At 69.9% G+C, this 53674-nt stretch carries 60 protein-coding genes, 6 pseudogenes and 1 riboswitch (1 of these 67 running past the window's edge); of the genes and pseudogenes, 33 read left to right on the forward strand and 33 right to left on the reverse strand.

Annotated features, from left to right (window positions below; all coding sequences use genetic code 11):
• The 9 genes from L2X99_RS09165 to L2X99_RS09205 all read right to left on the reverse strand — a co-directional run.
• On the reverse strand, positions 1-64 hold the start of the coding sequence (locus tag L2X99_RS09165) for an NAD(P)/FAD-dependent oxidoreductase (RefSeq protein WP_236123888.1). It extends 1574 nt beyond the left edge of the window; 64 of the gene's 1638 nt are visible here — the first part of the coding sequence; it begins with the start codon at positions 62-64; its stop codon lies beyond the left edge, outside the window.
• Positions 61-1404 carry a S8 family peptidase gene (locus tag L2X99_RS09170; RefSeq protein ID WP_236134991.1) on the reverse strand — a complete coding sequence of 448 codons (1344 nt, stop codon included), beginning with the start codon at positions 1402-1404 and terminating at the stop codon, positions 61-63. The genes L2X99_RS09165 and L2X99_RS09170 overlap by 4 nt, the downstream gene beginning before the upstream one ends.
• Positions 1401-1931 (reverse strand): DUF501 domain-containing protein, encoded by a 531-nt coding sequence (locus tag L2X99_RS09175; RefSeq protein ID WP_236134992.1) that lies wholly within the window; start codon positions 1929-1931, stop codon positions 1401-1403. Before L2X99_RS09175 ends, L2X99_RS09170 begins: the two co-directional genes overlap by 4 nt.
• A 46-nt stretch (positions 1932-1977) precedes the next feature.
• The gene (locus tag L2X99_RS09180) at positions 1978-2358 is read right to left on the reverse strand and encodes an FtsB family cell division protein (RefSeq protein ID WP_236123886.1); all 381 of its coding nucleotides are present in this window, start codon (positions 2356-2358) and stop codon (positions 1978-1980) included.
• A gap of 218 nt (positions 2359-2576) precedes the next feature.
• Positions 2577-3857 carry a phosphopyruvate hydratase gene (gene eno / locus L2X99_RS09185; protein ID WP_236134993.1) on the reverse strand — a complete coding sequence of 427 codons (1281 nt, stop codon included), beginning with the start codon at positions 3855-3857 and terminating at the stop codon, positions 2577-2579.
• A 117-nt stretch (positions 3858-3974) separates the two neighbouring features.
• Positions 3975-4634 carry an O-methyltransferase gene (locus L2X99_RS09190; protein ID WP_236123885.1) on the reverse strand — a complete coding sequence of 220 codons (660 nt, stop codon included), beginning with the start codon at positions 4632-4634 and terminating at the stop codon, positions 3975-3977.
• Between the two features lie 119 nt (positions 4635-4753).
• The gene (locus L2X99_RS09195; protein WP_236134994.1) at positions 4754-5767 is read right to left on the reverse strand and encodes a CPBP family intramembrane glutamic endopeptidase; all 1014 of its coding nucleotides are present in this window, start codon (positions 5765-5767) and stop codon (positions 4754-4756) included.
• The gene (locus L2X99_RS09200) at positions 5764-6837 is read right to left on the reverse strand and encodes a DUF1648 domain-containing protein (RefSeq protein WP_236123881.1); all 1074 of its coding nucleotides are present in this window, start codon (positions 6835-6837) and stop codon (positions 5764-5766) included. Before L2X99_RS09200 ends, L2X99_RS09195 begins: the two co-directional genes overlap by 4 nt.
• Positions 6834-7184 (reverse strand): GntR family transcriptional regulator, encoded by a 351-nt coding sequence (locus L2X99_RS09205; protein ID WP_236134995.1) that lies wholly within the window; start codon positions 7182-7184, stop codon positions 6834-6836. The genes L2X99_RS09200 and L2X99_RS09205 overlap by 4 nt, the downstream gene beginning before the upstream one ends.
• Positions 7185-7287: 103 nt before the next feature.
• On the opposite strand from L2X99_RS09205, the gene L2X99_RS09210 reads away from it, so the two are divergent.
• Complete coding sequence (locus tag L2X99_RS09210) at positions 7288-7758, forward strand: DUF4442 domain-containing protein (RefSeq protein ID WP_236123877.1); 471 nt, start codon at positions 7288-7290, stop codon at positions 7756-7758.
• A 6-nt stretch (positions 7759-7764) separates the two neighbouring features.
• Here L2X99_RS09210 and L2X99_RS09215 read toward each other — a convergent pair whose 3' ends face one another.
• From L2X99_RS09215 to L2X99_RS09240, 6 genes are all read right to left on the reverse strand, one after another.
• Entirely contained in the window at positions 7765-8151 is a 387-nt protein-coding gene (locus tag L2X99_RS09215; protein WP_236123876.1) for a DUF5655 domain-containing protein, read from the reverse strand.
• 39 nt (positions 8152-8190) lie between these two features.
• Complete coding sequence (locus tag L2X99_RS09220) at positions 8191-8409, reverse strand: hypothetical protein (protein ID WP_236134996.1); 219 nt, start codon at positions 8407-8409, stop codon at positions 8191-8193.
• A gap of 175 nt (positions 8410-8584) precedes the next feature.
• On the reverse strand, positions 8585-9502 hold the full coding sequence (locus L2X99_RS09225; RefSeq protein ID WP_236123873.1) for an RNA polymerase sigma-70 factor: 918 nt from the start codon (positions 9500-9502) through the stop codon (positions 8585-8587).
• Between the two features lie 9 nt (positions 9503-9511).
• On the reverse strand, positions 9512-10282 hold the full coding sequence (locus L2X99_RS09230) for an SDR family oxidoreductase (protein ID WP_236123872.1): 771 nt from the start codon (positions 10280-10282) through the stop codon (positions 9512-9514).
• A gap of 186 nt (positions 10283-10468) precedes the next feature.
• Positions 10469-10663, reverse strand: a complete 195-nt coding sequence (locus L2X99_RS09235; RefSeq protein ID WP_236123871.1) for a hypothetical protein — start codon at positions 10661-10663, stop codon at positions 10469-10471.
• Entirely contained in the window at positions 10642-11211 is a 570-nt protein-coding gene (locus tag L2X99_RS09240) for an alpha/beta fold hydrolase (protein WP_236123870.1), read from the reverse strand. The genes L2X99_RS09235 and L2X99_RS09240 overlap by 22 nt, the downstream gene beginning before the upstream one ends.
• Positions 11212-11435: 224 nt before the next feature.
• On the opposite strand from L2X99_RS09240, the gene L2X99_RS09245 reads away from it, so the two are divergent.
• Complete coding sequence (locus L2X99_RS09245) at positions 11436-12206, forward strand: SDR family oxidoreductase (protein ID WP_236123869.1); 771 nt, start codon at positions 11436-11438, stop codon at positions 12204-12206.
• Between the two features lie 100 nt (positions 12207-12306).
• Positions 12307-13062, forward strand: a complete 756-nt coding sequence (locus tag L2X99_RS09250) for an SDR family oxidoreductase (RefSeq protein ID WP_236123868.1) — start codon at positions 12307-12309, stop codon at positions 13060-13062.
• Here the strand turns inward: L2X99_RS09250 and L2X99_RS09255 are convergent.
• A complete protein-coding gene (locus L2X99_RS09255) occupies positions 13005-13907 on the reverse strand; it encodes a helix-turn-helix domain-containing protein (RefSeq protein WP_329607973.1) in 903 nt (300 codons plus the stop codon). The genes L2X99_RS09250 and L2X99_RS09255 overlap by 58 nt on opposite strands.
• A gap of 72 nt (positions 13908-13979) precedes the next feature.
• On the opposite strand from L2X99_RS09255, the gene L2X99_RS09260 reads away from it, so the two are divergent.
• Positions 13980-14486: a VOC family protein gene (locus tag L2X99_RS09260; protein WP_236123866.1), complete on the forward strand. Its 507-nt coding sequence runs from the start codon at positions 13980-13982 to the stop codon at positions 14484-14486.
• A gap of 74 nt (positions 14487-14560) precedes the next feature.
• On the opposite strand, the pseudogene L2X99_RS09265 reads toward L2X99_RS09260, so the two are convergent.
• A pseudogene (locus L2X99_RS09265) lies at positions 14561-15836 on the reverse strand (histidine--tRNA ligase).
• A gap of 77 nt (positions 15837-15913) precedes the next feature.
• Here L2X99_RS09265 and L2X99_RS09270 point away from each other — a divergent pair.
• From L2X99_RS09270 to L2X99_RS09295, 6 genes are all read left to right on the forward strand, one after another.
• The gene (locus tag L2X99_RS09270; RefSeq protein ID WP_236123865.1) at positions 15914-16150 is read left to right on the forward strand and encodes a hypothetical protein; all 237 of its coding nucleotides are present in this window, start codon (positions 15914-15916) and stop codon (positions 16148-16150) included.
• A gap of 9 nt (positions 16151-16159) precedes the next feature.
• A complete protein-coding gene (locus L2X99_RS09275; RefSeq protein WP_236123864.1) occupies positions 16160-16489 on the forward strand; it encodes a type II toxin-antitoxin system PemK/MazF family toxin in 330 nt (109 codons plus the stop codon).
• Between the two features lie 59 nt (positions 16490-16548).
• Complete coding sequence (locus L2X99_RS09280) at positions 16549-16701, forward strand: DUF2087 domain-containing protein (RefSeq protein ID WP_236134997.1); 153 nt, start codon at positions 16549-16551, stop codon at positions 16699-16701.
• Between the two features lie 38 nt (positions 16702-16739).
• Positions 16740-16943, forward strand: coding sequence for a hypothetical protein (locus L2X99_RS09285; RefSeq protein WP_236134998.1), 204 nt, complete (start codon positions 16740-16742; stop codon positions 16941-16943).
• Between the two features lie 7 nt (positions 16944-16950).
• The gene (locus L2X99_RS09290) at positions 16951-17448 is read left to right on the forward strand and encodes a DUF2087 domain-containing protein (RefSeq protein WP_236123862.1); all 498 of its coding nucleotides are present in this window, start codon (positions 16951-16953) and stop codon (positions 17446-17448) included.
• Positions 17449-17527: 79 nt separating this feature from the next.
• On the forward strand, positions 17528-18073 hold the full coding sequence (locus L2X99_RS09295) for a GNAT family N-acetyltransferase (protein ID WP_236123861.1): 546 nt from the start codon (positions 17528-17530) through the stop codon (positions 18071-18073).
• A gap of 273 nt (positions 18074-18346) precedes the next feature.
• On the opposite strand, the pseudogene L2X99_RS09300 reads toward L2X99_RS09295, so the two are convergent.
• The 3 genes and pseudogenes from L2X99_RS09300 to L2X99_RS18270 all read right to left on the reverse strand — a co-directional run.
• Positions 18347-19023 (reverse strand): annotated as a pseudogene (locus L2X99_RS09300) (MazG family protein).
• Entirely contained in the window at positions 19020-19886 is an 867-nt protein-coding gene (locus L2X99_RS09305) for a Na+/H+ antiporter NhaA (RefSeq protein WP_268928495.1), read from the reverse strand. Before L2X99_RS09305 ends, L2X99_RS09300 begins: the two are co-directional and overlap by 4 nt.
• 83 nt (positions 19887-19969) lie before the next feature.
• Positions 19970-20344, reverse strand: a pseudogene (locus L2X99_RS18270) (Na+/H+ antiporter NhaA); the annotation flags it as partial.
• On the opposite strand from L2X99_RS18270, the gene L2X99_RS09310 reads away from it, so the two are divergent.
• Both L2X99_RS09310 and gdhA read left to right on the forward strand, forming a co-directional pair.
• Positions 20277-22967 (forward strand): phosphoenolpyruvate carboxylase, encoded by a 2691-nt coding sequence (locus L2X99_RS09310; protein WP_236134999.1) that lies wholly within the window; start codon positions 20277-20279, stop codon positions 22965-22967. The pseudogene L2X99_RS18270 and the gene L2X99_RS09310 overlap by 68 nt on opposite strands.
• Before the next feature lie 142 nt (positions 22968-23109).
• Positions 23110-24480 carry an NADP-specific glutamate dehydrogenase gene (gene gdhA, locus L2X99_RS09315; RefSeq protein ID WP_236135000.1) on the forward strand — a complete coding sequence of 457 codons (1371 nt, stop codon included), beginning with the start codon at positions 23110-23112 and terminating at the stop codon, positions 24478-24480.
• Positions 24481-24587: 107 nt separating this feature from the next.
• On the opposite strand, the gene L2X99_RS09320 is transcribed toward gdhA, so the two are convergent.
• Positions 24588-25184, reverse strand: coding sequence for a gamma carbonic anhydrase family protein (locus L2X99_RS09320; RefSeq protein ID WP_236123860.1), 597 nt, complete (start codon positions 25182-25184; stop codon positions 24588-24590).
• Positions 25185-25262: 78 nt separating this feature from the next.
• Here L2X99_RS09320 and L2X99_RS09325 point away from each other — a divergent pair, with 78 nt between their 5' ends.
• Positions 25263-26087, forward strand: a complete 825-nt coding sequence (locus tag L2X99_RS09325) for an alpha/beta hydrolase (RefSeq protein ID WP_236135001.1) — start codon at positions 25263-25265, stop codon at positions 26085-26087.
• 9 nt (positions 26088-26096) lie between these two features.
• Here the strand turns inward: L2X99_RS09325 and L2X99_RS09330 are convergent, their stop codons facing one another.
• A complete protein-coding gene (locus tag L2X99_RS09330; protein WP_236123858.1) occupies positions 26097-26852 on the reverse strand; it encodes a class I SAM-dependent methyltransferase in 756 nt (251 codons plus the stop codon).
• Positions 26853-26885: 33 nt separating this feature from the next.
• Between L2X99_RS09330 and L2X99_RS09335 the strand changes: the two genes are divergently transcribed.
• On the forward strand, positions 26886-27329 hold the full coding sequence (locus L2X99_RS09335; RefSeq protein ID WP_236135002.1) for an NUDIX domain-containing protein: 444 nt from the start codon (positions 26886-26888) through the stop codon (positions 27327-27329).
• A 4-nt stretch (positions 27330-27333) separates the two neighbouring features.
• Here the strand turns inward: L2X99_RS09335 and L2X99_RS09340 are convergent, their stop codons facing one another.
• Positions 27334-27495, reverse strand: coding sequence for a hypothetical protein (locus L2X99_RS09340; RefSeq protein WP_236123856.1), 162 nt, complete (start codon positions 27493-27495; stop codon positions 27334-27336).
• Between the two features lie 168 nt (positions 27496-27663).
• Between L2X99_RS09340 and L2X99_RS09345 the strand changes: the two genes are divergently transcribed.
• The gene (locus tag L2X99_RS09345; protein ID WP_236123855.1) at positions 27664-28524 is read left to right on the forward strand and encodes an SDR family oxidoreductase; all 861 of its coding nucleotides are present in this window, start codon (positions 27664-27666) and stop codon (positions 28522-28524) included.
• Between the two features lie 107 nt (positions 28525-28631).
• Here L2X99_RS09345 and L2X99_RS09350 read toward each other — a convergent pair whose 3' ends face one another.
• Both L2X99_RS09350 and mfd read right to left on the reverse strand, forming a co-directional pair.
• Positions 28632-29435: an alpha/beta fold hydrolase gene (locus L2X99_RS09350; protein WP_236135003.1), complete on the reverse strand. Its 804-nt coding sequence runs from the start codon at positions 29433-29435 to the stop codon at positions 28632-28634.
• Positions 29436-29463: 28 nt separating this feature from the next.
• Positions 29464-33014: pseudogene (mfd, locus tag L2X99_RS09355) on the reverse strand (transcription-repair coupling factor).
• A gap of 190 nt (positions 33015-33204) precedes the next feature.
• Here mfd and L2X99_RS09360 point away from each other — a divergent pair.
• Both L2X99_RS09360 and L2X99_RS09365 read left to right on the forward strand, forming a co-directional pair.
• Complete coding sequence (locus tag L2X99_RS09360) at positions 33205-33405, forward strand: hypothetical protein (protein WP_236135004.1); 201 nt, start codon at positions 33205-33207, stop codon at positions 33403-33405.
• Between the two features lie 194 nt (positions 33406-33599).
• Positions 33600-33989 carry a hypothetical protein gene (locus L2X99_RS09365; RefSeq protein WP_236135005.1) on the forward strand — a complete coding sequence of 130 codons (390 nt, stop codon included), beginning with the start codon at positions 33600-33602 and terminating at the stop codon, positions 33987-33989.
• Positions 33990-34109: 120 nt separating this feature from the next.
• Here the strand turns inward: L2X99_RS09365 and L2X99_RS09370 are convergent, their stop codons facing one another.
• Entirely contained in the window at positions 34110-34349 is a 240-nt protein-coding gene (locus L2X99_RS09370) for a hypothetical protein (RefSeq protein WP_236123851.1), read from the reverse strand.
• Positions 34350-34436: 87 nt separating this feature from the next.
• On the opposite strand from L2X99_RS09370, the gene L2X99_RS09375 reads away from it, so the two are divergent.
• From L2X99_RS09375 to L2X99_RS09440, 14 genes and pseudogenes are all read left to right on the forward strand, one after another.
• Positions 34437-35006 carry a GNAT family N-acetyltransferase gene (locus tag L2X99_RS09375; RefSeq protein ID WP_236123850.1) on the forward strand — a complete coding sequence of 190 codons (570 nt, stop codon included), beginning with the start codon at positions 34437-34439 and terminating at the stop codon, positions 35004-35006.
• A 48-nt stretch (positions 35007-35054) separates the two neighbouring features.
• Entirely contained in the window at positions 35055-35318 is a 264-nt protein-coding gene (locus L2X99_RS09380; protein ID WP_236123849.1) for a TetR family transcriptional regulator C-terminal domain-containing protein, read from the forward strand.
• A 44-nt stretch (positions 35319-35362) separates the two neighbouring features.
• A complete protein-coding gene (locus L2X99_RS09385; protein WP_236123848.1) occupies positions 35363-36226 on the forward strand; it encodes an Fpg/Nei family DNA glycosylase in 864 nt (287 codons plus the stop codon).
• Positions 36227-36625: 399 nt separating this feature from the next.
• Positions 36626-36766: riboswitch (FMN riboswitch) on the forward strand.
• A 47-nt stretch (positions 36767-36813) separates the two neighbouring features.
• Positions 36814-37841, forward strand: a pseudogene (gene ribD, locus L2X99_RS09390) (bifunctional diaminohydroxyphosphoribosylaminopyrimidine deaminase/5-amino-6-(5-phosphoribosylamino)uracil reductase RibD).
• Positions 37841-38464, forward strand: coding sequence for a riboflavin synthase (locus tag L2X99_RS09395; RefSeq protein ID WP_236123847.1), 624 nt, complete (start codon positions 37841-37843; stop codon positions 38462-38464). Before ribD ends, L2X99_RS09395 begins: the two are co-directional and overlap by 1 nt.
• Positions 38461-39735 (forward strand): GTP cyclohydrolase II, encoded by a 1275-nt coding sequence (gene ribA / locus L2X99_RS09400; RefSeq protein ID WP_236123846.1) that lies wholly within the window; start codon positions 38461-38463, stop codon positions 39733-39735. The genes L2X99_RS09395 and ribA overlap by 4 nt, the downstream gene beginning before the upstream one ends.
• Complete coding sequence (ribH, locus tag L2X99_RS09405; protein ID WP_236123845.1) at positions 39732-40208, forward strand: 6,7-dimethyl-8-ribityllumazine synthase; 477 nt, start codon at positions 39732-39734, stop codon at positions 40206-40208. The genes ribA and ribH overlap by 4 nt, the downstream gene beginning before the upstream one ends.
• A 113-nt stretch (positions 40209-40321) precedes the next feature.
• Positions 40322-40684, forward strand: a complete 363-nt coding sequence (locus L2X99_RS09410) for a Fe-S protein (RefSeq protein WP_236123844.1) — start codon at positions 40322-40324, stop codon at positions 40682-40684.
• Between the two features lie 162 nt (positions 40685-40846).
• Complete coding sequence (locus tag L2X99_RS09415) at positions 40847-42034, forward strand: ABC transporter substrate-binding protein (RefSeq protein WP_236135006.1); 1188 nt, start codon at positions 40847-40849, stop codon at positions 42032-42034.
• A gap of 28 nt (positions 42035-42062) precedes the next feature.
• Positions 42063-42938 carry a branched-chain amino acid ABC transporter permease gene (locus L2X99_RS09420; RefSeq protein WP_236123842.1) on the forward strand — a complete coding sequence of 292 codons (876 nt, stop codon included), beginning with the start codon at positions 42063-42065 and terminating at the stop codon, positions 42936-42938.
• Between the two features lies 1 nt (position 42939).
• Positions 42940-44658: a branched-chain amino acid ABC transporter ATP-binding protein/permease gene (locus L2X99_RS09425; protein WP_236135007.1), complete on the forward strand. Its 1719-nt coding sequence runs from the start codon at positions 42940-42942 to the stop codon at positions 44656-44658.
• Positions 44658-45437 carry an ABC transporter ATP-binding protein gene (locus L2X99_RS09430; protein ID WP_236123840.1) on the forward strand — a complete coding sequence of 260 codons (780 nt, stop codon included), beginning with the start codon at positions 44658-44660 and terminating at the stop codon, positions 45435-45437. The genes L2X99_RS09425 and L2X99_RS09430 overlap by 1 nt, the downstream gene beginning before the upstream one ends.
• On the forward strand, positions 45434-46651 hold the full coding sequence (locus L2X99_RS09435; protein WP_236123839.1) for an alpha-hydroxy acid oxidase: 1218 nt from the start codon (positions 45434-45436) through the stop codon (positions 46649-46651). Before L2X99_RS09430 ends, L2X99_RS09435 begins: the two co-directional genes overlap by 4 nt.
• A gap of 156 nt (positions 46652-46807) precedes the next feature.
• The gene (locus tag L2X99_RS09440; protein WP_236123838.1) at positions 46808-47218 is read left to right on the forward strand and encodes an MmcQ/YjbR family DNA-binding protein; all 411 of its coding nucleotides are present in this window, start codon (positions 46808-46810) and stop codon (positions 47216-47218) included.
• A gap of 3 nt (positions 47219-47221) precedes the next feature.
• Here L2X99_RS09440 and L2X99_RS17870 read toward each other — a convergent pair whose 3' ends face one another.
• Together L2X99_RS17870 and L2X99_RS18550 are read right to left on the reverse strand one after the other, a co-directional pair.
• Positions 47222-47356 (reverse strand): hypothetical protein, encoded by a 135-nt coding sequence (locus L2X99_RS17870; RefSeq protein WP_268928496.1) that lies wholly within the window; start codon positions 47354-47356, stop codon positions 47222-47224.
• Positions 47357-47414: 58 nt separating this feature from the next.
• Positions 47415-47846: pseudogene (locus tag L2X99_RS18550) on the reverse strand (HAD-IA family hydrolase); the annotation flags it as partial.
• 162 nt (positions 47847-48008) lie between these two features.
• Between L2X99_RS18550 and L2X99_RS09445 the strand changes: the two are divergent.
• Positions 48009-48215 (forward strand): AsnC family protein, encoded by a 207-nt coding sequence (locus L2X99_RS09445; protein WP_236123836.1) that lies wholly within the window; start codon positions 48009-48011, stop codon positions 48213-48215.
• A gap of 28 nt (positions 48216-48243) precedes the next feature.
• Here L2X99_RS09445 and L2X99_RS09450 read toward each other — a convergent pair whose 3' ends face one another.
• The 5 genes from L2X99_RS09450 to L2X99_RS09470 are packed head-to-tail and all read right to left on the reverse strand — an operon-like array spanning position 48244 to position 51617.
• Positions 48244-48618, reverse strand: a complete 375-nt coding sequence (locus tag L2X99_RS09450; RefSeq protein ID WP_236123835.1) for a type II toxin-antitoxin system VapC family toxin — start codon at positions 48616-48618, stop codon at positions 48244-48246.
• On the reverse strand, positions 48599-48907 hold the full coding sequence (locus L2X99_RS09455; RefSeq protein WP_236135008.1) for a FitA-like ribbon-helix-helix domain-containing protein: 309 nt from the start codon (positions 48905-48907) through the stop codon (positions 48599-48601). The genes L2X99_RS09450 and L2X99_RS09455 overlap by 20 nt, the downstream gene beginning before the upstream one ends.
• A gap of 57 nt (positions 48908-48964) precedes the next feature.
• Complete coding sequence (locus L2X99_RS09460; RefSeq protein ID WP_236123833.1) at positions 48965-49792, reverse strand: ABC transporter permease; 828 nt, start codon at positions 49790-49792, stop codon at positions 48965-48967.
• A complete protein-coding gene (locus L2X99_RS09465) occupies positions 49789-50679 on the reverse strand; it encodes an ABC transporter permease (protein ID WP_236123832.1) in 891 nt (296 codons plus the stop codon). The genes L2X99_RS09460 and L2X99_RS09465 overlap by 4 nt, the downstream gene beginning before the upstream one ends.
• Complete coding sequence (locus tag L2X99_RS09470; protein WP_236123831.1) at positions 50676-51617, reverse strand: ABC transporter ATP-binding protein; 942 nt, start codon at positions 51615-51617, stop codon at positions 50676-50678. The genes L2X99_RS09465 and L2X99_RS09470 overlap by 4 nt, the downstream gene beginning before the upstream one ends.
• A 107-nt stretch (positions 51618-51724) precedes the next feature.
• Between L2X99_RS09470 and L2X99_RS09475 the strand changes: the two genes are divergently transcribed.
• Positions 51725-53614 carry an ABC transporter ATP-binding protein gene (locus tag L2X99_RS09475; protein WP_236123830.1) on the forward strand — a complete coding sequence of 630 codons (1890 nt, stop codon included), beginning with the start codon at positions 51725-51727 and terminating at the stop codon, positions 53612-53614.
• Positions 53615-53674: the final 60 nt, after the last annotated feature.

Genomic DNA, 53674 nt, shown 5'->3' on the forward strand with positions numbered 1-53674 from the left:
CGACGATCAGAATCTTGGGGACAGTGCGATTCTCAGGCACAGAGGGACAACTCCTCGTCGTCATGGGGAAGGCGTGCGTCGATCGCGCGCCGAACGGATGCGCCGGGCAGCTGCGGTGACGCCAAGCCCGATCAGAATACCAGGTACCGTGAGCGCAAGAAGCGGCAGGGTACCGTACCGCAGTGATTCGGCACTCGGCAGCAGCGGCGAACCGGGCTTCGTCGGGGCGTCCGCCGCGGGCAGCGGCGGCACCGCGATCGGCGTCACCGTCGGCTCGGGCTCGGGGTCGCTCTTGGCCCGGCGGTACAGCCGGATCCACTCCTCGAGGTCGCCCATCGGGTTCTTCGACACCTTGGCCACGTCGGCGGTCACCGCGGCCTCGGCGTCCAGAAGCCCGTACCCGTAGAGCGGATCGGGCAGCTTCTTCACCCCCGGCACCGGGATCGCGGTCCGGATGATCCGGTTGATGACGTTGTTCGCGTCCAGCCCGGGGTGCGCGGAGCGCACCAGTGCCGCCACGCCGGCCACGATGGGTGCCGCTCCGCTGGTGCCGTCCCAGGTGACGACGGTGCCGTCGGCGGAGACTCCGCGCAGTCCCTCGCTCGGCGCCGAGATGCCGATCGTGATGCCCTGCGTCGAGGCCTCGACGCTCGCGTTGCCGTGCTGGTCGACGCCGCCGACGGTGAGAACCCCGGGGATCGTCGCCGGGGCGCCGACGATCGACGTGCCGCTGCCGCGGTTGCCCGCCGCGACGACCACGACGACGTCGTGGTCGTAGGCGTACAGGAACGCCTCGTCCCAGCTCTCGTCCCAGTCCAGGGTGTTCGTCGTCAAGGACAGGTTGATGACGTCGGCGCCGTGGTCGACGGCCCAGCGCATCGCCTTCGCGATCTGCTCAGTGAACGGCACGACGGCGGCGGCCTCGAAGCCGATCGAGATCGAGAGCAGCTTCGCCTCGGGGGCGATGCCGATCATGCCCGTGCCATCCTCCTGACCTCGCGCGCCCGCCAGAGAGGCGACCCAGGTGCCATGGTTCTTGTCCTTGGTGCCCAGCGGGGTGCGGCCGTCCGGCGTGCCGCTGCCGGACACATCGGTGCCGTCCGCGACGGCGCCGTCGAAGACGCCGGGCGGGCGCCCGATGCCCGTGTCGATGATCGCGATCGTCGCGCCCTTGCCTCGTGTGGTGTGCCAGGCCTCGCGGACGCGGGCGCCGTCGAGCCAGTACTCGGACGCCCGGACGGGATCGGCCGGATCGTCGGCGACCGGCGGCGGCGTGGGATCGGTCGTGGCGACGGGCGCCGGCGTCGGCGTCGCGGCCGAGGCCGGTGCGACCCCTGTCAGGGCGAGGGATGCCGCCACCGTCGCGATCGCGACGATGCCGCGCAGCGTCCTGATCGGGCTCATCCGGCGGAGTCTCCGCGCGCGGCGCCGGGCTCGGTGCAGGCGCAGCGTCCGGGCGACCAGCTCGACCGCGCCAGTGCGGCGTCGCCGATCGGGTTCACGCCGGGACCCGCCGCGAGGGCGTGACCGGCCAGCGCGTGCAGGCACTTCACGCGCGTCGGCATGCCTCCGGAGGAGACGCCCGCGATCTCGGGCACGTCGCCGAACTGCGCGCGATCGGCGAGGAACGCCTCATGCGCACGCCGGTACTGAGCGGCGACGTCTTCGTCCTCGAGCATCGCGGCGAGCTCCGGCATGACGTGCTCCGCCTCGAGCGTGGACATCGCCGCCGTCGCGGCAGGATGCGTGAGGTAGTAGAACGTGGGGAACGGCGACCCGTCATCCAGCCGGGGGGACGTGGCGACGACCGTCGGGTTGCCGCACACGCAGCGCGCGGCGATGCCCACGACCCCGCGAGCGGTGCGGCCCAGCTGTGCGGAGACGACCGCGATCTCGGCGGGAGTGGGGGCGTCGAAGGGCGGAGTCGTCACCCGACCAGCCTACGGGAGCGCGGCTGGGCGAAGGCTCAGGGCCGCGTCAGCGCAGCGGTGTCTCGACGGCGTTCTTCGCGAGACCGGCGCCGGCGATGCTGCGCAGCAGCTGCGGCATCCAATCGGCCCTTCGCTCGACGAGCTCGTCGCTCACCGGGACCTGCTCCTTGGGCAGTGCGGCGGGGTCGAGGTCGTTGTCGACGAGGTAGGGCACCTCGCCGGGCTTGACGTAGTACAGCCGCTCGCGCGCCTGCGTGCTGATGTACGCCGGATCGTTCCATCGCTCGCGCTCCTGCTCGAGCGCTGCGATCTGCTCCTCGGTGACCTGCACCGACGCCTCGACGGCGGCGATCTTCTGCCGCTGGTCGAGGTAGGTGCCGAGACTCGGCACCAGCACCCAGGCGCCCAGCACCACCAGCGACAGCATGATCGCCGAGAAGGCCGACAGCCGGATGCCGCTGGTCCACTCCCCACGTCGACGCGACGCGTGCGCGGCTCGCGCGCGGCGCGCGAGGATGCCGACGGCCGCGCGGCATCCGCTCGGGAGGGCGCCTTCGGTGATGCTTCGCCCGGGGACGGCAAAAGGGGAGCCGGTCGTCTGGCCATGGCTCCCCTTTCGTCGTTCAGCAGAATGGAATCAGCTGATCAGCCCTTGAAACGCGGGAAGGCGGACCGGCCGGCGAAGACCGCGGCGTCGCCCAGCTCCTCCTCGATGCGCAGAAGCTGATTGTACTTCGCGACCCGCTCACTGCGAGCGGGCGCGCCGCTCTTGATCTGGCCCGAGTTCACGGCGACGACGAGGTCGGCGATCGTGGTGTCCTCGGTCTCGCCCGAGCGGTGCGAGAGCATCGTGGTGTAGCCCGAGCGGTGTGCGAGGTTGATCGCGTCCAGCGTCTCGGACAGCGTGCCGATCTGGTTCACCTTGACCAGCAGCGAGTTCGCGACACCGAGGTCGATGCCCTTCTGCAGGCGCTCCGGGTTGGTGACGAACAGATCGTCGCCGACGAGCTGGATCTGCGATCCGAGCTTCTCGGTCAGGGCCTTCCAGCCGTCCCAGTCGTCCTCGGCGAGGGCGTCCTCGATCGTGACGATCGGGAAGTCCGACACCAGGCCGACGTAGTAGTCGGTGAGCGCGGCGGCGTCCCAGTCCTTGCCATCGAGGCGGTACACGCCCTCGTTGAAGAACTCGGTGGCGGCGGCGTCCAGGCCCAGCGCGATGTCGGCGCCGGGCGTGAAGCCGGCCTTCTCGATCGCCTTGACCAGGAATTCCAGGCCCTCGCGGTTGCTGGGCAGGTCGGGGGCGAAGCCGCCCTCGTCACCCAGTCCGGTCGCGAAGCCGGCGGCCTTCAGCTCGCCCTTGAGCACGTGGTAGACCTCGGTGCCCCAGCGCAGCGCCTCGGAGAACGTGTCGGCACCGATCGGGGCGAGGAAGAACTCCTGCATGTCGATGCCGTTGTCGGCGTGCGAGCCGCCGTTGATGACGTTGAACAGCGGGACCGGCAGCAGGTGCGCGTTCGGGCCGCCCAGGTAGCGGAACAGGGGCAGATCGGCCGAGTCGGCCGCGGCCTTGGCTGTGGCGAGGCTGACGCCGAGGATGGCGTTCGCGCCGACGCGGCCCTTGTTGTCGGTGCCGTCGACCTCGATGAGGATCTCGTCGATGACGCGCTGCTCGCTCGCCTCCACGCCCTCGATGGCGGGGCCGAGCTCGTCGATGACGGCCTCGACGGCCTTCAGCACGCCCTTGCCGCCGTACCGGCTCTTGTCGCCGTCGCGCAGCTCGTACGCCTCGAAGGCTCCGGTGGACGCACCGGAGGGGACGGCGGCGCGCTGCACGATGCCGTCGTCGAGGAGCACCTCCACCTCGACGGTCGGGTTTCCGCGCGAGTCCAGGATCTCGCGAGCGCCTACAGCCTCGATCAATGCCACGGGTGTGCTCCTTGCTAGAGGAATGGGGGATGTGGAGCGGCGTCGGTCCGCGGCCCAGTCTCAGTCGGGCCCTTCGACAAGCTCAGGGCCCAATGCGTTGCTGAGCCCGCCGAAGCATCAGACCACGAGGGCGATCGCGACGCCGTCCCAGCCCTTGAGCCCCACGGTCTGCAGCGCGGTGGCGTCGAAGCGCGGGTCCGCGCCCAGCATCCGCAGTGCGTCCTGGGTGCCGACCACCATCGAGTCGGTGCTGCCCGCATTCGCGATCTCACCGTCGCGGCCGATGTTGTCGACGACGACCACGGTGCCCGGGTGCCCCAGCTTCGCCGCCCAGTCCAGGTAGATCGTGTTGGACTCCTTGTCCGCGTCGATGAAGACCAGGTCGAACCCGCCGACGAGGGTCGGCAGCACGTCGGCGGCCCGTCCGATGCGGATGTCGACCCGCTCGCCGACTCCCGCGGCGTCGATGCTCGCCCTGGCGACCGCGGCGTTCTCGGCCTCGGCCTCGATCGTCACGACCCTTCCTTCGTCGCCGACGCCCCTGGCCATCCAGATCGTGGAGTACCCGCCGAGCGTGCCGATCTCGAGCACGCGGCGCGCACCGCTGATCCGCACCAGCAGGTTCAGCAGCTTGCCGGAGACCGGGGCGACCTCGATCGCCGGCATCCCGGCATCCTGCTGCGCGACGAGCGCGGCCTCGAGCGCGGGATCGTGCCCGACGAGCGTCTCGGACAGGTAGTCGTCGGCCGAGCGCCAGTTCTCGCGTGTGGGATCCATGCCCCCAGCCAACCCCGCGCGCCGGGGCAGGTCAACAGGTCGACGCCCCCTCCGGCCGTCGAGCCCCCTCGGGCTGACGTGAATGCGAGGGGCGTCGATGAGCAGGAGAGGCGACGACCTCACGTTGCCGGCGGCAGCCGAGGCGGCGGCGCGGAAGCCGGGGCGCGCGGCGCCCGGGGCCCGGCGAGTGCCGGCTGCTTCCGGAACTGACCGGTCAGCAGCAGAACGACGATGACGATCGCGCAGGCGATCCAGCCGGAGACGCCGAGCGCGATCGCGAACCCGGGATCGAACGGTGCTCCCGCCGCGCGGAACAGCATCGGCAGTCCCGCCGCGGCGTTCAGCGCTCCGTGCGCGAACACGGCCGGCCACATCGATCCGGTGCGCAGACGCGTCCAGCCGAAGAGGACGCCCCAGGCCATGCACCCGCCCGTCATCAGCAGCACGCCGGTGATGTCGGTGCGGCCGAAGTTGTACCCGAGCAGGATGACGGGCGCGTGCCACAGCCCCCAGATCGCGCCGCTGACCAGCAGCGCGGTCCAGGTGCCGTATCGGCGCAGCGCCGGAACGAGGAATCCGCGCCACCCGAGCTCCTCGCCGAACGCGGCGAGGGCGTTGATCGTCGCGGCCGCGAACGGGATCGCCACCAGCTGGGCGGCGACGAGGATCCAGGCGGGCGGCAGCGCGGTGCCGGGAGGCACAGCCGCCTGCAGCGTCTCCGTGTAGCCGGACAGCCCTGCGAAGTCGGCCCGCAGCCAGCCGAACGCCAGCGCGATCAGCATCGCGAGCACGACGACCGCCACCGTGCCGAACAGGGCGATCACGCTCAACCACACCACCCGCTTCGCGGGCCGCAGCGGCCACATACCGAGGAAGCGCAGGCGCTGGCCGCGCGGCACCGGGCGCATCGCCAGCATGACGATCAGCACAGCGGCGGCCGGCGCGTACATCATCACCGGCAGCAGCGCTCCCGCGAAAGGCGTAGCCAGGCCGTCGCCCAGCCAGAGCGGCAGCGCGACCAGCCAGGCCAGAGCGCAGGCAAGCACCACGTAGGCGACGATCGCACCGAGGCCGATGCGCACCGGGACGCTGTCCGACTCGGTCCGCTCGACGGCGGGATTCTGATCGGTCATGCTCCTTCTCCTTCACGGTCGGTCAGGCTCTGCGATGCCGCACCCTCGGCGCGGGCGAGGTAGGCCTGGAGCACGGCGGCGCCCACCTCGGCGCCGTCGACGGTCACCACCAGCGGGCGTTTGTCGCGCCGTTCCACCTCGATGGCGGGTCCGGTGCGGAGCACGATGCCGGTGCGTCCGTCCAGCCCGAGGCGCCAGCCGAAACTGCCGAACTCCCCGAAGGGATGGCACTCGACGGCACGCGCAGCGACGATCTCGTCGAGAGGCACCTGCGTGCGCGGCCAGCCGATCTGGGAGCGGACGGACAGCCCGTCGGGGCCCGCCTTCACCCGGAACGATGCCGATGACGCGAACGCGAAGCCGATGATGAGCAGCGTCAGCAGCGGAATCCAGGCAGCCTCGGCGGCCTGGACGACCAGCACTGCCGTGACGCCGACGACGAGGAGCACGACCACCCCGATGACGGTCATCGCGACCCGCGACATCGTCGCCGTCGCCATCCAGACCACTCGCTCGCCGGCCGAGATCGACGCCATGTGAACCGGCTGCAGCGGCGCTGCCGGGATGGGATGCACGTGCGGCTGCACGAACCAGCCGACTGCGCCCAGCCCGAGCAGCACCACGAATCCGAGGATCACGATGCCGCCGATGCCGCCCACCTCCGACGCGTCCTTCAGGCCGCGCTGGATCGCCACCGACCCGCCGTTGATGACGGCGCTGAAACCGGAGAGACCCAGGGCCATCGCCCCGAGCAGACGCGCGGCGCCGCCCCACTGGTGCCGGGCCGCACCGAGCGTGCTCAGCACCATCAGCAGCGGCAGCCCCAGCCCGAGGCCGACGGCCAGCCAGACGTAGGTGGCCGGTGCTCCGAACCCGTCGACGCCGTTCACCCCCCAGTGCGTGGCGGCGGGGTCGGGCAGTTCAGGCAGCCAGGCGAGGATCAGGCCGGTCGCGATCGCCGTGATCACCACGGGCGCGACGAGGCCCACCAGCACGAGGGCCCGGCGCGCGCGACAGAGGTCGGCCGCGGGCACCGCGGTCACCTGGCGGTCAGCAGGATGTTCGGTCATGGCGTCGTCTCCTTGATGAGTGCGGCGATGGTCGCGGGGGTGAGGCCGAGGAGCGCGCCCCGGCGCACGAGGTCGGTGATGTCGTCGGCGAGCTCGGCGAGGGGTTCCGCGGTCGCGGCGACCACTGCCCCGCGCCCGCGGCGCAGGTCGACGAGCCCTTCGGCGCGCAGCTCCTGATAGGCGCGCAGCACGGTGTGCACGTTCACGTCGATCGCGTCGGCGACCTCGCGCGCGGCGGGGAGCCGGTCGCCGGGACGCAGCCGCCCGGCGAGCACCTCGCCGCGCACGGATGCCGCGATCTGCTCGAACAGCGGCCGGGAGCTCTCGGGATCGATCCGGATCAGCATGCCCACCTCCTCTGCGCACTTATTCTATTATAACTAGAACAATCTTTGTGCGGAGAGTCCAACCGATCCCGTTCCGCACGAGACAGACCGGCAGACTGACGCCATGCGCATCACTCCCCGTCGCCTCGCCGTGGGCATGTCCCTGTGGATCCCGAACCTGTTCAGCGGCATCCGCGTGCGCCGCTTCGCCGACGACTGGACGCACGCCACCGTCGAGCTGCACGTGAACCTGTTCACCCGCAACTATGTGAAGACCGCCTTCGGCGGCTCGATGTCGGCGATGACCGATCCGTACTTCTTCATGCTCGTGATGCACCAGCTCGGCCGCGACCACGTCGTCTGGGACACCCGCGGCGAGATCGAGTTCCTCAAGCCGGGGCGCGGCGTGCTCACCGCGGAGTTCTCGGTGACGCGCGAGAAGGCCGAGGAGCTGCGCGAGCGCGCCCGCGGCGGCGCCAAGGTGCTGGAGTGGTTCGAGACCGCCATCACCGACAGCGACGGCGATGTCGTCGCCCGGGTGCGGCGCGAGGTCTACGTGCGGGAGAAGAAGCGGGTCACCGCAGCGCGCGGCTGAGTTCGCTCACCGGAGCGGCGGCCCGGCGAGATGCATCCCCCGACCCACCTCGTATGCCTCGGCCAGCCACTGGGCGAACGTGTCGTCCATCTCGTCGAGCGACGTGACACGGAAGTAGTGCACGAACAGGCGGCTGACGTAGGGAGCCGACCGCCGGATGCGCGGGTCGGACTCGATCGTGCGCGGCAGGTCGAGGTAGCCGCGCAGGTGTCCGTCGCCCGGGATCACGCCGGCGAAGCCCCGCCGTTCACCCTTGATCGTGATCGCGGACTTGTTGACCGCGTAGACGAACGGCCCGCACTCTTCAGCCATCTCGATGAAGCGGTCGTAGAGAGCCACGACCTCCGCCGACTTCCCGGTCAGATACTGCTCGACAGTCCATTCCTGGTCCATCCGGCGATGCTAGCCGAGACCCCGGACATCGGGACGGGGTCACCGATTCCACTGACGAAGCTTGTCCGGGTTGCATACCATCCAGATCCTCGAGATCAGGGCGGACCGGCCCTCGGCGGTCAGCACGGCGACGACCGTCTGTTCCCGAGCCAGGACCAGCCCCGGAACTCCGTTGACCGAGGCGATGGTGAACGTGGTTTCCGGAGCGGCGAAGGCGAGCAGCTCGGACGCGGTGTCGAACCGTCCCTCCAGGGGCATGGCCGGGGCGGGGTGCGGCCGCCGCCGTCGACGATCATGACGACATCGGGGTGAAGAAGGTCTCGAGCCGCGCCCTCGTCGTGAGAGAGCAGAGCGCCGGCAAGTCGTTCCAGCGCCTCGCGGTCAGCAGCATCGTGGCGTCGCCGGCGCAGCCACGCGGGGTGATGGCCTCGGCTCATGCGCCGACCGCGTTGAGCCGGCTGAGCTTCTCGGGACTCATGACCCAGAGCAGCTGGAGAATCCCTTCGCTCGACGTCGTCGCCGTCACCAGCGTCGTGATCCGCCCCTCCTCCTCGAGCGTCGCCGCCGACTGCCCGTTCACGTGCACCCACTCGATCTTCTTGCCCGTCCAGAAGTGACTCGCGAACGCGGCGACGAACTTCGCCACCCGGCTGCGCCCGATCACCGGAATACGCGCCGCGAGTCTCGCACCGTTCCCGTCGCTGTAGCTCACGACGTCGGCGGCGAACAGCGCTTCGAGTTCTTGGGCGTCGCCCTTCTGCGCCGCCGTCAGGAAGGCCTCCAGCAGATGACGCTGCGCAGCGGTGTCCACCGGGGTGTTCCGGGGCGAGGACAGGTGCGCTCGTGCGCGGCTGACCAGTTGTCTGGCGTTCACGACGCTGCTGGAGATCACCTCGGCGATCCGTGGATAGGGGTAGTCGAAGGCCTCCCTCAGGATGTACGCGGCGCGCTCTGTCGGCGTGAGCCTCTCCAAGGTCAGAAGGATCGCGAACTGCAGCGCCTCGGCGCGCTCTGCTCCGAGGGCGGGATCGTCCTCGGTGTTGACCGGCTCCGGAAGCCACGGTCCGATGTAGGTCTCCCTGCGTGCGTGGGAGGATCGCAGCACGTTGATCGCCAGGCGCGTCGTGATGGTCGTGAGGAAGGCCACGGGCTCCTGGATGCTCGTCCGATCGGTGTTCTGCCACCGGATCCATGTCTCCTGCAGGATGTCCTCCGCATCGGCGACAGTGCTCAGCATCCGATACGCGATACCGAAGAGATGCCGGCGGTGCGCGTCGAAGACCGCGAGCGCGTCGTCGAGATCGGCGCCGTCGTCGGTCGCAGAGGTGCGAGCGCGCTTCCCGTCGTCCATTCCCATGACCTATCGCGCTCCGACGAGGGCGCGGCGGCCCTGGTCGTGCACCCAGGACTCGAGTGTCGTGGCCGCGACTCGCATCGGCTCCCTCGGCAGCAGGAGGTCACCGGAGATGTTGAACCCGACGGGCGCCGTCGCGTCGTCGTCGACGACGTAGCGCGGGTCGTGATCGCGCCGCAGAACGCGACGCACGAATTCGGGAAGCGCCATCCTCTCCGGACCGGCGAAGTCGAAGGCGTCGTTGAGAGGATGCCCCAGCGCGAGTTCCGCGAGAGCGCCGGCGACGTCGGATGCCGCGATGGGCTGCACGTGTTTCGACGGGAGGTGCACCGTGTCCTCCTTCGTGTTCCATTCGGCGATCCTGCGTGCGAAGTCGTAGAACTGGGTTGCTCGCACGATGGAGAATCCGGTCGACCCTGCCTTCACCAGGTCTTCCTGTGCGCCCTTCGCGGCGAAGTATCCGTCATCGGTCACGCGATCCGCCCCGACGATCGACAGCACGATGTGATGCCTCACGCCCGCCCGCGCTTCGGCATCCAGGAGGTGGCTGGTCGAGTCCTCGAAGAAGCGACGCGCCGCGGCGCCCGAGAGGTCAGGAGTGTTGGTCGCGTCCACCACGGCATCGGCGTACTCGAGCGCGGCGTCGAGCCCCTTCCCCGTCGTCGCGTCGACTCCCGTACTCGGCGATGCCACGACCACCGCCTGAGCTCGTCGCTGCAACTCCTCGACGACCATTCGCCCCACCTGGCCGGTTCCACCCGCCACAACGATCCGCATCTCGCCCGCTCCGTCTCTGGACCTGCGCCCGTTGCGCGGTCCGTCCTCTGCAACGACTGACCGCGCAGCCCGTCGAACTGTGACAACACGTCAAGATCCCTGCACCGACAGACCCATCATCCGCCCATTCCTGCGAGCGTGGTGTCCCGCACCGCAGCATCACGCGGGACACCACGCACGGGTCGGTCATGCCACGGTCGGCTGCGGATTCGCGACGTACGCCCTGCCCGCCGAGGCGATGACCTCGGCGACGATGTCGGGATGGGACACGGGCGTCGCGTGGGATGCGCCGGCGATCTCCCGCGTGCCCCGCGATGCGGCGCGCTCGGCACCGGCACGCAGCACCGCGACCGGGATGTTCAGGTCCTGATCGCCGAACACGTGCCATGACGGGATGCTCTTCCATGCGGGGTTCGGTGCGGACACACTGTCCGAGAGCGCAGCCTCGGTGACCGGCCGCTGAGTGGCGGCCATGAGCGCTGCGACCTCTGCCGGGACGTCGGCGGCGAACTGGTGGTGGAACACCTCCTGCCGGATTGCGAACTCGTTGCCCCCGTTGCCACGGGGTATGCGGCGAGCGCCTCGCCGAGAGTGCTGCCGGGCTCGCTGGTGGACAGTTCGAAGGCGCTCTGGCCCGTCTCCGGGACGAAGGCGGATACGTAGACCAGTCCGATGACGGCGGTGCTGTCCGCCGCGGCCTCGGTGATGACGAGACCGCCGTAGGAGTGACCGACGAGGACGACGGGGCCGTCGATCGAGGCGATCACGTCGCGGACGTATGCGGCGTCTCCGGCGAGACTGCGCAGCGGATTCGCGACGGCGACTGCGGTGACTCCGTGGCTCTGCAGCCGTTCGATGACGCCGTTCCAGGAAGCGGACTCCGCGAACGCGCCGTGGACGAGGACGATGGTCGGTCTCTGATCGGTCATGATCTTCTCTCTTGTCGGGTGTGACTCGGATCGGGCCCCGACCGCACGCGGTCGCGTGCGGTCATGCAGAGGCCCTTGCAGACAAGACCGGGCAGCCCGGGCGACTGTGACGATGCGCTGCCACCGGGACTCTCGGAGCCGGCCTGTCACAGATGAAGCGAGTCGCGTGTCACCCAGGTGCGCGAGGAATTCCCCGCGCATCCATCTGGCGATGAAGGAGCGACATGAGAATCACGGTCATCGGAGGAACGGGACTGATCGGCACGAAGCTCGTCAGAGCGCTGCGAGAGGCGGGGCACGACGTCCTCGCCGCCGCGCGGGCGACCGGCGTCAACTCCTACACGGGCGAGGGACTGAGCGATGCGCTGGAAGGCGCAGAGGTCCTGATCGACGTCTCCAATTCGTCGTACACCGACGAGGCTGCAGCGCAGGAGTTCTTCTACGTCTCCACCATCAACCTGCTCAGTTACGGCGAGGCGGCGGGCGTGAAGCACCACGTCGCGCTCTCGGTGGTCGGCACCGACCGCCTGGCTCGCGCGGAGGGCGGATACTTCGTCGCCAAGCAGGAGCAGGAGCGGCTCATCATGGCGTCGGGACGGCCGTACTCCCTCGTCCACGCCACCCAGTTCTTCGAGTTCATCCGCAACATCACCGACCATGCCGTCCGCACCGGCGCGGTGCGCGTCGCCGACGTCCTCGTGCAGCCCATGGCCGCCGACGATGTGGCCGACGCCGTCGCTCGGGTCTCCCTCGGTCAGGCGCGCTACGCCACCGTCGAGTACGGCGGGCCGGAGATCTTCAGCCTCACCGAGCTGGCGAAGATCGATCTCCGATCGCGCAAGGACGACCGTGAGGTCGCCCCCGACCCTCTGGGCACGTATTTCGGCGCGCGCCTGGCGAGCCGCGACCTGCTTCCGGAGGCGACCGCGACGATCGCTCCGACCAGATATCACGACTGGCGCCTCCGGAGGCCTCTGGTCGACGCCGTCGAGTGAACCCCTCTTCCTGCCGCCCTGTCACACCTGTCGGCCTCGCCCGGTCATGACTGGTGTACGCCGCCTCGGCGTCACGGAACGAAGAACGAAAGGGCATGTCATGGCAAAGATCGTCGTCATCGGAGGCACCGGCCTCATCGGGTCCAAGGTCGTCGCGAAGCTGACCGAACACGGCCACGAGGCCGTCGCGGCCTCACCGAACACCGGCGTCAACGCCGTCACGGGTGAGGGTCTCACGGAGGTGGTCGAAGGCGCCTCGACGGTCGTCGACGTCTCCAACTCCCCTTCTTTCGCACCGGATGACGTGCTCGAGTTCTTCACGACCTCGACCCGGAATCTGATCGATGCCGAGCGCATCGCCGGAGTCACCCACCACGTCGCCCTCACGATCGTCGGCACCGATCGTCCGCAGAGCATCCCCTATTTCGCGGCGAAGGTCGCTCAGGAAGAGCTCATCCGCGAGTCCGGCATCCCCTACTCGCTGGTCCACGCGACGCAGTTCTTCGAGTTCGTCGGCAGCATCGCCGACATCTCGACGAAGGACGACAGGGTCTTGCTTCCTGGAGCGCTCATCCAGCCGATCGCGGCCGAAGACGTCGCAACCGCCGTTGCGCGTGCGGCTGCCGGCGCTCCTACCGGCGACGTCGAGATCGCCGGTCCCGAGGCCTTCGGAATGGACGAGTTCGCACGTCGCGCACTGTCCTTCCGCGGCGATTCGAGGACCGTTGTGCGCGACGACAGCGCGGCGTACTACGGCGCGCAGATCGAGGAGCGCACGCTCATCCCTCTCGACGGTGCTCAGATCTTCGGAACAACTCTGGCGGAGTGGCTTCCGCTGAACCCGCCACGCCGGTGAAAGGTGGCCTCGGCCCGGCCGGCGACTCCGGTTCCGGTGCCCGTCCCGCGCGACGTCAGACGCCGTCCGCGGGCCGGGACGCCGTCCGGTAGGAGGACGGCGAGAACCCGAGCACGGTGCGGAAGTCGGTGCTGAGGTGCGCGTGATCGGCGTAGCCGAACTCCGCCGGCGACTGCGGCCAGATCCGCGGAGGGATCGGTGCGCATCCGTTCGGCGGCCTCCTGCAGGCGCCGGCGGCGGATCATCGCCGCCGGCGGCAGACCCACGTGACGGTGCACGACTCGCTGCAGGGTGCGCACCGAGACGGACAGGCGCGCGGCCGCCTCCTCCGGCGAGCGCACGTCGGTCGCCATGAGCAGATCCGCCGCGGCGTTCGCCAGCCGTGCGGCATCCGTCGGCTTCCCGGCCCTTGCGAGCATCCACTGCGAGAAGACGGCGACCGCGCGCTCCCGGCGCCCGTCGCCGCCCGCCATGGCTGCGACGACGCCGTCGAGGAGCGCGGTATCGCTCAGTGCGATCTCCTGATCGAGGAGGGATGCCGGGTCTCCGGTCAGCGCGACGACCGCGGCCGGCCGCAGCAGGGCGCCGACCGCCCAGCCCCGGCCGGCGAGGTCGCGATGGGTCGCTCGCGTCGTCGCGCCGACCAGCGAGACACCACTCGGCTCGACGACCAGGTTCAGAGCCGGGTACGCGACGACCTCCTGGCGAGACGAACGACCGGGCTGGATGTCCCACTCCGGGATCCAGAACCACACGACGAGGTCCGCGACCTCCGCGGGCGCGGGAAGACGGTGGAACTCGGGGAGCCGGGCCGGATAGAGCACGCCGCGGGTGGGATCGACCATCCGCTCAGCCTAGGGCGAGGATGTCGCGGATCTTCAAGCGCGCCGGGCCCGAGCATCCGTAGCGTGATCCGCATGAATACCGACATCAGAACCGGTGCGACCGGAGAGCACACCACCAACGGCCGCCCGAACACGGCGACGTCCCTCACCCCGTTCCTCGCGATCCCGGACGCGCGAGCCGCGATGGAGTTCTACCGCGACGTGTTCGGCGCCCGCATCACCGACGTGACCGAGTTCGACGGTGTCGTCGCGCACGCCGGGCTCGACTTCGGAACCGGACTGCTGCAGCTCGGCGAGCCCAGCCCGGACTACAACCTGGTCGCCCCGCCCGGCGGTGAGGACGACTGCTACTCGATGGGCCTGTACGTGCCCGATGTCGACGCGGTGGTCGAGCGGGCCGTCGCCGCCGGTTCGACGGTGCGCGAACCGGCATCCGACTTCGTGTCGGGCGACCGCTTCGCCAGCATCCGCGACCCGTTCGGGGTGCGCTGGTCGATCATGACCCGCGTCGAGGACATCAGCGAGGAGGAGAGCGCACGCCGCGTCGCCGAGTGGGCCGCGTCGTACAGCGCCGGGTGATCGCAAGACTGCACGCCCGCGCCGAAACGTGGCGGTCAGACCCCGGTCTCGGCGCGGGCGTGCCGTTTCGGGACTCAGGCGAGGGGCTTGACCTCGAGAGCGCCGGGCTCGTCGCCGGCGCGCACCGTCGCGAACCCGGTGTAGCCGTCGGCGGATGCCCGCTCCAGCAGCGCCTTGAGGTTCTTCGTGCGGCGCTCCAGACGCACGCGCCCGCCGCCCTTCGACAGGCTCAGGGACCCAAGCAGAGACGCCTTGTGTGCGAGCAGTTCAGGCAGCGGAACGTCGGCGTCGTGCACGAGGACGACCGACTCCGTGGCATCCGCTTCGAGTGAGGCGACGAGATCGACGATGCGCTCGAAGCCGATCGAGAAGCCGACCGCGGGAACCTGCTGACCGAGGAACCGGCCGATCATGCCGTCGTAGCGGCCGCCGCCGCCGAGCGAGTAGTCCACCGACGGGTGGGCGAGCTCGAAGATGGTGCCGGTGTAGTAGCCCATGCCCCGCACGAGGAACGGGTCGAACACCAGCGGGATCTCCCCGCCTCCGGGCGGGATGCCGCGACCGCGTCCCCGAGCGAGACGAGGTCGCCGACGAGCTCGTCGGGCGCCCCCTCGGGCAGCGCCTTGCGGATCTGCCGTTCCCCGTAGGGGTTGTACTCGAGGGTCTGCGGCCGCATCAGGAAGGCGCGGAACGCCTCGACCGCCGCGGCTGAGGCGCCGCGCTCGGAGAGCTCCTTGACGACCCCGTCCGGCCCGATCTTGTCGAGCTTGTCGATCGTGATCAGCACCCCGGGGCGCTCGTCGGCCGCGAAGCCGAACGAGTCGAGCATCCAGTCCAGGGCCCGGCGGTCGTTCACGCGCACCGTGCCCCCTCGAGGCCGAGGGCGTCGATCGTGTCGAGAGAGGCGACGATCAGCTCGGCCTCTGCGCGCGCGGAGTCGTCGCCCATGATGTCGATGTCGCACTGCACGAACTGGCGGTAGCGGCCCTTCTGCGGGCGTTCGGCGCGCCACACCGGGCCGATCTGGATCGAGCGGAACACAGTCGGCAGCTGCCCGCGGTTGGTCGCGTAGAAGCGGGCCAGCGGCACGGTGAGGTCGTAGCGCAGGCCCAGGTCGCTGAGTGCGGCCGGATCGTCGGCGCCCTGGCGGATCGCGTCGGCGTCGAGGCCCCGTCGCAGGATGTTGTACGAGAGCTTCTCGTTGTCGCCACCGATGCCGGCATGCAGCCGGTCGTACTCCTCGACCACCGGCGTCTCGATCTCGTCGAAGCCGTGTGCACGGTAACGCTCGCGGATGACGGCGAGCACGCGCTCGCGACGGGCCTTGTCAGCGGGGAGGAAGTCGCGCATTCCGCGCGGCGGGTTCACGGTTGCCACGGGTCCATCCTTCCAGGTCTCGCGAGTATGACAATCGGTATACTCAGGGTATGACCATGACGACGATCAAGGTCTCGTCCGAACTGCGGGACCGGCTGAAGGAACAGGCACGGGCAGAGAACCGTACGATGGGCGAGCAGCTGGCGTTCCTCGTCGACGCACATCGCCGAGAGCGCGACTTCGAGGCCATGCGAGAAGCCATGTCCCGGATGACGCCGGAGGACTGGGCCGATTACCACGAGGAGACCGCGTGGTGGGACGCCGCGCAGGGCCCCATTCAGGACTGACCGCCGAGGATGACGAACCTGACACCCGGTGACATCGTGTGGATGTCTCCCGACGGCGCGGTCGGTCGCGAGCAGCGCGGCCGACGCCCCGCCGTCGTCGTCGTCGCCAGCGAGTTCCTGACACTCGTCGACTCCCTGGCCCTTGTCGTCCCGGTCACGTCACGCGACCGCGGCTGGCCGAATCACATCCCGTTGCGCGGCCTGCCCGGACCTTCCTGGGCGATGACGGAACAGCTCCGCGTCATCTCCCGCGAACGCCTTCACGACATAGTCGGAGTAGCCGGCGACGACGAGATGCAGCGCATCCGGTACTGGCTCAAGCGCTTTCTCGACCTGTGAGTCCCCGCTGACGTAGTGGGTTCATGGCGGCGACGAGTTCCTGAGGTTCCTCGCGCCGCGTGCTCGAGGTCGGTGAAGCGCTGTCGGAGCCCGAGCTGAACGCCCGCCTCGGCGCGCGCACTGACGACGTGCCGCTGCTGCGAAGGCCGCTCGTCGATCACGGCATCCTCGATCGCGGTGCCGCGGGAACGAGCTATCGGCTCTCGGCGTAGACCCGTTCCCTCGTAACGAACAGGTCATCGGACCCGCGGTGCGTGAACGTCTGCTGCGCGTCGACGGCGCGCGGATGGACTACTTGCGCGAGCAGTTCGGCACCTGCATCGAAGAGCCCGACGAGGTCGAGGCGCGCAGCATCCTCGCATTCATCTTCGCGATCGGTCGGCATTTCCTGGCCGTGCGGCCGAAGGACTCCCCCGCCGCGTTCGCCCGGGCCGGGGAGCGCATCCTGAGATAGTGGACGGATGCCCGCACTCGAAATCGCCGTCCGTCCGATCCTCGCGGCTCTCGCCAATACCGAGACGCGGGCGGCCTTCGCCCGCGTCGTGCTCGGTCAGTTGCCCGCCGAGCCGGCGCCCCGTGAGAAGCGCGCACTCTCACAGTTGGAGTCGGCCGGCCTGATCGCCGCAGGCGGTGACGGGTGGACAGCAGACGAGGAACACTTGCGCGCGCTGCTGCTGCAGGGCGCGGTGCCACAGCCGAAGGCCGGACCGGAGAGATTCCTCGACCAGGATGGCCGCATCGAGCGGATGCCCCCGCACGGGGAGGGCGAGGAGTTCCTGCGCCTTCTCGCCCCTCGCGTCGTCGACGACGCGGAGGCACTCTCCGAACCCGACCTGAATGCTCGCCTGGCCGCGCTCACCGACGACGTCCCACTGCTGCGCCGAATGCTCGTGGACTGCGGCATCCTCGTCCGCGATCCCGCCGGGACGGCGTACCGCCGGGCGGTGGGCGCCTCGTGAGGGATGGGTTTCGCGGGTCCGGCGCCTTCCGAACCGCGAAAAGCATCTTTGAGCCCGCGAGAATGACGAGAATCGACGGATGCCGCTGATCCTGCCGTCCCGCGACCGCTTCGCCGACTGGGTGGACCTCATCGAGGAGTACGGTGGCCCGGCCTCGACCGAACTCGCCGGCTCCGGCTTCCACGGCAACCGCGAGCCGCGCACGCCGGTGCTCACCGAGACGGGCTACGCCGAATGGCTGACCATGCTCGAGGAGGAGGCCGACGAGACTGTGCCGCTCCTGACCGGGCGGGTGCACAGCTCGTGGTTCTGGATCGTCGACGACGCCGGCGCCTGGGTCGGGTTCCTCTCCCTGCGGCGCAGCCTGAACGACTTCCTGCGCGAGTACGGCGGGCACATCGGGTACTCGATCCGCCCGTCCCGCCGCCGCGAGGGGCATGCCGCCCGCGCGCTGCACCATGCGCTCGACGAGGCGGCCGCGCTCGGACTCGACCGCGTGCTGATCACCTGCGACGAGGACAACGTCGGCTCCGCCCGCACGATCGAGCGCAACGGCGGCGCGTACGAGGACACCCGCGGTGGCAAGCGCCGGTACTGGGCTCTCACGCCCCCTGCATCCGACTGACCCTTCAGGTCCGCGTCCTCACGCATTGATGCTCCCAACGCATCAATGCGTGAGCATGCTGTGCCTGCTGCTCCGGGATGCAAGGAGGAAAACGCAACCGTGTGCGCCGCAGTAACTGCACTTTCATCCTTGCGACAGCGCGCTTCGCCGGCCGCGTGAGCGACGCACTCACGCTTTGACCGTGGAAGGAGGAGAACGTCGCTCCACGGCCGACGGCACCGGCGTTTCTCTCCTGCACCGGGCGAGACGGCAAGGAGGCTCCGTGAGAACGGGTCAGGTGCCGGACTCCGCGGCGCGCACCTCGTCCTCGAGCAGGCGCAGGCGCTCGCGAAGCGCGCGCTCGGCATCCCAGCCGTTCGCGCGGGCGTGCGCGACGAGGGCGAGCAGAGCGTCGCCGAGTTCGGCTTCGGATGCCGGGAGATCGGACTGCTCGGCCAGCTGAATGCGTTTCGTCTCTGCGTTTCGACTCGCAGGCTCGCTCAACGACCACGACGCGGCGACGGCGCCCGCCCGGCCGAGCAGCTTCTGCGCGAGCGCCAGCGCGGGCATGCCCCGCGGCACGCCGTCGAGCACACTCCGCCGCTCGCGCTTCTCCGCGGCCTTCGCCGCGTGCCAGTGCACGAGCACCTCTTCGGTGTCGTCGCGACGGCATCGCCGAACACGTGCGGATGCCGGCGCACCATCTTCTCGGTGAGGCCGCGCGCGACATCGTCGATGTCGAACTCCGAGACCTCCGCCGCGATCGCAGCATGGAACAGCACCTGCCAGAGCAGATCCCCGAGCTCTTCGCGCAGCTCCTCCGCGGTTCCGCCCTCGACCGCGTCGATGACCTCGTGCGCCTCCTCGATCAGATACGGCACGAGGTCCCGGTGCGTGATGCGCTGAGACCACGGGCACTCGGCCCGCACCCGCCGCATGACCTCGGCGGCATCCCGCAGCGGATCGGTCATGACGCCACCCTCCGGTAGTGCCGCGCGCGCAGCGAGACGACGACACCCGACAGGGCGAGCGCGATGAGCGATCCGCCCAGGACGCCCAGGATCGCCTGATCGCGGATGCCGGGATCCCCGGCGAACGCGAGGTTCGCCAGCAGCAGCGACACCGTGAACCCGATGCCTCCGAGCACGCCGGCGGCGACGAGGTCGGGCAGCACCAACGCGGGGGCCTGTCCGCGTGGCCGGAAGCGCATCGCGATCCAGCCGAACAGCGTGATGCCGATGATCTTGCCGACGGGCAGCGCGATGAGGATGGCCCAGAACGCGGGCGAGAGGCCGCTGCCGCCGACCTGAGGAATGACCACGAACGCGGCGGCGAAGGCGAACACCGGCAGGATGATGCCGTTCACCCAGGGCTCGAGAGCGTGCCGGGTGCGCTCGGCAGGGCTCGGCGACATCACCAGTCCCAGCATCACGCCGGCGATCGTGGCGTGCACGCCCGACTCCGACACGAGCACCCAGGTGGCCACGCCGACGACGACCATGAGCACGGCGATGAACCAGTGGCCGCTGCGCCCCAGCATCCGGCTCAGGATCGCGAACACCCCCACCGCGACGACCGCCAGCAGGAAGAGTCCCCAGTGCACGTCGTGCGCGAAGAGCACGGCGATGAAGATGATGCCGATGATGTCGTCCAGGATCGCGAGTGCGAGCAGGAAGACCCGGACGGCCGACGGCAGCCCCCTGCCGAACATGGCGAGCACGCCGAGCGCGAAGGCGATGTCGGTGGCGGTGGGGATCGGCCAGCCGGCTGCAGTGGCCCCTGAGCCCGTCGAAGGGCCGGCGATGAGCAGGTAGATCGCGATCGGCACCAGCACGCCGCCGGCCGTCGGCGACCGCCGGGCTGGGCCGCCTTGTGCAGACTGTCCAGCTCGCCGTGCGTGAGCTCATGACGAAGCTCGATCGCGACCATGAGGAAGAAGATCGCGAGCAGGCCGTCGGCGATCCAGTCCGAGATCGAATGATCGATGTCGGTGCCGGGGACGGCGATGTGGAAGCCGAGCACCTCCGCGATCGCGTCGTGGGCGGGCAGATTGGCGAGCAGGAGTCCGAGTGCCGCCGCGAGCAGCAGGAGCACGGCAGGGAACTGCTGTCCGCGAAGGGCTTTCACCGAGATACGCATCCCCACCATGCTCTCATCACCACCCTCGTCGGCAGCGGATGTCACGCGGTCCGAGGCGCCGTTCGCGTCGGGATACGCTCGAAGGATGACCCCCGAGCCCACACCCACCGAGGCCATCCGCGTCATCACCCGATTCGAGGCGTCCAGCGGCATACCCGACGAGATGCGGGCCGATGTGCGGATGCTGGGCGGACTGCTCGGCCAGGTCCTGCGCGAATCGGGATCGCCCGGTCTGTTCGAGGACGTCGAGCGGCTGCGACTGGCGACGATCCAGGCGTATGACGAGGAGTCGGATGCGGCGTTCCGACGCGCCGCCGAGATCGCGGACGGCTTCACGATCGAGCGCGCCGACGAGGTGGCCCGCGCGTTCACCTGCTACTTCCACCTGGTGAACCTCGCCGAGGAGCACCAGCGCGTGCGCATCCTGCGCGAACGCGCAGGCAAGCCCGGCCCTTCGACGGGCTCAGGGAGCCAGGAGAAGCTGCCCGACACCGTCGCGACCGCGTTTGCGCGGCTGCGCTCCGAGGTCGGCGAGGACGAGGCCCGGCGCCGGCTCGAGGGCCTGCGATTCCACCCCGTCTTCACCGCGCACCCCACCGAGGCGCGACGTCGGGCCGTCTCCGGCAGCATCCGCCGGATCGCCGAGCTGCTCACCCAGCACGACGCGGCCAGCGACGGCGGGGCCGAGCAGCGCCGCGCGCTGCGCCGGATGCTGGAAGAGGTCGACACCCTGTGGCGCACCGCACCGCTGCGCGCGCAGAAGCCGACGCCCACCGACGAGGTGCGCACGGTGATGAGCGTGTTCGACGAGACGCTGTTCACGACGGTGCCGCACATCTACCGCCGCATCGACGACGACCTGCGCGGTGACGAGTCCGGCGACTCCGCCCCGGTCGTGCCGGCGTTCGTGCGCATCGGCTCCTGGGTCGGCGGCGACCGTGACGGTAACCCGTTCGTCACCTCCTCGGTGACTCGCGAGGCATCCGCGATCGCCTCCGAGCACGTGCTGCGCGGTCTGGAGCGCGCGATCGAGCGCATCGGCCGCACGCTCACGCTGGACGCCGAGGACACTCCGCCCAGCACCGAGGTGCAGGAGATCTGGGACGGGTTCGCGCGATCCGACGCCGCCCTGGCCGAGGAGGTCGCCACCCGCTCCCCGGCGGAGCCGCACCGCCGCGTGCTGCTCGTGCTCGCGCACCGTGTGCGGGCCACCCGGCACGAGGCCCGTGACGCCTACGGCGCCCCCGAGGAGCTGCTCGCCGACCTGCGCGCCGTGCAGCGGTCGCTCGCGGAGGCCGGGGCCCGTCGGCACGCCTTCGGCGGCGTGCAGCACCTGATCTGGCAGGTCGAGACGTACGGCTTCCACCTCACCGAGCTCGAGGTGCGGCAGCACTCCAAGGTGCACCGCCAGGCGCTCGCCGAGCTGGAGGCCGGTGGTCCGATCGGAGCGCAGACCGAGGAAGTGCTCGAGGTGTTCCGCGCGGTCGCCGACATCCAGAAGCGCTACGGTCTGCGCGCCGCGGGCCGCTATGTGGTGTCGTTCACCCAGTCGGCCGAGGACCTCGCGAACGTGCACCTGCTCGCGCGCCATGCGCTCGGCGAGGACGCCCCCGTGCTCGACGTCGTGCCGCTGTTCGAGACGTTCGCCGACCTGAAGGCCGCGCCGGGCATCATGAGCGAGGCCGTCACGACGCCGGAGTTCCGGGCACGGCTCGCCGAGACCGGCAACCGTCTCGAGGTGATGCTCGGCTACTCCGACTCGTCCAAGGACGTCGGCCCGGTGGCCGCGAATCTCGCCCTGTACGAGGCGCAGCGTGAGATCGCCCTGTGGGCGAAGGACGCCGGCTTCGAACTGACCCTGTTCCACGGTCGCGGCGGAGCGCTCGGCCGCGGCGGCGGCCCCGCGAACTCGGCGATCCTCGCTCAGCCGCCGCACTCGGTGGACGGCCGGTTCAAGCTCACCGAGCAGGGTGAGGTGATCTTCGCGCGGTACGGCGAGCCGGCGATCGCCATGCGGCACATCGACCAGGTCGCCGCGGCGACGCTGCTGGCCTCCTCGCCCACCGTCGAGGAGCGCACCAGCGGAGCGGCATCCCGCTTCGCGCGCATCGCCGACGTGATGGATGCCGCCTCTCGCGAGCGGTTCTTCTCGCTGGTCGCGGCCGACGGCTTCGCGCCCTGGTTCGCGACCGTCACCCCCATGGAGGAGATCGGACTGCTCGCGCTGGGCTCCCGCCCCGCGCGACGCGGGCTGTCGGTCGAGTCCCTCGAAGACCTGCGGGCCATCCCGTGGGTGTTCGCCTGGACGCAGGCGCGCATCAACCTCGCCGGCTGGTTCGGCCTGGGCTCAGCGCTCGAGGCGGTCGGCGACGAGCAGGCACTGGTCGAGGCGTACCGCGAGTGGCCGCTGCTGCGCACCATGGTCGACAACGTGGCGATGAGCCTGGCGAAGACCGACGAGCGCATCGCCCGCGAGTACCTGGCGCTCGGCGACCGGGACGATCTCGCGAAGCTGGTGCTCGACGAGCTCGAGCTCACGCGGGACTGGGTGATCCGTCTCACGGGCGGCGACCGCCTGCTCGCGAACAAGCCCGTGCTGCAGCGCGCCGTGCAGCTGCGCAGCCCGTATGTGGACGCCCTGTCCCTGCTGCAGCTGCGGGCGCTTCGCGCCCTGCGCACGAACGCCACCACCGAACCCGCGGCCTCGCCCGACCTGCAGCGCCTCCTGCTGCTGTCGGTCAGCGGTGTGGCCGCAGGGCTGCAGAACACGGGGTGATCGATCGGGCGTCCTCGTGCTGCTGACGCGCGGACGAGGGCACCCTGGTGGTCGTTGTACAGTGAAACTCCGCCCGATCCGGCGGATCCTCACGCGACACGATCGCTCCGCATGACTTCATCCCCCTTCAGAAAGCACCCGCGTGACCATCGAGACCACAGCCGACTTCCACCCGCTCTCCACCGCCGCACAGCCCGTGTTCGACGCCGTGCGCACGCTCAACCCGAATGAGCCGGAGTTCCACCAGGCTGTGCACGAGGTCCTGCACTCGATCGGGCCGGTGCTGGAGCGCCGCTCGGAGTACCTCGACAAGGGCGTGCTCGAGCGCCTCGTCGAGCCGGAGCGTCAGATCATCTTCCGGGTGCCGTGGATCGACGATTCCGGCAAGCTGCAGGTGAACCGCGGCTACCGGGTGCAGTACAACTCGGCTCTCGGCCCGTACAAGGGCGGTCTGCGCTTCCACCCGTCGGTGAACATCTCGATCATCAAGTTCCTCGGCTTCGAGCAGATCTTCAAGAACGCGCTCACCGGTCAGGGCATCGGAGGCGGCAAGGGCGGGTCGAACTTCGACCCGCACGGCAAGAGCGAGGCCGAGGTGATGCGCTTCTGCCAGTCGTTCATGAACGAGCTGTTCCGCCACATCGGTGAGCACACCGACGTCCCCGCCGGTGACATCGGCGTCGGCGGCCGCGAGATCGGATACATGTTCGGCATGTACCGCAAGATCACGAACCGCTTCGAGTCGGGCATCCTCACCGGCAAGGGCATCGGCTGGGGCGGTGCACAGGTCCGCACCGAGGCGACCGGCTACGGCGCGGTGTTCTTCGTGCAGGAGATGCTCGCGGTGCACGGCGAGAACCTCGAGGGCAAGCGCGTCGCCGTCTCGGGCTCGGGCAACGTCGCGATCTACGCGATCGAGAAGGCTCAGCAGCTCGGTGCACGCGCCATCACCGCGTCGGACTCGACCGGCTACGTGCTCGACGAGGCCGGGATCGACCTGGCCCTGCTGCGCCAGATCAAGGAGGTCGAGCGCGGCCGCATCGTCGATTATGCGAACCGCCGTCCCGGTGCGGTGTTCGTCGAGGGCGGCAACGTCTGGGAGGTCCCGGTCGAGATCGCCGTCCCGTCCGCGACGCAGAACGAGCTCGACGAGGACTCCGCGCGGATGCTGGTCGCGAACGGCGTCCGCGCCGTGGCGGAGGGCGCCAACATGCCGTCGACCCCGGAGGCGGTCGGCGTCTTCCAGCAGGAGGGCGTGCTGTTCGCCCCCGGCAAGGCCGCCAACGCCGGCGGCGTCGCGACCTCCGCCCTGGAGATGAGCCAGAACGCCGCCCGTCAGCGCTGGAGCTTCGCCGACAGCGAGCAGCGCCTGCGCGACATCATGGCCGACATCCACGACGCGTCGTTCCAGGCCGCGGAGCGCTACGGCGTGCCGGGCGACTACGTGGCCGGAGCCAACATCGCCGGCTTCGAGCGCGTCGCCGATGCGATGCTCGAGCAGGGCGTCATCTGACGCATCCGTCTTCCTCTTCGCCGAGACCCCGCCTGAATGACGTCATTCAGGCGGGGTCTCGGCGATTCAGGCGGGGTCTCGCCGCGCGCGGCGGCGGATGCGGCGAATCAGACCTCGCGGTCGCCACCGTGCCGGGCGAGCGACCGGGCGTAGCGCTCGGTGAGCTGCACCATCAGATCGGGCGTGGAACGATCCACTCCGAAGACGTATCCGGGGAAGTCGAGCTCGTGCTGCGCCTCCCAGATCTCCTCGTGCCGATCGGGCGAGAGGATGCGGAGCGGGTCGCCGACCGCGACCCAGCCGATCGGCACCACCGTCTCCGGCGGCAGCGTGGTGCGCAGATGCACCACGCCGTTGATCCGCACCTCGCTGCGCTCCCGGATCACGGCGCCGTTGAAGATGCGCACGCCGGTGGCGAGGAACACCTCCTCGGCGATCGTCGCACCGGAGATGCTCGCCATCGGGCCCACGAGCACGTGGTCTGCGATGTGCACGGGGTTCGCCGCCGTGGCGCGGATCAGTGCGTTCTCCATCACGATCACGTGCTCGCCGAGGGTGATCGGGCCGCCCTCGGCGGTGATCACGGCGCCGTGCAGCACCTGACAGTTCTCGCCGATCGTGACGTCGCCCGAGATCACGGCGGAGCGTGCGACGACGGCTGTCTCATGGATGCGGGGTCGAGCCCCGAGGTGCTCATAGATCATGCCGCCAGACTAACCGGGCGCTGCCGGAACCTGCGCGACGCCGTCGCACCGGACCGCGCCGATGCGGGAGGATGAGCTATGCCCGTCGTCCCGTTCGTGCCGCTCGTCCTCGATCCGGACGGCGTCACGTACGCGCACGGCCCCGACTCGGAACCGCGGCTGGATGTGCGCCCCGGCACCGTCCGGGAGTTCGTGATCGATGACAGTCGCGCCTACCCCGGAACCGTCCGGCGCATCTGGGTGCACACCGCTGCCACACACGACCCGTCGTCGCCGGCGGCAGTGATGCTGTTCAACGACGGGTGGTGGTACCTGGATCCGGGCGGTGACGTGCGCACCGGCATCGTGCTGGACAACCTCGCCGCGCAGCACGCGATCCCTCCGATGATCGGCGTGTTCGTCGATCCCGGCGTGGTCCCGGATTCGGCGACGCCGAAGAACCGCAACGACGAGTACGACCCGGGTGACGCCCGCTACGCCGACTTCCTGCTCCACGAGGTGCTCCCGAGCGTTGCGCAGGATCTGGCGCTCGGCGGCGGCATCGGGATCTGCGGCGGCAGCTCGGGCGGAAACGCAGCCTTCACCGCCGCCTGGCACCGGCCCGACGCGATCGCGCGGGTGATCGCGTTCAATCCGAGCTTCGCGCAGATCCCCGGCGGCAACCCCTACCCCGCTCTGCTCGCCGACGGCGAGACGCGGCGGATCCGCACGTTCCTGCACGCCGCGCACCACGACATCGGATGGAACGAGCGCGAAGCGAACTGGTTCGCCGAGTCGCTCGAGACCGCGGCCGCGATGGCCCGCTCGGGGCATGACGTCCGCCTGGTCGTCGGCGACGGCGGGCACAGCCCGAACCACGGCGGCGTGCTGCTGCCCGACGCGCTGCGCTGGCTCTGGCGCTGACCGGGCCGGTCAGGATCGTCGGGCCTCGATCAGGTGCCGCGAGGAGTGGGCGACGAACGGACCTTCTCGCCGGATCTGCTCGTGAAGGTCGCGCAAGCGGTCACGGTATCGCTCGACGGTGAAACCCGGGACCCACCAGATCAGCTTGCGCAGGAGATAGACGACCGCGCCGACGTCATGGATCTCGATCCTCAGTCGCGCTGCGCGCAGATCCACGATCTCCAGGCCGGCGGCGCGGGCCGCATCCGTCTCCGCCCGCGGGTCACGACCGCGCCGCTGCTCGGGCAGCGGCCCGAGGAAGAACTCGATCAGCTCGAAGCCGCTGGCGGGGCCGACGTGCTGTGCGAAGTAGGTGCCGCCGCGCGCGAGCACGCGCGCGATCTCCGGCCAGTCCGGCGCGACCGGATGCCGGCTGGTGATGAGGTCGAACCCGCCGTCCGCGAACGGCAGCGGCTCCCCGGCTGTGGTCCGCACGACCGCGACGCCGCGTGGATGCAGCCGGGCAGTGGCCTCCGCGGCGTTCGGTGGCCAGGCCTCCGTGGCGACGGCGACCGGCGGGAAGGCGGTGGCCTCGGCGAGCACCTCTCCTCCGCCGGTGTCGAGGTCGAGTGCGGCATGCGCCGCAGCCCAGCGTTCCGCGAGGAGGCGGGCATACCCCCACGGCGGGCGCTCCTCTGACGCACGGCCGTCGAGCCAGTCGAAGCCCCAGCCGGTGACGTCGGCGGTCTCCGCGTCTGCGATGAGTTCTTCGAAGGTGCCAGCCACCTCTCGATCCTCGCATGCGGTTATCGTGGCGGGATGCCGGTCTCGCCCTACATCGCCTCGCTCCGCGCCCATGTCGGGCACGCCCTGCTGCTGATCCCGGCGGTCACCGCGGTGATCCGTGACGGGGAGCGGTTCCTGCTCGCCCGGCACGCGGATTCCGGGCAGTGGGGGCTCGTCGGCGGCAGCATCGAACCCGGCGAGCACCCTGCCGACGCTCTGGTCCGCGAGGTGCACGAAGAGATCGGCACCGGCATCCGCGTCCTCGGGATCGTCGGCGTCTACGGCGGCGAGGAGTTGACCGTCGAGTATCCGAACGGCGACCGCGTCGCCTACGTGACCACGGCTTATTCCTGCACCCTGACCGGCGCACCGCGACCGGATCTCGACGAGATCCTCGAGGTCGCCTGGTTCTCGAGGGACGAGGCCGTCGCTCTCGACCTGCAGCCCTATGTCGAACGGGTGCTCGCCGACGCCTGACGTCTCAGGTGCGGTTCTTGCGCGCGCCTCTGATGATTCCGTAGACGAGGGTCACCAGGAACAGGATGATCCCGAGCACCGCCAGCCAGAGAAGGCCCTTCACCACGAACCCGAGCACTGAGAAGCCCAGCCAGATGAGCAGGAGCACGATCAGAAGAATCCACATGGCCCGAGTCTCGGCGTCCGTCGAGGCCCGCGACACCCCGTTGACGAGCACAGGCGGATCCGTTAGCGCCGTAGACTCGATGCCATGCAATGCCGGTGAGTCGCCTCCGTCCCCGCCTTCGGGCGCCGTTCGTCGCGTCCGGGCATCCTTCGACAGGAAAGACTCACCATGCAGCATCCTCTTGCGGGCCGTACGGCCCTCGTCACCGGCGTCTCCCGCCGGGCCGGAATCGGCTACGCGACCGCCACGACTCTCGCCGCGCTCGGCGCGAATGTGTTCATCCACCACTTCCGTGCACACGACCTCGATCAGCCCTGGGGCGGCGACGACCTCGACGAGGTGCGCGCCGGAGTGTCCGACGCGCTGATCCCCGGTGCCGTCTCCGGCGACCAGCACGCCGACCTTCGCGATCCCGCGTCGATCGAGCCGCTGCTGGATGCGGCGTCCGAGCTGACCGGATCGCTCGACATCCTGATCTGCAATCAGGCCATGAGCGGCAGCGACGGCGGCATCCTCGACATGACCGCTGACCGGCTCGACGCGCACTGGCAGGCCAACGCCCGGGCGACGCTGCTGCTGACCGCCGGCTTCGCCCGGCGGAAGACGGCGACGGATGCCGCCGAGCAGCGCCCCGGCGACCGCGTGGGCTCCGGCCCGTTCGAGAGGCCCACCGGGCACGTCATCTGGATGACCTCGGGCCAGGCCGACGGCCCGATGCGCGGCGAGGTCGCCTACGCCACGAGCAAGGCCGCACTGGCCGGCGTCACGAAGACCGTCGCCGCCGAGCTGCTCGACCTCGGCATCGTGCTGAACACGGTGAACCCCGGCCCTGTCGACACGGGTTATCTCGATCCCGCGACGACGGACCGCGACCTGAGCTGGTTGCCGGAGTTCCTGGCGAAGACCCCGTTCGGGCGATTCGGACGGCCCGACGATCCGGCCCGGCTGATCGGCTGGCTGTGCACGGATGCCGGGTCGTGGGTGGTCGGGCAGGTGCTCACCACCGACGGCGGCTTCGCGCTGCGCTGAACCGGCGGCCGGGCGTGCCCGACTTCGGATCCGGCGGGCGACACGCCGGACGATGACCGGATGCCACGGCGCGTCGCGACCCAGCATTCGAAGTCGGGTCCGCCGGCTCAGCGGCCGGACGCGTCCCACCCCCGGATGATGTCGAGGAGCGCCTCGGACGCCGCAGCGGGGGCATCCAGCATCACGACGTGACCGGCGCCGGGAATCGTGTGCAGCGGCGCGCCCTCGACGTCGGCCCACGCCTGCATCGCCGTGCGGATGTTGCCGGTGCGGTCCTCCGCGCCGACGACCAGCGCGAGCGGAACCGGCGTTCGGTACGCGGGATCGGGCGCGACGAACGAGGCGGTCGCGCGCCACACGTCGAGGAACATCGGCTTCGGCATCCTGGCGAAGGTCGCGCTGATGGACTCGACGGCCTGCGGTGTCACCGCCGAGGCATCCGCCATCAGCCTCGGCAGCTTCGACGCCGGAATGAGCCGGAGCATCGGCGCGGCCAGGCGCAGCCCGAACCGCTCGCCGCGGGTGAGCGGTCCGCTGTTCCAGGTCGTGCCGACGGCGATCAGCCCGCCGACCCGATCGGGGTGGGCGCGCACGTACGCCTGGGAGAGGTTGCCGCCCAGCGAGTGCCCCACCAGGATCGGATGCTCCAGCTGCAGCTCCTCGAGAAGCGCGCCAAGATCGGCGAGGGCGTCCTCCGCCGTGAAGCGGGTGCCGGCGGCGAGCACAGAGGCGCCGTGCCCGCGCAGATCCCAGCGGATGCCACGGTATCCGACATCCTGCACGGCCTGCGCCTGCGTGGCGAAGGACGCGCTGTCCATCCCCGCGCCGTGCGTGAACACGACCGGCCGGCCGGGGCCTCCGCCGTCGACGTAGTGGATGGTCGCTGTGCCGCGCCGGAGGATGCCCGTCATGACTCGAGCCTAGGAGACCCTCCGAGGCTCAGGACGCCTCGGCCTTGACCGGCTCCGGGAACAGCGCCGTGAACAGGTTGCCGACCCACTCCACCAGGTCGATGTCCTCGGGCATCGGCACCAGCAGCGCCTCTCCCCGGCGACGAACTTCGCCTTAGGGTACAGCCGCTGCAGCCGCACCTGCATCGAATCGGGGAGGTTCGCCGGCGCGATGCGCAGGTTCGACCCCATCGCGACGACGTCCGAGAGCCCGGCGCGAGCGGCGCGGCGGCGCAGCCGCGCCACCGCGACGAGCCCGTCCACCTCGTCGGGCAGCGCGCCGTACCGATCGGTGAGCTCCTCGACCACGAGGTCGATCGCGTCGTCGGCGGCCGTCGTCCCTGCCGCGGCGGAGAGCTTCTGGTACGCCTCGAGACGCAGGCGCTCGCTGTCGATGTAGTGCTCCGGGATGCGGGCGTCCACCGGCAGCTCGAGCCGCAGCTCGACATCCGACGAGGTGTCCTCGCCGCGGAAGGTGGCCACGGCCTCGCCCACCATCCTCAGGTACAGGTCGAAGCCCACCCCGGCGATGTGCCCGGCCTGTTCGGCGCCGAGCATGTTGCCTGCGCCGCGCAGCTCGAGGTCCTTCAGCGCCACCTGCATGCCAGAGCCGAGGTCGTTGTTCACGGCGATGGTCTGCAGGCGGTCGGCAGCGGTCTCGCTGAGCGGCTTCAGCTCGTCGTAGAGGAAGTACGCGTACGCCCGCTCGCGGCCTCGGCCGACGCGCCCGCGCAGCTGGTGCAGCTGCGACAGGCCGTACTTGTCGGCACGGTCGATGATGATCGTGTTCGCGTTGGAGATGTCGAGGCCGGTCTCGATGATGGTCGTCGAGACGAGCACGTCGTACTTGCGCTCCCAGAAGTCGTCGACGACCTGCTCGAGCTGATGCTCAGCCATCCTGCCGTGCGCGACGGCGATGCGCGCCTCGGGCACGAGCTCGGCGAGCTCGGATGCCACGCGCTGGATCGACTGCACCCGGTTGTGCACGAAGAACACCTGCCCCTCGCGCAGGATCTCGCGGCGGATCGCCGCGGCGATCTGCTTGTCGCTGCGCGCGCCCACGAACGAGAGGATCGGATGCCGGTCCTCGGGCGGCGTCTGCAGCGTGGACATCTCACGGATGCCGGTGACGGCCATCTCGAGCGTTCGAGGGATGGGCGTCGCGCTCATCGCGAGGATGTCGACGTTGGTCTTCATCTTCTTCAGGGCGTCCTTGTGCTCGACGCCGAACCGCTGCTCCTCGTCGATGATCATCAGGCCGAGGTCCTTGAAGATCACCTGGTCGGTGAGCACACGGTGCGTGCCGATGACCATGTCGACCGTGCCGTCGGCCAGCCCTGCCAGGGTGAGGCGCGCCTCCTTGTCGGTCTGGAACCGCGACAGCGGCCGCACCTTCACGGGGAACCCGGCGAACCGCTCGGTGAACGTCTCGAGGTGCTGCTTCACCAGCAGCGTGGTCGGCACCAGCATCGCGACCTGCTTGCCGTCCTGGATCGCCTTGAACGCAGCGCGCACGGCGACCTCGGTCTTGCCGAAGCCGACGTCGCCGGAGAGCAGCCGGTCCATCGGGATCGGCCGTTCCATGTCGGCTTTGATCTCGTCGATGGTCTGCAGCTGATCGTGCGTCTCGGCGAAGGGGAACGCCTCCTCCAGCTCGCGCTGCCAGGGGGTGTCCGGACCGAAGGCGTGCCCCTTCGCGCTCATCCGGGCGGAGTACAGCTTGACCAGTTCGACGGCGATGTCGCGCACCGCTCTGCGGGCCTTGCCCTTCGCCGCGGCCCAGTCGCTGCCGCCCATCTTCGAGAGCACCGGGGCCTCGCCGCCGACGTACTTCGAGAGCAGATCGAGCTGGTCGGTGGGCACGAACAGCTTGTCGCCCGGGTAGCCGCGCTTGGACGGCGCGTACTCCAGCACGAGGTACTCGCGGGTGGTCACTGCGCGCCGCCCTGAGCTTGTCGAAGGGTTGCGGCCGCCCGACGAGACCTCGCGCTTGGTCATCTCGACGAACTTTCCGATGCCGTGCGTGTTGTGCACCACGTAGTCGCCCTGCTTGAGCTGCAGCGGGTCGACGACGTTCTTCCTGCGCGAGGCGAGCTTGCGCACCACGCGCTGATCGCCGCCGATGGTGCGACCGTAGAACTCGTTGTCGGTGAGCACGGCGAGGCGGGCCTCCGGGACCTGGAATCCGGATTCGACCGATCCTGTCACCAGAGTCGCGACGCCGGCATCCGGCTCCGCGTCGAGGTCCTCGAGGATGCGGGCGGCGATGCCGCGGTCGCCGAGCACATCGAGGGCGCGTTCGGTGAGGCCCTGCCCTGAGGCGATCACGACCACGCGCCAGCCGTCCTGCAGCCGTGCGTCGACGAACGAGATCGCACCGTCGACGTTGCCGTGGAACGACGGGATGATCGACGCATCGATGTTCGCGGCGTCCTGATCGTCGGTGGCGAACGCGCTCAGCCGCCACCACACGCCGTCGCGGTCGCGCACGACGTCGCGCAGCTGCGCGATGGTGCGGAAGTCGCCGGCCCCGAGATCGATCGGGGCGGATGCCCCGGAGGTCGCGGCGCTCCAGGCCGCTTCGAGGAACTCGCGGTTGGTCTCGCCGAGGTTCTGTGCACGGGCGGTCGCGCGTTCGGGATCGACGATCGCGGCAGCGGAGCCCTTCGGCAGGTACTCGGCGAGGGTGACGAGCGGACCGGCGACCGCCGGCAGCAGCGATTCCATGCCCTCGACGGGGATGCCCTCGCTCATCTTCTCGAGCATCCCGGCGATCGCCGGGTACCGGCCGACGAGCTCGCCGGCGCGCTCGCGCACCTCGGCGGTGAGCAGCAGTTCGCGGCTGGCGGGCATGTCGATGACCGTGATCTCACCGGGCAGAGAGCGCTGGTCGGCGACGGAGAAGGCACGGATCTGGTCGACCTCGTCGCCGAAGAACTCCACCCTGGACGGATGCTCGGCCGTCGGCGGGAACACGTCGAGGATGCCGCCGCGCACCGCGAACTCGCCGCGGCGCGAGACCATGTCCACACGGGAGTACGCCCGCTCCACCAACTGCTCGACGGCCTCTTCGAGCTCGAGGCCGCGGCGGCCGACGCGCAGCTCGAGCGGGGCGGCGTCACCGAGGTTGGCGGCGAGCGGCTGCAGCGCGGCGCGCACCGAGGCGACGACCACCAGCGGCTTCGCACCGTCCCAGGTGGTGATGCTGCGCAGCGTCTCGAGCCGGCGGCCGACGGTGTCGGGGCTCGGACTCAGACGCTCGTGCGGCAGGGTCTCCCAGGCCGGGAAGGTGAGGATCTCGGCATCCGCGAGGTACGTGCCCAGCGCCGCCGCGACCGACTCGGCGCGCCGGCCGGTGGGCGTGACGACGAGCACGGCGGCGGGATGCCCGGCATCCGCACGTCTGCGGAGCAGACCGGCGATCACGGGAGCGTCGAGCCCGTCGACCAGCGAGATGTCGGCGTCGGTGGATGCCCAGCTGAGAGCATCGCGGTACAGGTTCGCCTCTTCCAAGGCGCGCAGAATCCCCGGAACAGTCACCGGACAAGTGTATTGCGGGTCGCCGACATGCGGGACCTGGCGATTACACTGACCGGCATGACGCTCCCTCCGCCGAACCAGTCCCCGCACGCGCACCCGGCGGCCGTCGTCTCCGAGCCCGGCTCGCCCGTGCTGGGGCGCTGGGCGATGGGCTCTGGGTCTGGGGATCACCGCGCTCGTGTGCGGAGCGGTGAGCGCGATCGGCGCTGTGCTCAGCCTGTTCAGGATCCTTCCCTTCGATTTCAGCCCGGCGACCTCACTAGGCACTCTCGTCGGGCTCACCGCCATCGGCTTGGGCATCGCGGCGGCGGTGTCGCGCCGCGGGCGCAGGGCCGGGATCTTCGGCATCGTGACGGCGCTCGCGGGGGCTCTGGTGTGGGGACTCGTCTGAGGTGGACTGATGCGGTACACGCTGATCGGCTTCGGGGCGGTCATCGTCGACCAGAGCTCCTGATCATCGGTCAGACGTCCTGACGGAGGCGTGCGGCATGGCCTGACAGGTGAGCGCGACCGCAACGACGGTTGGACGGGAGTTATCCACAGGGCGTGAACGGCGCGCCGCTCCGGGCGAATACGGTGGCGGTCATGTCGCAGCGTGCAGAAGATGGAGCCGTCACAGAGCGCGGATCGTCGAGGCTCGCCTGGGCCTCCGTCGGCCTCGCCGCCGTTTCGATGACCGTCGCATTCTTGGATGCCTGGGACGTCATCGAGCTCTATCTCTGGGGCGATTCCCTCGCCCTGCTTGACGTTCGTCCAGCCGGACGAATGGGTGTCGTTGTCGTCGTTCTCAGCCTCATCGCATCGATCACGGCCATCTACACACGGAGGACACTCCAAGGAGGACGACCCGCGATCTGGGCGATCATCCTCTCCGCGGCCGCGTTCTCATTGGAGCTGTTGGTCCCCCTGATCATGCAGCTGCTGCTCATTCTGTTCCCGATCGGTTACGCCCTCTATCGGCTGTGGACCGCGTGACTCGATCGGCCAGCGTCCCAGGCACGGGCACGGTCAGGGATGCCTCCGCGCGCAAGGGTGCCCGACGGACGATGAAGACCCCGGGTGCTCCGCGACCGCACCCCTGACGCGCCGCTCCGGTCAGCGCGTGCGGCGGGCGACGCGGAAACCGTCGACGGCGAGCACGGTCAGTGCGACGGCGAGGATGCCGTACACGAAGACGTCCGCGCCCTGCATGCGCTCGCCGAGCAGCACCCGCCAGGCGAAGACCACCTCCGCGGAGACCGAGACCAGCCCCGCGAGCAGGAACATGCCGCCGAACAGCACGGAGGCGGCGATCGACGCGAGCACACCGCCCGCGGAGGAATGCTGCACCGCCACGCCCGTCTCCGTCCCTCGCGACGTCGTGCCGCCCTCTCAGGATATCCGCGCCCGACGCGACGGCCGGCTGCTCAGTACGCTGGCCCGATGGAACCCGTCACCCTGCGCACCGATCGCCTCGTCCTCAGCATCCCGACGGAGGCCGACGTCGACGAGATCACCTCGGCCTGCCAGGACCCAGAGGTGCCGCGCTGGACGCCGATCCCGAGTCCCTACTCGCGCGCCGACGCCGAGGCCTTCGTGGAGAAGGTCGCACGCTGGTGGGACGATGGTTCGGAGGCGGTGTGGGCCGTGCGGATCGACGGCGCGCTCGCGGGCATGGTCGGCCTGCATCAGATCGCCGGCCACCACACCGGCGGCAACGCCGAGCTCGGCTACTGGAGCGTCGTACGCTTCCGCGGGCAGGGCGTGATGACCGAGGCGGCACGCGCGGTCGTGGACTGGGGCTTCGCGGAGCTCGGCCTGGCCCGCATCGGCTGGCGCGCGACCGTGGGCAACATCCCGTCCGCCCGCACCGCGCGTACGCTCGGCTTCCGCTACGAGGGGATGCTGAGGCAGGGGCTCACCGGTCCGCGCGGCCGCGACGACGGCTGGATGGCCGCGCTGCTGGCATCCGACGACCGGACTCCGGTGGAGTGGCCGGTGCTCGCCGGCTGACACGCGGGGAATCGGCCCGTCCGCCCGCGCGCCGCTACGGTGTTGCGGATGGAAGCCGTCACCATGCGCACCGCCCGTCTCGTCCAGCGCCGCTACGCGCGCGTCTCCGCCGAACTCGCGGCCGACTTCTCTGCGCTGCGCGACGAAGGGATGCTGCGCGCCGGCGTCTCACCGGAGAGCGCGGCGCGCATCACGATGGCGGCGCTCGACGGCCTGCAGCTGCAGTGGCTGCTGGCGCTCTCTGACGAAGGGGCGGAGCCCGTCGACATGGTCGCCGAGGCGCGGCAGTTCCTCTCACTGCTGGTGCGGTAGACGCCCCCTGGCCGGATGTCGCAGACCGGTGGCAGGATGAACCCATGCCCGAGATGCCGGAGGTGCAGGGGCTCGTCGACTACCTCGGCGACCGCGCGGTCGGCCACGCGATCACCCGCACGAGCGTGGGCGAGATCGCCGCGCTGAAGACCTACGACCCGCCGAACACGGCCCTGCACGGCGCGACGATCACCGCGACCGCGCGGTACGGAAAGTTCGTCGATCTCGCCTGCGGCGACGAGTTGCACCTGGTCTTCCATCTCGCCAAGGCCGGCTGGCTGCGCTGGTACGACGATCTGCCGTCCACGCTCATCAAGCCCGGCAGGAGCCCGATCGCGCTGCGCGTCGCGATCGACGACGGGAGCGGCTTCGACCTCACCGAGGCGGGCACCAAGAAGTCACTGGCGGTGTACGTGACGCGCGATCCGCAGGACGTGCCCGGCATCGCCCGGCTCGGTCCCGACCCCTTCGATCCGGCGTTCACGCGCGACGCGTTCGCCGCTGTGCTGGCCGGACGCCGCACGCAGATCAAGGGACTGCTGCGCGATCAGGGGCTGATCGCCGGCATCGGCAACGCCTACTCGGATGAGATCCTGCACGCCGCGAAGATGTCGCCGTACGCCCCGGCGGCGAACCTCGACGACGCCGAGATCGATCGGCTCTACGACGCGATGCAGACGACGCTGCGGGAGGCGACGGCCGAGGCGTCCGGCAGACCGCCCGCCAGTCTCAAGGACGCCAAGCGGTCGGGCTTCCGCGTCCACGCGCGTCGCGGAGAGGCCTGCCCCGTGTGCGGCGACACCATCCGCAGCGTCTTCTTCGCCGATCGCAGCCTGGAGTACTGTCCCACCTGCCAGACCGGCGGCAAGCTCCTCGCCGACCGCCGGCTGTCCCGCCTGCTGAAGTAGCGCATCGGCGGGTGCACGGCCGGACGGCTTCGCGCGCAGACAATGCGCCAGGAGGAAAACGCCGCTCCCCCGGCATCCGCACCTGCGATTTCCTCCTTGCACCGCGACACGTCCGCCCACGGACTCCGCCGCAGTCGTCCACGAACTCCAGCAAGGAGAAAAACGCCGCGTCGCCCACATCCGCAGCGGCGTTTCCCTCCTTGCATGTGGGGCCCGCCGTACCCTCCCACGATCCGCTCGGCCTCTGCGAAACCGCGGCAAGGAGGAAAACGCACCCCGCGGTGCCGGCGGCAGGGGCACTTTCCTCCTTGTGCGAACCGGGGCAGCGAGGCCTGCAGAAAACGAGCGCATGCGCGGGAATGAATCGACGGATGCCGCGTTGACTAGACTCAGAGCATCAACGTGCTCCGGGGTCGGTGAGAATCCGAACCGGCGGTGACAGTCCGCGAACGCCCGCCAGGGCGCCGATCCGGTGGAACTCCGGAACCGACGGTGATGCGGGAGGCGACTCCTGCTAGTCCGGAAGAGAGGAAGCACGGCGTGCACACGCGCGCCTCGGCACCCCCGGAGTCCGGAAAGGACCGCGGATGACAGCGACCGAGGCGGAGCGCGACGCGATGTCGCGCGCGCTCGCACTGGCCGCGAACGGCCCCCGCGGACTGAACCCGCAGGTGGGCGCCGTCATCCTCTCCCCGCGGGCGAGATCATCGCCGAGGGCTGGCATCACGGCGCCGGCACCCCGCATGCCGAGGTGGACGCGCTCTCGAGGCTCGCACCCGGCGCCGCGCAGGACGCCACGGCGATCGTCACGCTCGAGCCCTGCAATCACACCGGCCGCACAGGTCCCTGCTCCCAGGCACTCATCGACGCCGGCGTCGCCCGCGTCGTGTACGCCCTCGACGATCCGAGCGAGAGGGCCGGCGGCGGCGCCGAACGGATGCGCGCGGCCGGTGTGGACGTGCAGTCCGGCGAGCAGGCGGATGCCGCGCGCGACCTGATCGGCGACTGGCTCGCCGTGCAGCGCCTCGGCCGCCCGCACGTCACCGTGAAATGGGCGCAGAGCCTCGACGGTCGCGCCGCGGCATCCGACGGCACCAGCCAGTGGATCACCGGACCGGCAGCGCGCGCCGACGTGCACGCGCGGCGCGCGGCATCCGACGCGATCGTCGTCGGCACCGGGACGGTGCTCGCCGACGACCCCTCCCTCACCGCCCGCGACGGCGAGGCCCTGTACCCGCGGCAGCCGGTTCCCGTCGTGATCGGATCCCGCGAGACACCGGCGGATGCCGCGGTGCGGCGCCATCCGCATCCACCGCTGTTCTACGGCACGCGTGACCTGACCGCCGTGCTCGACGACCTGCGCGAGCGCGGTGTGCAGCGCGTGTTCGTGGAGGGCGGCCCGACTCTCGCGAGCGCGTTCCTGGCTCAGGGGTTCGCCGACGAGATCCTCGCGTACCTCGCCCCCGTGCTGCTCGGCGGCGACCGGCTCGCACTCACAGACATCGGCGTCGACACGATCTCCGGCGCCCGCAGACTCACGATCGACGAATGGCTGCCGCTCGGCGACGACCTGCTCGCGATCGCGCATCCGTCCACTGCTGCAGAAGGAGCATGATGTTCACCGGAATCATCGAGGAGATCGGCGAGATCACCGCCATCACGCCCTCGGGCGACGGCTGGCGCCTCACCGTGCGCGCGCCGAAGGCCGCCTCCGACGCCGTGCACGGCGAGTCGATCGCCGTCAGCGGCGTCTGCCTGACCGTGGTCGGCTCCACCGCCGACACCTTCGACACCGACGTGATGAAGCAGACGCTCGACGTCTCGGCCCTGGCATCCGTCGAGGTCGGCACCCGCGTCAACATCGAGAAGGCGATGCCCGTGGGCGCGCGTCTCGGCGGCCACATCGTGCAGGGGCACGTCGACGGCACGGGAGAGGTGCTCGAGGTGCGCCCCGGCGACCAGTGGCGAGTGCTGCGCATCTCGCTGCCCGCCGACCTCGCCCCGCTCGTGGTCGACAAGGGCTCGATCACCGTCGCCGGCACGTCGCTCACGGTAAGCGCCGTGAGCGACCCCGGTGCGCCCGACGCCTGGTTCGAGGTCTCTCTCATCCCCGAGACCCTGATCGCCACCATCCTGGGCGCGCTCGCCGTCGGCGACCGCGTCAACCTCGAGACCGACATCCTGGCCCGTCATGTCGAGCGCCTGCTCGCGTTCCGATCCGAAGGAGGCTCGCGATGAGCCTGTCCACCATCACCGAAGCCGTCGACGCGCTGCGCGCCGGCAGGCCGATCATCGTCGCCGACGACGAGAACCGCGAGAACGAGGGCGACATCATCATCTCGGCCGAGCTCGCGACGCCTGAGACGATGGCCTGGATGGTGCGCTGGACCTCGGGTCTGATCTGCGCGCCGATGCCTGCCGATCTCGCCGACCGGCTGAACCTGCCGCCGATGGTCGAGGCGAACGAGGACGCCCGCTCGACGGCCTACACGGTCAGCGTGGATGCCGCGGAGGGCGTGACCACGGGCATCAGCGCGCACGACCGTTCGCACACGCTGAACGTGCTGGCAGATCCGGAATCGACCGCGAAGAGCGTCATCCGGCCCGGTCACATCCTGCCGCTGCGCGCCGTCGACGGCGGCGTGCGCCAGCGCGGCGGGCACACCGAGGCCGGCGTCGAGCTGATGCGCCTCGCGGGCCTGCAGCCGGTCGCCGCGATCGCCGAGGTCGTGGCCGAGGACGGCAGCATGATGCGGCTTCCCGCCCTGCTCGAGCTGGGAGAGCGCGACCGGGTGCCGGTGATCACGATCGAGCAGCTGATCGGATACCTGAACGAGACCGATCCTCGCGACGAGGCCGACTGCGTCGCGACCAGCAGCCGGCGCCGGGTGAGCCTGCGCGCCGACGCCACCGTGCCCACGGAGCACGGGACCTTCCGCTTCCTCGCGTACAAGGACCGCATCACCGGCACCGACCACATCGCGGTCGTCTCCGGCGAGCCCGCTGAGACGGCGCTCGTGCGGGTGCACTCCGAATGCCTGACCGGTGAGGCGTTCGGCTCGCTGAAGTGCGAGTGCGGGCCGCAGCTGCAGGCCGCGCTCGACGCGATCGAGCAGGACGGCGGCGTGGTCATCTACATGCGCGGCCACGAGGGCCGCGGCATCGGCCTGATCAACAAGCTGCGCGCGTACAGCCTGCAGGAGGAGGGACTCGACACGGTCGACGCCAACCTCGCCCTCGGGCTGCCCGCCGACGCCCGTGAGTACGCTGCGGCCGCCGGCATCCTCGCCGACCTCGGCGTGTCCAAGGTGCGGCTGCTGACGAACAACACCGACAAGGTGAAGCAGCTGCGCGAGCTGGGCCTCGACGTCGTCGAGCAGGTTCCGCTGATCGTCGGCGTCGGACCGAACAACCACCAGTACCTCGAGACCAAGCGCGACCGCATGGGCCACATCATCGGCGAGTCCGAACTCGCCGAGGCTCTCGCGCAGGGAAAGGACCACGCATGAGCGGCGCAGGAGCCCCCACCCCGCAGAGCCCGATCGCCGGAACCGGCCTGCGCGTCGTGGTCGTCGCCGGAACCTGGCACGACGTCATCACGGACGGGCTCATCGCTGGCGCCCAGCGCACGCTCGACGCCGCCGGCGCCGCACACTCGCTGGTGCGCGTGCCCGGTTCGTTCGAGCTGGCCGTCGCCGCGCAGGCGGCGTTCGCCGGCGGCGCCGATGCGGTCGTCGCGTTGGGCGTGATCATCCGCGGCGGCACCCCGCACTTCGAATACGTCTCCGCCGCCACCACTGACGGGCTCACCCGGGTGGCACTGGATGCCGGCAAGCCGGTCGGCTTCGGCGTGCTCACCCTCGACGACGAGCAGCAGGGCATCGACCGCGCGGGCCTTCCCGGCTCGAAGGAGGACAAGGGCGCCGAGGCGGCGGATGCCGCGCTGCGGACCGCACGTGTGATCGCGGAGCTGCGCGGCTGACGCCCTCTCGAAACTGCAAGCCCGCGCCGAGACGGGGCGGCAACGCCGCAGTCTCGGCGCGGGCTTGCAGTCTGGGGGCTTCGAAGCGTCGTCCGCTCGGCTAGCCTGAAGCCATGGAAACCCTCCGCGATGTCGTCGTGTTCGTCCACCTTCTCGGGTTCGCCGTGCTCTTCGGAGCCTGGGCGGCTCAGGCGTTCGGCGGCAAGCGGCAGTTCACGCAGCCGATGAACGTCGGCCTGGCGATCGCCGGAGTCGCCGGCCTCGCACTGGCGGCGCCGTGGGGCATCGACTGGACGCCGGGCATGAGCTTCTACATCAAGATCACGGTGAAGCTCGTGGTCCTGATCATCATCGGCGGCCTGATCGGCATGGGCATGGCGAAGCAGAAGCGCGGCGAGGCGGTGCCCGCCGGCGTGTTCTGGACAGTCGGCGTGCTCGCCCTGCTGAACGCGGCGCTCGGCTTCTTCTGGCACTGAAATCCGCGGCCGCGCGACCGTGTCCGCGCGGATCAGTATGATCGACTCACCTGCGCACTGCGCCGTTCATCATCGAGGCTGATACCGACGCGGACGCGGGCATCCGGAACTCCCCCGGATCCGTCCCGCACCACGACGGTCCCCATTCCGAGCCTCGATGTCATGGAGGTTCTCATGCGCAAGACGTTCCGCACCGCTGCTCTGCTCTCAGCATCCGTTCTCCTGCTCGCCGGTTGCAGCCAGACCGGCGGAGGCTCAGAAGGCAGTGCGGATGGCGGGCTGAAGGGCAGCGGCTCCGGCGACACCTGCACCATCGACGGCACCGTGCCCGTCGCGGCGGCGCTCAGCCTGACCGGCGCGGCGGCGAGCTACGGCGAGTCCCAGCAGAAGGGGCTCGAGCTGGCGGCCGAAGAGCTGAACGCGCAGGACGGCGTGAAGTACAAGCTCACCGTCGAGGACGACGGCACCGACCCGCGGCAGGCGATCGGCCTGTTCGAGCAGTTCGTCGGCGACGGCACCAGCCTGGTGATCGGCCCCACCCTGTCGAACACCGCGTTCCAGGCGCAGCCGGTCGCGCAGGACGGCGGTCTGCCGGTGCTCGCGATCTCGAACACCGCTGCGGGCATCACCGAGCAGGGCGACTTCATCTTCCGCGACTCGCTCACCGAGGGACAGGTGATCCCGCAGACGATCGCGGCGGCCACCGAGAAGCAGGACCTGAAGAAGGTCGTGGTGATGTACTCGAACGACGACGCCTTCACCAAGTCGGGCTACGACGTGATGGCGCAGTCGCTCGAGGACAACGGCGTGGAGGTCGCCGACACGCTCACCTTCTCGGTGAAGGACACCGACTTCCGCAGCCTGCTCACCGCGGCGAAGCAGAAGAACCCCGACGCGCTCGTCGTCTCAGCGCTGATCGAGGCGGCGATCCCGCTGGTCACCCAGGCCCGTGAGCTCGGCATCGACGTGTCGATCATCGGCGGCAACGGCTTCAACAACCCGCAGCTGATGGCGGATGCCGGCGACGCGGCCGAGGGCGTCATCGTCGGCGCAGCCTGGAACTCGGCGTCCGACAGCCCGGAGAACACCGCGTTCATGGAGGCGTTCCAGAAGAAGTTCGACTCCGCGCCCGACCAGTTCGCCGCCCAGGCCTACACCGGCCTGAAGGTCGTCGACCACGCCGTGCGCACCAACTGCTCCGGCGAGCGCGACGACATCCGTGACGGGCTGACCAAGGTCAAGGACCTGCCCACCCCGCTCGGGTCGCTCAGCATCAACGAGAACCGCGACGCCGAGCACGCCGCCGTGGTGCAGATCGTGCAGGACGGGAAGTTCGCGGTCCTGAACTGACGCCGTCCGCTCCACAGAGGGAACCACCATGCAGCAGCTGCTGAACGGCCTGTTCCTCGGCTCGATCTACGCCCTTTTCGCCATCGGATTCACGTTGGTGTTCGGCATCCTGGATCGGCTGAACCTGGCCCATCCCGCGGTCTTCACCGCCTCGGCGTTCGTGGGCATCTGGGTCAGCGATGCCTTCGACCTGCCGATCGCCCTCGTGCTCGTCATCGTGTTCGCCTTCGGGGCGGTGATGGGTCTGCTCATCGAGCGCATCGCGTTCCGCCCGCTCAAGGACCGGCCGGATGCGCACTTCGCGGGGCTGATCTCGTCAATCGCGATGGCGGGCATGATCGTGGCGCTGCTGCAGGCCGCCTTCGGCCCGAACACGCGGCGGTTCCCTCCCGGCACCGTCTCGGAGAGCACCGTCGAGTTCGCCGGTCTCACCGCCAGCGTGCTGCAGATCGGCATCCTGGTGGTGTCGCTGGGCCTGATGGTGGCGCTGAGTCTGCTGGTGCACCGCTCGTCGCTGGGCCGCTCGATGCGCGCGGTCGCCGAGAACCCCACCGCCGCGCGAGTGCTGGGGGTGAACGTCGATCGGGTCACCGCCCTGACATTCGCCATCTCGACCGCGCTCGGCGCCGTGGCCGGCGTGCTGTTCGCGCTGAACGTGAACAGCGCCCAGCTCGGCATGGGCAGTGCGATCGAGTTGAAGGGCCTCGCGGTGATCATCGTCGGAGGCATGGGGTCGCTGTCGGGCTCGCTCGTAGGCGGCCTCATCCTCGGCGTCGCCGAGGTGTTCGCGATCCAGTACATCGGCTCGAGCTGGCGCGATCTGATCGCGTTCGCGCTGCTGTTCCTCATTCTGCTGGTGCGGCCGCAGGGCCTGTTCGGCAAGCGCCGGGTGCGGGAGGTGTGACGTGTTCACCGAGTCCACACTGGTCTTCATCGCGCTGAACGCGATCTTCGCGTACTCGTTCTACGCCGTACTCGTGGCCGGGCAGCTCAGCCTCGGACAGGCCGGGTTCGCGGGGCTGGCCGGCTTCACCGCCGCGGCCCTCACGCCCCCGCCTCTGCAGTGGGGACCACTGCCGACGCTGCTGTTCGCCATGGCGGTCGGGATGCTGGTCGGCGCGGTCACCGCGGTGATCCTCGGCCTGCCCACGATGCGGCTGCGCGGTGTGTATCTCGCGATCGCGACGCTCGGATTCGCCGAGGCGATCCGCATCATCATCATCAACTCCTCCTGGACCGGCGGCGCACAGGGCATGCCGGTGCCGAAGGTGCTCACGCCGGCGATCGCCTGGATCGTCCTCGCGGTGGTCACCTACTGGTTCGCCCGGCAGTCCAGGTCTCGATACGGCCGGGCACTCGAGGCGATCCGCGAGGACGAATTGGCCGCCCGCTCGCTCGGCGTCAACGTCAGCGGCCACCGGCTGTCGGCGTTCATCGCCGCGGGAGTGCTGGCCGGCCTGTACGGCGTGATGTGGGCGTACTACGTGCGCCTGATCGCCCCCGAGGACTTCGGGTTCAGCGCGGCGATCGACGGCCTCGTCACCGCGGTCGTCGGCGGCACGGCCAACTTCGTCGGTCCGCTCCTGGGCAGCGGGTTCCAGACGCTGCTGCCCGAGATTCAACGCGCGATCGGCATCGAGGCGGGCTGGATCCGCCCGTTCCTGTCGGGTCTGCTGCTGCTCGTGGTCATCCTGTATCTGCCGGGCGGTCTGGCCAGCCTCATCCCGCGGCGCCGGCAGAAGGTCGATGTCTCGACGATCGACGCGGACGCCGCCGGGCTCGCGCTGCGCGAGCACCCGGCGAAGGGCGAGATCGTCGCAGAGCTGAAGGGACTCTCGAAGGAGTACGGCGGCGTGCACGCGGTGCGCGGCGTCGACCTCACTGTGCGCAGCGGCGATGTGGTGGGGCTGATCGGCCCGAACGGCGCGGGCAAGACCACCCTGGTGAACATGATCTCGGGACTGATCCCGCCCTCGGGCGGCACCGCCAGCGTCCTGGGCGTGCGCGTCGGGCGCACCGCGGTGCACAGGATCGCGGCAGCGGGCGTGACCCGCACCTTCCAGCACTCCAAACTGTTCAACAGGCTCACCGCGCTCGAGAACGTGCTGATCGGCGCGCACCTGGTGGCCCGGCCGACGTTCCTGCGCAGGCTGCTCTGGCTGCCGTCGGCGCGTCGCGACGAGCGCACCGCCCTCGCACATGCCGCGCAGTGCCTGCGCCGGGTGGGGATGCTCGACCGCGCGAACGTCACCGCGAAGGCCCTCTCGTACGGCGACCAGCGCCGGCTGGAGATCGCCAGGGCTCTGGCCGCCGATCCCACTCTGCTGATCCTCGACGAGCCGGCTGCCGGCATGAACCACGTCGAGGCCGCCGAGTTGTCGGAGCTGATCCGCCAGCTCGCCGCCGACGGGCTGACGATCATCTTCATCGAGCACAACGTCGGGATGGTGCTGAGCACCTGCGACCATATCGTCGTGCTGAACTTCGGCGAGGTGCTCGCCGATGGAACGCCGGCCGAGATCGCCGCGGACGAGCGGGTCATCGAGGCCTATCTCGGCGCCGCTTCGCAGGACGACGGATCGGATGCGGCGACCGCCGCCACGCCGGGGAAGGAGGACGTGTGATGGCCGGACCGCTGCTGAGCGTACAGGATCTCACCGTCTCGTACGGCCGGGTGGAGGCCGTGCGCGGTGTCTCGTTCGACGTCGAGGCCGGGTCGCTGGTCACCCTCGTAGGTGCGAACGGCGCCGGGAAGTCGTCGATCATCAATGCGGTCTCGGGGTTGGTGCGCCCCTCCGGCGGACGCATCCTCTTCGACGGCGACGACATCACCCGCGCCAAGTCGCACAGGCTGGTGCCGCGCGGGCTGGTGCAGGTGCCGGAGGGCCGTCAAGTGCTGGCCACCATGACGATCACCGAGAACCTGCAGGTGGGCGCCCGCTCGCACGGCCGAGGCGCCGGGGCCGCGATCGACGAGATCTACCGGCGCTTCCCGGTGCTCGGGGAGCGCCGCAGGCTGCCTGCCGGATCGCTGTCCGGTGGCGAGCAGCAGATGCTCGCCATCGCACGCGCCATGCTCGCCCGGCCACGTCTCGTACTGATGGACGAGCCGTCGATGGGTCTGGCCCCGAAGATCGTCGACGAGGTGTTCGCCGTCATCGAAGAGGTGCGCGCGGGCGGCACGACGGTGCTGCTCGTGGAGCAGAACGCCCGCAGGGCGCTGCAGGCCGCCGACGAGGGACACATCCTGCAGAACGGCGAGATCGCGCGCTCCGGCAAGGCGTCAGATCTGCTCGCCGACGACGACATCATCCAGGCCTACCTGGGCACCGGCAGCGGCGGTCCCGCACCGGTCGAGGCCGAGGAAGCGGCCGCAGATGCTCCGGAGGGCCCGGGCTCGTGACCCGTCGCATCCGCCGCCGGGTGCCGACCTGGGGTGCCGTGGCCCCGCTGCTCGGATTCCGCCGACCGGTGTGGAACAGCGTGGATCGCAGGCTCGCGCAGGCGCTGTCCGTGAAGGACCTCGCCCGCATCGCGCGGCGCACCACGCCCCGGTCGGTGTTCGACTACGTGCACGGGGCGGCCGAGGACGAGCTGAGCATCGCCCGCGCCCGGCGGGCGTTTGCGCAGGTCGAGTTCGAGCCGCGTGTGCTGCACGACGTGGCCGAGGTCGACACATCGACGACGATCCTCGGCCGCGCGGCATCCCTGCCGCTGATCCTGGCGCCCACCGGATTCACCCGGATGATGCATCACGAGGGCGAGATCGCGGTGGCGAGTGCCGCCGCCCGCGCCGGCGTGCCGTACACGCTGTCCACGATGGGGACGACGTCGCCGCGAGAGCTGAAGCAGGCGGTGCCGCACGGCGACGACTGGTTCCAGCTTTACCTCTGGAAGGACCGCGACGGCACCCGGCGACTGGTCGACGAGGCGCGCAGCGCCGGCTACGACACCCTGGTCCTCACCGTCGACACTCCGGTCGCGGGCAACAGGCTGCGCGACGCACGCAACGGCCTCACCATCCCTCCGACGCTGAACCCGAAGACGATCTGGGACATGGCGTGGCATCCGGCGTGGTGGTTCAACGTGCTCACCACCGATCCGATCGAGTTCGCCAGCCTGCGGTCGTTCGACGGCACGGTCGCCGAGCTTGTGGCGAAGATGTTCGACCCGAGCCTGAAGATCGAGGACCTGGCCTGGCTGCGCGAGGAGTGGTCGGGCAGGCTCGTTGTCAAGGGCATCCAGTCGGTCGCCGATGCCCGGCGAGTCGTTGACGCCGGTGCCGATGCGCTGGTGGTCTCGAACCACGGGGGCCGCCAGCTGGATCGCGCACCCACTCCCCTGCGGCTGCTGCCCGAGGTCGCCGCGGCGGTCGGCGACGATGCCGAGATCTTCCTCGACACCGGCATCCTCTCCGGCGCGGACGTGCTCGCCGCCGTCGGCCTCGGCGCCGACGCCTGCATGGTCGGCCGCGCGTATCTGTACGGTCTGATGGCCGGCGGCGAGCGGGGTGTCGACCGGATGCTGCAGCTGATGCGCGCCGAGGCGGTGCGCACCATGCAGCTCACCGGGGTCTCAACGATCGCCGAGCTGCGCGGACGCGTGCGCCTGAGCTGATCTGCTCCAGGCCCGCCGTGCCCGCCCACTCCCGCATGAGGGGTCAGGAGATGTCGGGTCTGCGGGCTCTGATGCCGCGATCTCTGACCCCTCATCCGAATCGGTGGGGCGGGGCGCGGACTGGTCGTGGTCCGAGGCCGGGCGTAGCCTGTCGGCATGGCGACGCTCGACGATGTGCGCAGGATCGCGCTGGAGTTTCCGCGGGTCTCCGAGAAGACCGAGGGGCACGGCGGCGGGGCGTCCTGGCGCACGGCGGCCGGGATGCTCGCCTGGGAGCGGCCGCCTCGCAAGCACGACCTCGAGCAGCTGGACGCGCTCGGCCGGGAGTGGCCGGAAGGGCTGATCATCGGCATCCGCGTCGACGGTGAGCAGGCCAAGGCGGCCCTGCTGGAGACCTACCCCGACGTGTTCTTCACGATCCCGCACTTCGACGGATACCCCGCTGTGCTGACCCGCGTCGACGCGATCGACGAGCAGCTGCTGCGCGAGACCCTGACGGATGCCTGGCTGCTGCGCGTGCCCCGCACGGTCGCGAAGGCGTGGCTCGCCGAGCACGGACTGGAGTAGCGCTCAGTCGGCGAGGAACTCCTCGATCGCGGCGATCGTCGAGGCGTTCTCGCGCTGCAGGACGCCGCGGATGCCGACGCCGGCGGCGCCGTCGATCGAGTGCTGTCTGTCGTCGATGAAGAGCACGTCCGTCGGCATCCGCGTCCAGCTTCTCCAGCGCGAGCAGGTAGGCCTGCGGGTCCGGCTTGTTCACGCCCTGCTCGTGGCTGTAGCAGATCGGGTCGAAGATCTCGGAGAAGCCGTAGCGGCGCTCCTCCTCCTCCCTCGCGCCGTCGACGGAGTTCGACAGGATCGCCAGGCCCGCTCGCCCCTGCAATGAACGGGCGTGTTCGATCAGCTCCGTGTTCCCCGTGCCGCAGTAGGTGTCCCAGAAATCAGCGCGCATCGCGTCCCGGTCGTCGGAGGCGAGGTTCAGCGCTGCACCCAAGCGCTGCCAGAACTCATCCGCACGTCCGGTCACGAGATCGATCGGCGGGAGTTCGGCCCTTTCGATCAGCACGTCGAAGTCGGTCTCGTCGATGCCGGCTCGTTCCCGCCAGCGACCCCACCACTCGTCCTGCCAGGCATCGTCGTCGACGATCTCGAGCACGCCGCCGATGTCGAACAGGATCCACTTCTTCGCGGTCATGCGCCCTCCCTCAGTACTGCGCGGGCGCGGCGAAGGCGGGCGAGAGGACGGCGACACGATCTCCAGGACGAGCTTTCGGGGGAATCAGCACCCGCCCACCCTGTCACACGACCAGCGTCAATGAAGGTTGACATCATCCGTGTGTCAACCTAGATTGACACCATGACCACGCGAACCGCGATCTCCACCGACCCCGAGGGCGAGCCACTGGCCGAGCTGCACCGGCTCACCGGCATCCGTCGCGAACTCGCGCGCGCTGAAGAGGCACAGGTGCGCAAGGCGCGCATGACCGGGTATTCCTGGCAGGCGATCGCGAGCGCTCTCGGCATCTCGAAGCAGGCCGCGCACAAGCGGTACGGTCGCCAGTAGCCGGCCTGCCGACGAACGGCGCTCGCAATCAGAGAACGATGACGTCGCAGTACCGCTCTGCAGTCTTCGCCAGTCGCCGGTCGAGCGTCACGAGCGGGACCCCAAGCGCTTCCGCCAGGGCGACGTAGCCGGCGTCATACGCTGAGATGTCGTGACGCATGGCCCAGATGCGCGGCAGAAGCTGCCGCACCGGATGCCGCTCGATCTCGAGTGACGCGAAGACATCAAGAGCCTCCCTCGCCACATGCTGCGGCATGTCGTGGTGCAGTGCCCTGCGACGAAGCACCGAGAGCACCTCCAGGTCCAGTCCGGCATGGGCGTGGAACGCCCCGTCCAGGCTCCACTCGAGCTCACCTCCGACGAGTTCGACGATCGTGGACGCGTCAAGAACCAGTGCCGGCATCCCGCACCGCCCCATCCCGCTGCGCATCGCGTCGTTCCAGTTCTGACTCGCGCTCGGCCCGCACCTCATGGAGCGTCCCGAGGATCTCCTCACGCGTCATCGCCGCACCGCCTGCGATCCGCCGCGCACGTGCAGCTGCCAGGATCTCGGCGTTGCTGCGGTACCTCACGAGCCGTTCCAGTTCACGAGCGACATAGTCGGACAGCGACATGCGCTCGGCCGCCGCACGTTCCTTGAGACGCGCGTGGACCTCATCGGGAAGATTCCTCACCTGAAGCATGCGAGACATGCTTCCATCGTCACATGTGCTGCACATGCACTCAAGAGCAATCTGTGGATAACTCGCTCAGCCCAGGAACAGCGCCCGCAGCCGCTTGGTCGTGAACACCAGCCCGATCGCGATCATGACCACGTAGTAGAGGACGTGCCACAGCATGCCGGGGTACAGCGCCCCGGTGGTCAGTCCGCGGATCAGCTCCACGCCGTGCCACAGCGGCAGCGCCCGCACGATGGCCTGCACCCACTCCGGGTAGACCGTGATCGGATAGAACGTCGCCGAGAACAGGAACATCGGCATCAGCACGAACTGGATCCAGTCCATGTGCTGGAACGCCTTCATGTAGCTGGTCACCGCCATCCCGAAGCTGGCGAAGCCGAACGCGATCAGCGCCACCGCGGGCAGCGCGAAGACCGCTGTCCACGACAGGTTGAGCCCCCAGATCTGCATGATGATCATGAATCCGCTCGCGTAGACCAGCCCGCGCAGCAGCGCGTAGATGATCTCGCCGAGCGCCACGTCGAGCGGGCCGAGCGAGGTCGCCAGCATCCCCTCGTAGAGCTTGCCGTAGTTCAGCTTGAAGAAGACGTTCCAGGTGGAGTCGTAGATCGCGCCGTTCATCGCCGACACGGCGAGCAGGGCCGGTGCGATGAACGCCGCATAGGGCACGGATGCCCCGGACTCGGTCTGAACGTCGCCGATCAGCGCGCCGAGTCCGATGCCCATCGACGCCAGGTACAGCACCGGCTCGAAGAAGCCGGACAGGATCACCACGAAGCTCGACGACCGCGCCGCGATCAGTCCGCGCAGCACCACCGACCAGGGATTGCCGGCCCAGAGCGCCCGCACTCCCCCGGCTCTCACGCGCGGAGCATCCGTCAGCTCGGTGGTCGTCATGCGGCCAGCCTCCTCGCGAAGATGCGGCGGGCGACGACGTAGCCGCCGATGGCGAAGGCGAACAGCACGATCAGGTGCACGGCGATCATCACGCCGCCGGTGTCACGCGCGTAAGACAGATCGCGTCCGAGCTCGGTCGCGTGCCATAGCGGCGAGATCCAGCCGATCCACTGCAGCCACACCGGCAGCGTGTCCAGCGGGTAGAAGGTGCCCGAGAACAGGAACATCGGCATGAACACGAAGCGCTGCACCAGGGCGAACTGTCCGGTGTCCTCCTCGAGCGATGCCGCGTACGCGAGCAACGGGGTGCCGAAGGCGAGCGCGGCGAGGATGCCGACGAGGATCATGACCCACGAGACGGCCGGATTCCCGACAGCAGGGAACAGCAGCAGGAACAGGTAGTAGAGCCCGGCGGTCAGCACGACACGTGCCATCACCCCGATGACCTCGCCGGTCACGATCTGCCCCGACGACAGCGGCGAGGCGCTGAACCCGTAGAAGAAGCGCCGCCACTTGAAGCCGGCCATCACCGGATAGCTGAACTCCTCGGAGGCCACGGTGATCGCGGCGCTCATCAGCAGCGCGGGGGCGACGAAGACGACGTAGTCGACCTGCTGCGAGCCGTCCTGGATCGGAGCCTGGATCAGCGCGGCGAGGCCGAGCGCGAGGCCGACCAGGTACAGTACCGGCTGTCCGACGGCGCCGACGATGATCGTCCAGCCATAGGCGCGCATTGCGCTGACGATGTGCTCGGCGACGTACCACGAGCCCCGGCGGCGAGTGCGACGCGCGGCGGCGATCGCCTCGTCGCGCAGCTCGTCGAGACCATCGGTCGCTGAGCCTGTCGAAGCGCGCCCTTCGACCGGCTCAGGGTCCCAGTGACTCATTCGATCAGCGACCTTCCGGTCAGCCGCAGGAACACGTCCTCCAGGCTCGATCGTCGCACGAGCGAGGTGATCGGATGCAGGTCGCGGGCGCTGACCTGCTCGAGGGCTGCCTCGCCGTCCTGCGCGTACACCAGCACACGGTCGGGCAGCTCCTCGACACGATCGCCGATTCCCTGCATCCGCCGCGCCGCGTCGGCGTTGTGCGCCGATCCGAAGCGCACCTCGAGCACCTCTCGGCTGGAGTGCTCGCGGATCAGCGACGCCGGCGTGCCCTCCGCCATGATCCTGCCCTTGTCGACCACGACCAGCCGGTCGCAGAGCTGCTCGGCCTCATCCATGTAGTGCGTGGTGAGCACCAGGGTCGTGCCCTGCTCCTTGAGCCGGAACAGCCGATCCCAGAGAACGTGCCGCGCCTGCGGGTCGAGGCCCGTGGTCGGCTCGTCGAGCAGCAGGATGCGCGGGTCGTTGATCAGGCCCCGGGCGATCGTGAGCCGCCGCTTCATGCCGCCGGAGAGCTGATCGACCTTCGACGACGCCTTCTCCGCGAGCTGTGCGAAGTCCAGCAGCTCCTCGGCCTTCTCACGGCAGACCTTGGCCGGCAGCCCGAAGTAGCGGCCGTAGATGTACAGGTTCTCGCGCACGTTCAGCTCGCCGTCGAGCGTGTCCTGCTGCGGTACGACGCCGAGGCGGGAGCGGATCTCCGGCCCGTACCGGTCGGGGTCGAGCCCGAGGATGCTGAGCTCGCCGCCGGTGCGCGCAGAGACCGCGCCGACCATCTTCATGGTGGTGGACTTGCCGGCACCGTTCGGCCCGAGCAGCCCGAACGACTCGCCGGGAGCGACGTCGAAGCTCAGTCCGTCGACGGCGAGGAAGTCGGGCTTGCCTTTGACACGGTAGGCCTTGACGAGGTCGCGGGCGGCGATGACGGGAGCGGGCACCCGCCTCACGGTAGTGGATTTCGCCGACATCCGGCATCCGAAACAGACAGGCGACCCATAAGCGAACCGGAGCACAATGGATCCGCCCCCATCGAAGAAGGTCTCCCATGTCTCGCACGGCGACAGCACGCCGACGCGGGCGCGGTGCGCAGCAGGACGGTCCGCGCGCCTCGTTCCGCCAGCTCCTCCCCTTCCTGTTCGAGCACAAGAAGGTGCTGATGGTCGTCACGATCCTCAGCATCATCGGCGCGGCCGCCTCTCTGGTGCAGCCGCTGCTGGTGGGGCAGGTGATCCAGCGCGTCCAGGAGAAACTTCCGCTGGGCATGCTGATCTGGGCGCTGATCGCGTTCGTGATCGTGTCGTCGGTGATCTCGGGCTACCAGCACTACCTGCTGCAGCGCACCGGCACCGCGGTGGTGCTCTCCAGCAGGCGCCGGCTGATCGCCCGCATCCTGCATCTGCCGATCAGCGAGTTCGACGCGCGCCGCACCGGTGATCTGGTGTCGCGCGTGGGCACCGACACGACCCTGCTGTATGCCGTGCTCACGCAGGGGCTCGCGGATGCCGTCGGCAGCGCACTGCTGTTCCTCGGAGCCCTCGTCGCGATGCTGGTGATCGACCCGATCCTCCTGCTGCTGATCGTGCTGGTGATCGGGGCATCCGTGGTGGTCGTCGTGCTGCTCAGCGGTCGCATCCGCACGGCGTCGACCGCACAGCAGCAGAAGGTCGGCGAGCTGGCATCCGGCGTCGAGCGCGCCGTGTCGTCCATCCGCACCGTGCGCGCATCCGGTGCGACCGAGCGCGAGACCGAGGCCGTCACGGGACTCGCGAACGAGGCCTACGGCATCGGCGTGCGGATCGCGAAGATCTCCTCGCTCGTCGTGCCGATCGCCGGCATCGCTCTGCAGCTCTCGCTGCTGGTCGTCCTGGGCGTCGGCGGCTTCCGCGTGGCATCCGGAGCCATCACGATCGCGTCGCTGGTGACGTTCATCATGTTCCTGTTCATGCTGATCATGCCGCTGGGGCAGGCGTTCGGCGCGATCACCTCGGTGAACCAGGCGCTCGGCGCGCTGGGTCGCATCCAGGAGATCCTCGACCTGCCGGCAGAGACCGACGCCGACGAGGCGGATGCCGCAGCCACGGCCGCGCCGGTGGCCGGCTCCACGGCGATCGAGTTCCGCGACGTGCGCTTCCAGTACCCCGAGAACGTCGTCGCCGCGCGTGAGGCGGCCGCGAAGGAGGCGAACGACCTGCTCGCCGACGCGCATCTGGCGGGCGAGGCGGACCCTTCGACGAGCTCAGGCACCCAGCCCGTTCGCGAGGTGCTGCGCGGCGTGTCGTTCGCCGTGCCGCGCGGCGCACGCGTGGCGCTGGTCGGACCGTCGGGCGCCGGCAAGAGCACGATCCTCTCGCTCATCGAGCGCTTCTATGACCCGACCGGCGGCTCGATCCGGCTCGCCGGACACGACCTGCGCACCTACCGGCGCGACGAGCTGCGCGCCCACTTCGGGTACGTCGAGCAGGACGCCCCGACGCTGGCCGGCACGCTCGCCGACAACCTGCGCGTCGCGGTGCCGGATGCCACCGACGCCGACTGCGAGCGCGTGCTGCACGCGGTGAACCTCGGCGATGTGCTCGAGCGCGGTCCGCTGGGCCTGGCGACGCCGGTCGGCGAGGACGGCGTGATGCTCTCCGGCGGCGAGCGCCAGCGCCTCGCGATCGCGCGGGCGCTGCTCACCAAGGCTCCGATCCTGCTGCTCGACGAGTCGACCTCGTCGCTGGACGGCGTGAACGAGCAGCGGATGCGGGAGGCGATCGACGCGGTCTCGGCCGATCGAACTCTGGTCGTGATCGCGCACCGGCTGTCGACGGTCGTCGACAGCGACCTGATCGTGGTGCTGCAGGACGGCGCCGTGGTCGGCCAGGGCACGCACGACGAACTCGTCGAGACGACACCGCTCTATCGCGATCTCGCGCGGCACCAGCTGCTGGTCTGAGGCGCACTCATCGAAACCCCTCGTGGTTGCCGAGCCCCCTCCTGAATCACGGTTGCTCAG

Origin of the sequence: Microbacterium sp. KUDC0406 (assembly GCF_021582875.1) — a bacterium.
Taxonomy (GTDB): Bacteria; Actinomycetota; Actinomycetes; order Actinomycetales; family Microbacteriaceae; genus Microbacterium.

What these genes read in the sequence shown, in the direction of transcription:
- L2X99_RS09250 (WP_236123868.1), top strand. Translation starts at nt 12,307, where the DNA reads ATGGCAAAGATCGTCGTCATCGGAGGCACCGGCCTCATCGGGTCCAAG.
- L2X99_RS17870 (WP_268928496.1), bottom strand. Translation starts at nt 47,356, where the DNA reads ATGCCGACGGACGTGCTCTTCATCGACGACAGACAGCACTCGATCGAC.
- L2X99_RS09325 (WP_236135001.1), top strand. Translation starts at nt 25,263, where the DNA reads ATGCCCGTCGTCCCGTTCGTGCCGCTCGTCCTCGATCCGGACGGCGTC.
- L2X99_RS09350 (WP_236135003.1), bottom strand. Translation starts at nt 29,435, where the DNA reads ATGACGGGCATCCTCCGGCGCGGCACAGCGACCATCCACTACGTCGAC.
- L2X99_RS09395 (WP_236123847.1), top strand. Translation starts at nt 37,841, where the DNA reads ATGTTCACCGGAATCATCGAGGAGATCGGCGAGATCACCGCCATCACG.
- L2X99_RS09420 (WP_236123842.1), top strand. Translation starts at nt 42,063, where the DNA reads ATGCAGCAGCTGCTGAACGGCCTGTTCCTCGGCTCGATCTACGCCCTT.
- ribA (WP_236123846.1), top strand. Translation starts at nt 38,461, where the DNA reads ATGAGCCTGTCCACCATCACCGAAGCCGTCGACGCGCTGCGCGCCGGC.
- L2X99_RS09205 (WP_236134995.1), bottom strand. Translation starts at nt 7,184, where the DNA reads ATGCTGATCCGGATCGATCCCGAGAGCTCCCGGCCGCTGTTCGAGCAG.
- L2X99_RS09200 (WP_236123881.1), bottom strand. Translation starts at nt 6,837, where the DNA reads ATGACCGAACATCCTGCTGACCGCCAGGTGACCGCGGTGCCCGCGGCC.
- L2X99_RS09475 (WP_236123830.1), top strand. Translation starts at nt 51,725, where the DNA reads ATGTCTCGCACGGCGACAGCACGCCGACGCGGGCGCGGTGCGCAGCAG.
- L2X99_RS09195 (WP_236134994.1), bottom strand. Translation starts at nt 5,767, where the DNA reads ATGACCGATCAGAATCCCGCCGTCGAGCGGACCGAGTCGGACAGCGTC.
- L2X99_RS09415 (WP_236135006.1), top strand. Translation starts at nt 40,847, where the DNA reads ATGGAGGTTCTCATGCGCAAGACGTTCCGCACCGCTGCTCTGCTCTCA.
- L2X99_RS09340 (WP_236123856.1), bottom strand. Translation starts at nt 27,495, where the DNA reads ATGTGGATTCTTCTGATCGTGCTCCTGCTCATCTGGCTGGGCTTCTCA.
- L2X99_RS09220 (WP_236134996.1), bottom strand. Translation starts at nt 8,409, where the DNA reads ATGCCCCTGGAGGGACGGTTCGACACCGCGTCCGAGCTGCTCGCCTTC.
- L2X99_RS09450 (WP_236123835.1), bottom strand. Translation starts at nt 48,618, where the DNA reads ATGCCGGCACTGGTTCTTGACGCGTCCACGATCGTCGAACTCGTCGGA.
- L2X99_RS09460 (WP_236123833.1), bottom strand. Translation starts at nt 49,792, where the DNA reads ATGACGACCACCGAGCTGACGGATGCTCCGCGCGTGAGAGCCGGGGGA.
- L2X99_RS09445 (WP_236123836.1), top strand. Translation starts at nt 48,009, where the DNA reads ATGACCACGCGAACCGCGATCTCCACCGACCCCGAGGGCGAGCCACTG.
- L2X99_RS09180 (WP_236123886.1), bottom strand. Translation starts at nt 2,358, where the DNA reads ATGCTGTCGCTGGTGGTGCTGGGCGCCTGGGTGCTGGTGCCGAGTCTC.
- L2X99_RS09215 (WP_236123876.1), bottom strand. Translation starts at nt 8,151, where the DNA reads ATGGACCAGGAATGGACTGTCGAGCAGTATCTGACCGGGAAGTCGGCG.
- L2X99_RS09270 (WP_236123865.1), top strand. Translation starts at nt 15,914, where the DNA reads ATGACCATGACGACGATCAAGGTCTCGTCCGAACTGCGGGACCGGCTG.
- L2X99_RS09385 (WP_236123848.1), top strand. Translation starts at nt 35,363, where the DNA reads ATGCCCGAGATGCCGGAGGTGCAGGGGCTCGTCGACTACCTCGGCGAC.
- L2X99_RS09170 (WP_236134991.1), bottom strand. Translation starts at nt 1,404, where the DNA reads ATGAGCCCGATCAGGACGCTGCGCGGCATCGTCGCGATCGCGACGGTG.
- L2X99_RS09375 (WP_236123850.1), top strand. Translation starts at nt 34,437, where the DNA reads ATGGAACCCGTCACCCTGCGCACCGATCGCCTCGTCCTCAGCATCCCG.
- L2X99_RS09465 (WP_236123832.1), bottom strand. Translation starts at nt 50,679, where the DNA reads ATGAGTCACTGGGACCCTGAGCCGGTCGAAGGGCGCGCTTCGACAGGC.
- L2X99_RS09290 (WP_236123862.1), top strand. Translation starts at nt 16,951, where the DNA reads ATGCCCGCACTCGAAATCGCCGTCCGTCCGATCCTCGCGGCTCTCGCC.
- L2X99_RS09240 (WP_236123870.1), bottom strand. Translation starts at nt 11,211, where the DNA reads ATGACCGATCAGAGACCGACCATCGTCCTCGTCCACGGCGCGTTCGCG.
- L2X99_RS09455 (WP_236135008.1), bottom strand. Translation starts at nt 48,907, where the DNA reads ATGTCTCGCATGCTTCAGGTGAGGAATCTTCCCGATGAGGTCCACGCG.
- L2X99_RS09430 (WP_236123840.1), top strand. Translation starts at nt 44,658, where the DNA reads ATGGCCGGACCGCTGCTGAGCGTACAGGATCTCACCGTCTCGTACGGC.
- L2X99_RS09190 (WP_236123885.1), bottom strand. Translation starts at nt 4,634, where the DNA reads ATGGATCCCACACGCGAGAACTGGCGCTCGGCCGACGACTACCTGTCC.
- ribH (WP_236123845.1), top strand. Translation starts at nt 39,732, where the DNA reads ATGAGCGGCGCAGGAGCCCCCACCCCGCAGAGCCCGATCGCCGGAACC.
- L2X99_RS09230 (WP_236123872.1), bottom strand. Translation starts at nt 10,282, where the DNA reads ATGCGGATCGTTGTGGCGGGTGGAACCGGCCAGGTGGGGCGAATGGTC.
- L2X99_RS09255 (WP_329607973.1), bottom strand. Translation starts at nt 13,907, where the DNA reads ATGGTCGATCCCACCCGCGGCGTGCTCTATCCGGCCCGGCTCCCCGAG.
- L2X99_RS09335 (WP_236135002.1), top strand. Translation starts at nt 26,886, where the DNA reads ATGCCGGTCTCGCCCTACATCGCCTCGCTCCGCGCCCATGTCGGGCAC.
- L2X99_RS09380 (WP_236123849.1), top strand. Translation starts at nt 35,055, where the DNA reads ATGGAAGCCGTCACCATGCGCACCGCCCGTCTCGTCCAGCGCCGCTAC.
- L2X99_RS09320 (WP_236123860.1), bottom strand. Translation starts at nt 25,184, where the DNA reads ATGATCTATGAGCACCTCGGGGCTCGACCCCGCATCCATGAGACAGCC.
- L2X99_RS09440 (WP_236123838.1), top strand. Translation starts at nt 46,808, where the DNA reads ATGGCGACGCTCGACGATGTGCGCAGGATCGCGCTGGAGTTTCCGCGG.
- L2X99_RS09310 (WP_236134999.1), top strand. Translation starts at nt 20,277, where the DNA reads ATGACCCCCGAGCCCACACCCACCGAGGCCATCCGCGTCATCACCCGA.
- L2X99_RS09225 (WP_236123873.1), bottom strand. Translation starts at nt 9,502, where the DNA reads ATGGACGACGGGAAGCGCGCTCGCACCTCTGCGACCGACGACGGCGCC.
- L2X99_RS09345 (WP_236123855.1), top strand. Translation starts at nt 27,664, where the DNA reads ATGCAGCATCCTCTTGCGGGCCGTACGGCCCTCGTCACCGGCGTCTCC.
- L2X99_RS09295 (WP_236123861.1), top strand. Translation starts at nt 17,528, where the DNA reads ATGCCGCTGATCCTGCCGTCCCGCGACCGCTTCGCCGACTGGGTGGAC.
- L2X99_RS09210 (WP_236123877.1), top strand. Translation starts at nt 7,288, where the DNA reads ATGCGCATCACTCCCCGTCGCCTCGCCGTGGGCATGTCCCTGTGGATC.
- L2X99_RS09365 (WP_236135005.1), top strand. Translation starts at nt 33,600, where the DNA reads ATGTCGCAGCGTGCAGAAGATGGAGCCGTCACAGAGCGCGGATCGTCG.
- L2X99_RS09245 (WP_236123869.1), top strand. Translation starts at nt 11,436, where the DNA reads ATGAGAATCACGGTCATCGGAGGAACGGGACTGATCGGCACGAAGCTC.
- L2X99_RS09260 (WP_236123866.1), top strand. Translation starts at nt 13,980, where the DNA reads ATGAATACCGACATCAGAACCGGTGCGACCGGAGAGCACACCACCAAC.
- L2X99_RS09275 (WP_236123864.1), top strand. Translation starts at nt 16,160, where the DNA reads ATGACGAACCTGACACCCGGTGACATCGTGTGGATGTCTCCCGACGGC.
- L2X99_RS09410 (WP_236123844.1), top strand. Translation starts at nt 40,322, where the DNA reads ATGGAAACCCTCCGCGATGTCGTCGTGTTCGTCCACCTTCTCGGGTTC.